Consider the following 57,671-nt stretch of genomic DNA (forward strand, 5'->3'; position numbering starts at 1 on the left):
GCCGATGTAATCGAGCGCGGCTGCCCAATGTCGTTGCGTCTTCGGATATTCTCGCACCTTCAGGCCCGGTTCATGCGGGACGAAGGGAGTCAACGTGCCCAGACCGTGCGGGCCGCGCCAAAACCTCGACTCCGGCACCAGACCGGCACCGAAGAACTGGTCCAGCGCCGACACGGCGACCTCACGAACAAGCAATCCGGACCGCGGAACGCCGATATACTCCGCTTCTTCCGGATCCATTTCGGTCCGGTAGACCCACACGCTCCCGTCGTCGAATTCGACGCGGAACACATCCCCCAAATCGTTGAGCGGCTCTTCGTCGACAACCTCCCCCAAGGCTGCCAGTTCCGCCGCACTCAGCTCGTATCCGACCGGCGGTTGAGCATCGGATGGCGGTTCGGCCATGCCGACCGCCAGCTGACCGACTTCGTGAACCGCGGCGCCGGTCGACGCGGGTCTGCTTCGCGGTAGCGGCGGACCGGCCGAGTCATCGTCGCCGATGTCGACACGGTGCCGATCCGGATCCGCGGTCGGCTCATCGCCCGCCAGCACGGTTTCGCGGAATTCGAACCAGAACGTCCTGCCATCCGGGTGCGGGTCGACGCCCGATGCCGCGGCCAATCGTGCCAGCCACCTCAGGCTGAGCCGGGCCTCGACGTCAGCTACCCACCCGGCCCGCGAATTGTCCTCGCGCACCCCGACACGAACGACGCGGTGACCGGGTGCACCTGACACCGTCGTCGTCACCGACCCGGCGGCTTCGGGATGCGACAAAAGGTTGCCCGCCAGATCCGACACCAAGGAAACCGCCGAACCCACCTCAGCGGGGTGCGGCCAGTTCGGCATCACCCGGCGGATCAGCCAACGAGCTTGTGCGACGTCTTGTCCCGTCCGAACCGGGAGCACCACATGTCGCGGCAAGCCGGATGCGGGGTCTGTCTCGAGCGCGGCAGGGCCACTGTCCGCCGGCGCCCCGACTCGGTCGAGCCAGTGCTGGTCCAGTCCCCCGAGAATCGCCGAGGTGAACTCGTCGAGGGTCGACATCCGGTCGTTGCGGCCGGCCAGATCCAACCGACGCAGTCCGAACTCGAACTCCTGCTTCGAGAACGCGTAGATGGTCAGCTCGGCCGCGGAGTCGGCCAACCGGTATTCTTTGGGATCGCCCTCCACATTGGTCTGCGAGTCGAGCAGCCGTGCTTTGTTGATGCGGGCGATTCGGCGCAGTCCCGCGCGGATGATGTCGCGTGCCGTTTTCTCCGGCGAACGGGGAACCAGCAAAGGGGCCAGCGCTGTTCCGAGCTCGGTGATGTGCTGGTCGGACACCGCGATGGCCAGCTCACCCTGAACATTCAAGCGCACATACGGCACCCGTGCGACGGCGTCGGCGAGCCACCGCGGCAGCTCGCTGGCTTCACTGAACTCGAAACTCGAATCGCCGACCGTGACCCGCAGCAGACGTTCGCCCGGCGTACCGGTCACCACCAGCACGACACGGACTTCGCCGTCGACGACGCCGAGTTCATCCGCTACCAGTTCGGCCAGTTCGAGCCCGGCATCCTCGACCTTGCCGGCCGGCCAGCCGGACAGGTTCTCGCTCAGCCAATCCCAGGCACGAAGACCGGCGCGGCGACGCGCACGCTCATCACCCGGATCCGGACCCTCCGCGCGAATTCCCCACTCAGCCCGCGACGGTCCCGTGTTCCCGTCCATGGCGCCGATGCGGGATCCGGGGTGAGCGGCCGGGTCGTGGATGTGGATGGGCAGCTCCGGGATTCCGTCGGAGTCGATCACGATTCCGTAGGTGCGGCGCACATCTGGCGACTGTGATCCGGACCGATACGGCCCGATACCCACGCGCGGGTCATACACCATGATCGTGCCGCCGTTGTTGGTCATCACGTAGGCGTGTGCGCCGACGCCGTGCGCGTCGACCTGGCCGTGGGATTCGTCGACGACCAGCATCGTCGCGCCCTTGTCCAGCAGACGCAGTCGATCGGCGAGGTCGTCGTGGGATTCGAAGAGTTGCAGGCGGCCGCCCGCGTGCTGCTCCAGCTCGCCCGCGGGCATACCGGACAGACCGACATCGCCCGCGGGCACACCGACGACCAGGCGGCCGAACAGCTGGTTTATTCGGTCCAATGCCTGTGGTGCACAACGATTGTCGTGCCCGGTATCGGTGTCGTCTCGAAGCACCGGCTCGGCGGGTGCGCGATGGTGTGCTCGGACGCCGGGCTCGGTGGCGGCCGGACGCACCGCGGCCGGGTCATCGCCGATCACGCCGGGACGAGCGGGCAGATTGCGCAGGTCCAAGCCGGGGCGATGCGGCTCGAACGGCACATCCGCCCCACGTCCAGCGCCGATCATGCCGAACGCGCGCAACGACTCCGATCCGGGCCGGTAGTAGTTCGTCCGGCGCTGCCGCGGCAATAACAACGGACGCGGATACTCCGCGGGTATCCGGTGCGCGCCGAACGGCGCCGAGGCGGGATCCACCCCGAGCCCCACGCCGGACTCCCAGCTGATCCGGTGCTCGAAATCGCCGAAACCGGGCCCGGTGATCTCTGGTGGTCGCTCGCCCAGCCAGCTGGTCTGGTCCCACGACGCGGCCGCGACGAACACATTGTCGGCGTCTACTCCGAAATCCGTGGCGCGCCGCACCGAGCCCATACCGGGCGAACCCGCCACGGTGAAGGTGGCCACGTACCCCATCAGCCGACGGTCGGCGCCCGCGTCCCCGACCACCTTCGCGCCGTGCTCCACTCCGAAGACGTGGTTCGCCGGGGTCGCGACGCCATCGAGCAGACCGGCGCCGAACTCCCGCGTCCCGGTGAAGGCGGCCACATCCCTAGCGAACAACCGACCACTCAATTGTCCCCAGACTGCCGCGATTCGGTCCCGGTGCGGGTCGGCGTGCGGCATCACGTCCCCCAGCCAGGCGATAGCCGCGGCGGACGCTTCCGGGTCGATGTGCACAGTCGCGGCGAGTTGATTGCGGGCGTTGGTCAGCAGACCGCCCAGCGACATCAGGTCGGTCTGTGCGTCTGGCAGGTGCCAGGACACCTCGGCCTCGATGTCGACATCACCGATGGCCACCACCGCCGTCCCGTCGGAGGGCGTGCTGAGCTGACCCGCCTGGTAGAAGAGCAGGTGCACCGGCGGTGCTGCCCGGCCGGGCCGTACGGACTCGGCCAGCCGATCAGCCGTCCGCAGCGCCTTCCAGATCGCGACCAGGTTCTTCCGCTCATGTGTCTCGCTCCTGGCCGGGTGGTCGCCGATCAGCTGGAGCCGCGCGAAGAAGAGCGAACGGCCGATACCCAGTTCGATAAGGCGCCTGCGGATCGCCAACCGGTTGGCGTGATCACGCACCCTCGCCGGAATACCGTCGGACCGGCCGATGTGGGCCGGATCCACCCGGACCACCGAATCCTGCTGAGTCGGGCTGAGCGAATGCCACCAGCGGGCGGTCTCCCAGGCGCGCTGCCGCGCCTGCGGCACGATGTCACCGTGCCGGTCCCAGCTCGGTCGTGGGCCGCCGGGGCTCGAAGGCTCCGCGCTCCACCCGTCATACGCCGTTCGGGCGGCCACCCGGTCGTCCGCCGTCGCCGGGAGTTCATCCGTGGGCAAGGCCGGGGTTCGCTTCCTACCCGGCACGTCGAGCACATCGCTGCCGGTCTCGTCACCGATGGTCCCCGGTGATTTCGGCGCACCGCCGGGGAGCGGTTCCGCCACGCTGGTCAGCAAGTCGTAGATCACTGTCGCGGGCTCGCTCGCGTTCTCGCGATCGAGCACCACATCGCGAAAAGCCGCGGCCAACGCCTCGCGCGGTGCGAGCACGCCGTCGTCGTCGAAACTGCCGTTACTCAGCTCGCCCAGCCAGTCCTGGTAGCCCTCGACCGTAGCGGGATCGTGGGTCGACCAGTAGTGCTCGAGCAATACGTCGTCGATCGCGTGCTGGGCGGACAGGCCGCCGGCATGGTCTACCGCATAGCCGAATTCGTGGACGAAAAGGCGGTAAATCGGCCGATCGAGAACACTCGGGACAGCCTCGCCCGCGTCGACCCTGCGCTGCCACCGATCCCGGAACGCACCGGGATCTGCTGGCAGCCGGTCGCTGATCACGATCCGGTCGGTATACAACCGCCCGTTGGTGGGATCGATGTGCGCGTATGACCGCCCGTCGACCGAATCAGGCAGCGGGCCGATACCGATACTGCGTAGATAGACATCCGGGTAGGCGGCCCGCATGTCGATAACGGCCCTGGCGTATTCCCGCACCGTTTCGGGATCGCGCCCAGACACGTCGAAACCGAACACTTCCAAGCCCGTTCGTTCCGCCAGCCGCGCGCCGACCTGCTCCGGGCGCAGGGATGACCACTCGTCCGCGATCGGCGCGTCGTGCCCGTGCGGATCGTCGGGCTCGTGCGGCGACGCACCGATCAGGCTGGTTGGTCGGGAACCATCGTCCGAATTCTCCGGTCCGGTCTCGCCCGCCGCGTCGCGGCGCGACGAGGCGGCCCGGCGCGCGCGATCGGTGATCGGGACGTCCATCCGCGAGTCCCGCGATCCGATTCCGGGAGAGTGCCGCGGAACACCGGCGGCGTCGTAGTGGATTCCCCACGTTCCGACGACCCCGACGGGAGGGGTCCAGTCCTGGTGTCGGCGGACCTCGTTCGTCGCCGGGTCGCGCACCACGACGACGCCGTTGTGGTTGGTCATCACGTAGGCGTGCGCGCCGACGCCGTTACTGCGCTCAGCCACACCGTGATACTCGTCGACCACCAGGGTGGTCGCACCATGACCCATGCGCCGCAACCGCTTCGCGATGGTCGCATGGCTTTCGGCCCGTAGGCGCCCACCCGCGTGCGTTTCCAGATCCTGCCAGTGCATACCGCCCAGGCCGATCTCCTGGGCGGCGGTGACATCGATCGCCGTGCTGCCGGTCAGCCGCTGGACCACTTCCATCGAGCGCACCGCACAGTCGCGCGGACCGGTCTCCGGCACGTGTGCGACGCGGCGCGGTGACACCGCGGCCCACCTCGGTCGTACACCATCGTCCGCCCTGATGTCGCTGCTGCCGTCGTCGTAACGGCCACGTTCGACATCGATCGGCGCCGCGCCGACCCGGCGCCGCGCCCAGCCCGGGTCAGGGGCCGGGCGGCGGCGCTCGACCGGCGTCACAGTGTCGCTCCGACCCGCGGCGATCCGGGCGGCGTCGGCCAGCGACTCGGTGGGACGCCGGGTTTGCGGATCGCTGTGCCGAAGGTAGCCCTGGTGCACCTGTTCGATGTTGCCGAAGTTCTCCGACAGCGGGTACTCGGCGCGACTCCGCCTCGCCCCGAATGCCTCCGAGGCCGGATCCAGGCCGTGGCCGAGCCTGCCGCTGACGTAGCGGCTCCACGACCCCGGTTGGTCGGCGCCGAGCATGGTCACGCCATCCCGCCAGGAACTGACGACGTGAACGTTGTCACCGATCCCGAACTCCGCGGCACTGTCCGCCGGCGAACCCGGGGCACCCGACATCCAGACCGAGACGACCAGACCGGCCAGCCTGCCGCGTTTGCCCGCGTAGCTGACGGTGACGACAGCGTAACTGTGCGCGAAGATCCGGTTCTTCAGTTGTTTCGGGCCAGCGGTTCCGGCACGTTCCCTGGTCGCGTGAAAGGCCGCGATCTCTTGCAGCAGGAGGTCGCCACCGACCTTCGCGCGACGACGGAAGGCGGCCTTCAGATAGCCGGTGTTGACCGGCCCGGCCGGCGCGGCGTATCCGATCCAGATGACCGACGCCAGCGCCAGATTCGGGTCCACCCGCTTGGTCTCTTCGTACAGGTTGCGCAGCGGGGTGAACTGGTACGGCAATGACCGCAGTGTTGTATTGGTGCCCGGCACATGCCAGTTCACCGTGTGGGCGGTGTCCACGTTACCGAGGGCGACCACCACTTTGCCGGATCCACCGAAAGCCGTCGCATCGTAGGCGAATACGTGCACCGGCGGCTTGTCCGGCAGCGCGGCGGCCTGACGCTCCAGTTGCACCAGATGGTTTCGGGTGACGATCAAGTTGCTGAAGTGCTGGCGCTGCGCGTCGCTGAGCACATAGTGCCACCACCACCTGCCACGCCCGGTGGGCCGACGCGCGATGAAGTCCTCGATGTCACGGGCGATCGCGAGACGGTTCGCATCGTTGCGGACCGGGGCGGGCAAACCATCGGCGTTGCCGATCTGATGGGGGTAGACCAGAATCAGCGCCTGCTGCGCCCGGCTCAGCTCATCGGGACGCGCCGGGTTGGCCAGGGCATGCCACCAGTCCGCGTTCACGGTCGCCCGCCTTCGCGCCGAGACGGCGAAGCCACGAATTATTTTGCGCTGCAACTTATCCGCGGTGCCGAATCCACCGTCTCGCAGCGCCGCGTCGGCCAGCCGCTGTTGCTCTTCGGTGAATCCAGGATCTACCGGAAGGGCGGGGCCCAGGTGCGGCGGGTGGATGTCCGCGTCAGTGCTATCTCCGCCGTGGGATCCGGGCTCATCCGGGTCGGCGCCCGCCGATCTGGCGCCGCCCGGATCGTTCGGACCACGGCCGCCCGCATCACCCCCGTTCGATCCCGTCGCGGGCTCGGCGGAGTAGTCATCTTTCGAACTAGGATGCCGCACTTCATATTTCGTGTCGACCTCGGCAGAGTTCGGGTGTTGTCGTCCGTCGACGGCGGTGTCGTTCGCCGCAGGCTCGAGCTCGACATCCGGCGCCGTATCGGCATCGCCCGGTCGCCGGACACCAGGTCGCCCTCTGTGGTCCTCGTCGGCGACATCGGCTGCCGGCCTGACACGCGACGCTTCGGCTTCGGCTGTCCCGGCCTGCACCGCGTCGGCGCGCATGGCCTTTGCTTGCACTGCCCCGGCCGACCTGGATCCGGCGGCCGAGGGGGCCGCGAGACCTGAGCATGGCCGCGGATCAGATGTCGCAGTGTCGCTGTCGGGTGCCTCGACAACCGCCCGTCGCTCCGGCACAGCGACAACCGCTTGGTCCATGGCCGCCGCATCGACGTGAGAATCGCCCTGCGGCGTCGACGTTCGGCCGGACGAACTGGCTGCTGCGGCCGAGGTGCGCGCCGAACCGGCCGAGGATGAACTCGGTGTGGCGCCAGGCGCGGTCGAGAACGAACTCGGCGCACCCGACGGCGTTCCTGGATGCGGCATCGCGACGGCCTCCGGCGTGCCCCCGGCGCCCGGTGCCGCGATCGATCCGGCCGAGGCATCCGCGGTGGCGCCCGAGACCGGGCCGGCATCCAACGAATCACGCGGCGCGGCACTGGGTTGCGCGGAAGCCGACAGCGTGGACTGATCGATGGGGGACCCGCTCGTATTCGGTTCGACGCTGCCCGAATGCTGGCCGACGCCTGCGCTCTGGATCGCACCGGTGGCGGACTGCCCTGGCACGGTGCCGGATCGACTGCCGGTATCAACACCCGAATCGGCGGGCACGGTCTGGTCGGCGGCGGCTCCGACCGTACCCTCGCCGGCGTCGGTGCTCGTGCTGGTGCTATCCCCGCCCTCGCCGCGTGAACCGGTCGTCGTATCCGCCCCCACAATTTTCGGACTATCAGCTCCACCCGACGCATCCCCCGCACCGGCACCAGGCGTGCGCTTCCCACCGGGCGGTCCCGCGCTGGTGTCGCTGCTGTTCGAGCCCGGGGAGTTCGTCCCGACGCCGCTGGTAGCGGAGCTGATGCCGGTACCAGCGCCGTTTCCGGTTTTCGCCCCAGCGCCGGTTCCCGTTCCGACGTCCTGGCGGCGGGATGGCGTCGTGCCATCCGGCATCGTGCCGACGTCCGGACTCAGCCCGGGTCCGTTGCCCATCGGTCCGCCGGAGTAATTCGTTCCGCCCCGCCAGCCGTAGATCATGCTCGGCCCGACACCCGACAACGCGCCGCCCGTGAGCATGCGCGGATCGAATTCTCCCCCACCGCCTACCGCATATGCCGCGACCGCGCCCGCCACACCCGCACCGGCGCCGGTGAGCGCGCCCTTGCCTATGCCCGCCCACTGATCGTGGCCGATCGGCAGCCGATCGACGAGGTTGTGAATACCGTGGCCCGCGATGCCACCGACACCACCCGCGACGCCCGAGGAAAACGCGTTCTCGCCGAGCGCGGCCCAGTTGAGGCCACCCTGCTGGTAGCCGGCCCGCAGCTGCAAGCCCTGAACCGCTCCCTCCTGCATCGAGCTTTCGATAACCTCGGTGATCCCCTCCTGGAAGAACTCGTACACGACCTTTGCGACGAAATGCTGGCGCGCCTCGGACAGCGCTGTCCTTTGCAGAATCGCTTCGATCCTGCGCAGCAGGAAGCCGCCCAACCACCGGCACGTGAACTGCGTCGCCCCCACAGCGCCCGCCTGCGCGAAAGGCGCTCCGGGACCGAGAAATCCCGCATACGCCAGCTCCGCCGCCAACCACGCCAACGCGAAGATGGCGTTGAGTTTGGTCGCCCGCATCTCGCCAGCGGAGTCGATGGCGCGCTGCCCGCCCTCGTCGTAGTATTCGGCCAGTTCATCGATGAGGTTCAGTTGCTCTTTGAGCGACTTTTCCATCTCGTCGCGGCCGCTGCCGGCCGGATACGCGAGCAGCGTGGAACCGATCGCGCTCTCCACCGAAGTCCGGACCCGCGTGCGCAGCTCAGTGGCATGTCGCTGTAGATCCTCCCCGCCGGCGCGCTGCTCGTCCTCGTCACCTTCCGGCCACTCGGATCCCGCCACCCACCCCAGCCACTCCAGCCAGGAAGGAATCATTATCGACATAGCGGGGCAATCCTCCTGCTACCAGCTGAGTCCGGTGGCTCGAGGGGACCGCGTCCGCTGCCTGCGATGGTCGTAGGCCTCGACATCGGTGAATTGCGTGGCCGCTTCGTCGGCGATCTCCGCGGGCTCGGGCGACGTCGACGGCGCCAGCGGTACCGGTGGTTCGAGCGGTATTTCTCCAGCGAAGTCGGGCATACCGTCGACCAGTTCGGAAAGCTTCGGTAGCCGGGCGCGCCGATCGGCGATGGGCGCAACCAGTTCCTCGTTTTTTCGGGTGACGACGGCTGCGGCATCCTGCGCGACCTTGGTCACCGTGCTCGCGAGCTGCTCGATGCTCAGATATTTGATGTTCGGGTGGAACTTGGTCTTGATGACGACACCATTGGCGTTCACGGTCACCGTCACCGTCTTGTCGCGCGACGTCGCCGTCCCGGTGAGTTTCGTGCGCTTGCGCTGAGCCTCGGCAATAATGCGCATCTGCTCCTGAAACGCCTCCAGGATCGAGGGCATGTCGCTCTCGTCAGGTCGTGCGTTGCTCATGCCGGCCCTTTTCACGGATCAGGTGAGACATTTTCGGTCGATCACCCGCGGCGGCCGAAACTTTCGGCTGCGGCCTGTTCGGCAGCGTGCATCCCGTCAGCGGCCTGGTATTGCCCCTGTGACATTCGGCGAAAGGATGTCGCGATGTTGCGCGTGCCGTCGTTGATACTGGCCATCGCGTCGTCGAAACCTTCACTGCCATCGCGGAACTTGCTGCCGTACTTGTCCGACCCCGCGGCGATGCTTGCCTGCGTCGCGGCGCGTTCCGCGCCGGTCACGATGCCGAGCAGGTCGACATCCGCCTGAGAAGTGTCCGAGCCCGCGATCCGGAGCTTCTCCGTGTACGCCTCGATGTCGTCTGCTGCCATGATGTGATCCTTCGCCGACTTCAATTCGCCTGCTTCAGATCATCGCAGAACATCCACCGCGCAGTGTACGAATACCTCGCGAACTGGGATCATTCGTCGCTTGCGCCGGCCACGTCGGCTCGATGGTCTCGGCGCGGGACGTCAGGTCCGCACCGAGCCGTGCCGCTGCCGAAAACGCTGCTCGAACTCGGTGATGTACACCGATGGCGCCACTGACGACGAGGACTGTTCCAGCACACCGTCGTCGGCGATGTAAAAGATGGCGCGGCCGATCGAGATCTCGCCGGGGCGTGTCGGCACGAAGACCATCCAGCCCACGGTGGTGCGCTCCGCCCGCAACTCCTCCAGCGGATAACCGCCGGTATCCATGCCCTGGTCCAGAATGTACTGGCGCACCAGGGAAATCGCCGCCTCCGCCGGCATCGGCTCGGGCAGCGTCACCGCCACTCCCGCCATGACCAGCTGGTAGAAGGCGCTGTCGACGTCGAAGCTCTCGATGTCGCCGAACACATCCGCCAGGATGCCGCGCGTGACGACGCCGAGCTCGGCCGCTGACACCAAAGCGGTCGCCGCCTGGCGCTGCCGGTCGGTCGGCTGCTCGGCCACCAATTTCGAGACCACCTGCACCACCGTATCGGTGGTCCAGATGCCAGGCACCGCGTCGCTGAGCTGATCCGCCGTCGACGACTCACCGCGGTACCAGTTGCCACCTTCCCACCAGTAGCAGAACGACAAGAGGCCATTGGCCGCGCGCGAATTCAACACCGGATTGGCCACCCACTCCGGTGCGCCCGCGTACAGCGTGGGCATCGGCTCGCCGCCGTTGTACGTGGCGTCCAACTCCGGCGCGTCCCACACACCGCCCGACAACACCCCCCGCCCACCCGGAAGGACATACAGTGTCGAACCACCGCGCTTGACGCCCTCGAACCAGCCGAGCGCGGGCAGTATTCGCGGCCCCCACTGCGATCCGACCGCTACGAACGCCGCGGCCAGCACCGCCCACCGCGACCACATCACCGGGAACGCGGGAAAGTCCCCCTCGGACAGGACTGCGCGCACGCCTGCCTCGCGATCGGCGCGCGCCTGGGCCACGGCCTCCCGCGCGGGACGCGACTGCCTGCCGCCGTGACCGACATAAGCCGCCAGCCACACCGGAAGCGAATCCCGGGGATATGCCTCGAGATCCGCGCGATAGATCTCCGGCGCGAACAGCTGATCGTCCGGGAACGGCTCGTCGCCGTAGTCGTAGTCGACCTCCATCTCCCCGGCATTGCTCAGGGTCAGCACAAACCGCCACCAGGGCCCGGCAGTGAGCTGCGCCGACAACTGCCGCTGCTGGCGAACCAGCTCGAGAACCCCCGCGGTCGGCTGGATCCGCACCGAACGCTCCTGGTCGTCGGAGAAAAAGACCTGCGCCACCTCGGCGACCGTCGTCAGCGCGAACACCGCGTTCAGCCGCGCCCAGCCCTGCGGACCCGATGCCGCCAGTTCACGGGCGATCTGGTGACCGAGTTCCTTGGCCCGCTCGGCGATATCAGGTCGGCCCGCGTCCTCGACAAGGGTGAATTCGATGTCTGGGTCGACATTGTGCTCTTGGAAGCTCGCCATGAACTCCCGCATGAAGGCGACGTCGGCGTCTCGACCTTCCGCGGTCGGTTCCGCTGGATCGCGGCCCGACCACGCCTCGCTGCCGGCCCCGCGGTCCTCGGCCTCGTCGTCTGGTCTGGTCACCCCGGCGCAATCTCCTCAGTCATCCACACGGACACACGCGAGAGGCGGTGCGCCAGTGGGCCCGAACTGTGTCACTGCCCCCATCCTGGCACAACGCCGCTCGCGACGACCGAACTTCGAAGCCGTTCGGGATCCCGGTGCGGCGGGGATCTTCTCACTGTCGACGCTCAACGGAGCGCGGGCAGCCCGCGCCGCTCCGACCGACATCGCGCCCATCGGGATGACGCGAACAGGCATGCTCGTCGGGAGACGCCCAGATCCGCACCTGTCATCGCGGTGGGAGCGGTCGGCGTCCCTCGGCGATTTCGAGGCGTCCGGTACGGACCCGCGGATTCGCCACCGGGTAGGACACGCTCAACGGCTCTGTGGCATGGCCGCGGCGATCTCGCGCCGCGAGGCCAGGTCGAGTTTCGCCAAGATACTCGACACATGCGACTGAATCGTGCGCCGCGACAGGAACATCTGCGCCGCGATATCGGAATTGGACGAACCTTTGGTGACCAGCATGGCGATCTTTCGCTCGGTATCGGTCAGGGACGCCCAACCGGATTTGGGGCGGTTGCGCCGACCGCGGACGCCCAGCCGAATGCCATATGGCCGCACGCGGGCGATCGCGCGGGCGGTGTCCCACGATGCGCCCAGTTGGCTGTAAAGCATCATCGCGGTGGCCAACCCGCGACGGGCGTCGGCCTCTCGCCCGGCCGCGGCGAGCAGCACGGCGGCGTTCTCGTATGCCTGCGCCTCGTAGAGCGGACGCCCGGACAGCCGGAATGCGGCGGCGGCGTATAAGAGAACATCGGGATCGTGATCGGCCAGACCCCGACACAGCAGTGCCGTTCCGTTCCTGGCGGCGGTCGGCTGTCGCGCCAGGAGTTCCTCCGCGCCGGTGACCACCAACCGAGCCGCCCGCGCGTCACCGACTTCCGCGGCCAGTCGAGCGATGTCCGGAAAGATGTAGTGCAACGTCGCCGCGGCCAAACCGTCTGCCAGCCGCTGATAGCTGTCGACGAGCAGTGCCAAGGCACGGTCCGGGTGGCCGCGGGCCTCCTGCGTCAACGCCGTGACCCAGGGGTGGAAATGCGCGTACCCAGTACTGCCCAAGCTGTCGTCCGGTGCGGGAATGCGGTCCGAGTCCCGCACGAAGGTACCGCGGTGCACGCCGATGAGCGCCGCCAGAATCTGCCCGACCTGTGCGTACCCGAAGGCGTCGGGCCCATCCATGATCGCCGTACATTCGGCCACCGCGTCGTCCCAGCGACCGCTCAACAAGTACAACCGCGCCTTGGAAGCCAGATTCGACGACAGGTAAGCGCCGTGTACCCGGCGGTTGCGCCCGATCGCCTTGGCGAGCACTTCTTCGGCGTCGGACAAGCGGTCGAGCTCGATCAGACAGTGCGCGTATAACGCGTACGGATCGAATTGGTCGGGCCCCGTCGCATCCGCCAAGAGGACCGGGACCCGAGCGCTCAGCTCCAGCGCCTCGTCGAGATGGCCTCGGGTGTAGCGCACCGCACCGATCGCGGTGAGGCCGTAGCTGGTGGTGAGCGGATTCCCACTGCTCGCGCCCAACGCCATCGCCTGGTGGCCGGCCCGCTCCGCCGCCTCGAACCGCCCGAGAAAGAAATTGTCAACCGCGCACATGCCCTGGAATCGGCCCGCCTCGTCGACACCGAGATCCATGGTGGCCAGCGCCGTTTCGGCGACCTCGACCGCGTCGGCCATCCGGGCCTGGGCTTGGCAAGCCTGGGCAAGCAGCCACTGTAGTTCGACCTTGTCGTTGTGCCTCGGTCGCGTCGACAGCGCCGCGCGCACCACGGCCTCGGCCTCGGGCGCGGATCCGGTCCAGAGCAGCGCCTGCGTCTGCATGCGGATAAACATCGAACGCGACCCACTGGGCAGGCCCGGGGCTCTCGTCGCGCGGTTCAGCAGCCGCACCGCCAGCTCGGGCGCTCGAACGACCAACTTGTCGGATACCGTCAGCAACCAGTCGAGGCTGGGCTGGTCCAGGTCGTTGTCGCCGGCGGACAGGTAGTACGCGACCCGTTCGATCGGCGCGTTGGTCGCCTGGAGAACCTGTCCCGCTCGTCGGAGCAGCCCGGAGCGCAGCGAGGCGGGCAACTGCTCAACCAGCGCATCGCGGATCACATCGTGGCGGAACACCAGTTCGGAGTGCACCACGGTGATCAGTCCACCGACCATCGCCTCGGCAACGGCGTTCCAGATCTCCAGGATCGGGGCGTCCAGCACCACCGCCAATTCCGCCACGTCGACGGTAGGTCCCAGCGCGGCAGCCATCGGCAGCACATCGCGCGTTCGGCGGGACAGGAAATTCAGTCGCCGCGAAATCGCGTCCGCCACTGAGGCGGACGGGCGCTCCCCCGCGGCGCTCGCGGTGGCGAGAGCGGTGTCCGCGACGACCGTGATCACCTTCTCTCGTAAGAAGGCGGCCACCAATTCGGTGAGGTAGAGCGGATTACCGCCGGCACCGGCGACCTCGCGCATCAGGTCGGGGCCCGGAGCGGCGCCGACCATATGCCGCACCAATTCCGCCGTCGCCGCCTCGGGGAGCGCACCGAGCCGGATCATCGGGGCGCGACGGTCGACCAGGTCGGTCGACAGAGCCGCGAACGCGCGGGTGCGCGGCAGTGGGCGGGCCGCGAGCACAAGAAGCAACGGCAAGCCATCGATGAGCTCGCAGAGCCGATGCAGGACCGTCAGGCTCGATGCGTCCGCCCAGTGGACGTCGTCCATGATCAGCGCGACCGGGCCGGCGGAACACCAGGCGTCGATGCGATCCAGAATCGCCTCGACGATCGCGATTTCGTGGGTCGCCGCGGCGTCGCCCGCCCGATCTCCGCTGTGCAGCAACGCGCGAATCGGATCCGATGTCGACTCGGATTCGGCGCGCTCCCCGGCGAACCAGGAGCGCACCGCGGAGAATGGCATGTCTCGCTGCAACTCCCTGGCGGCTCCGCGGCGAAGGTGCAGGTCAGCTGCCGAGTACCGGATCCCCGCTGCGTCGAGCAGCGCCGACTTGCCGATGCCGGACTCGCCTTCGACGAGAACCACGGAGCCCTTCCCCGCGGCGACTCCGGGCGCGAGTGCCATCAGATTCTCGATCTCGGCCTCACGACCGAGAAAGACCGTCGCGAAGGAATCCTGCATGTAGGTGAGCTTAGGCATCTCGGGTACACGTGGTAGGTCGGAGCCGGACGGATATTTTTACGATCCGGCAGATGTTTGCCACCCACACACCTGCCACGACTTTTCTGGCAACCTGATGTCGCGTACGTCGGGCAGGCAGAGCCGAATTGGTCATCCCTCGGTAACGCGGGAAAGCCATTGGCGCGCTGCGCAACAGCCCGAAACTCGCCCCGGTCGATGTCCTGGAAGCGCACCCAGGCCGGGAAGGTGGACGCCGACTACCTACACCATCACGGTGATTCTCGCGGCGATGTCGCCCGGTTCAACCGGAGAACAACGCGGCCTCGCCGGGTCTGGTTGCCGGTCCCTGATTGCTCAAGCCCGACCGGACGCAGCGAATTACCGATCCGACGCGCGCGACGAGCGCTGGCATGAGAAATTACCAGAGGGGAGAGAAGGATCCGCGGCCGACGGCCCGGATCATCGGTCGAAAGGATATGACAATGAAGAAGATCAGCGCGATGACGATGATGACACGAATCGCGATCATCGCGGTCACCAGCTCCGGGCTTGCCACGGTTGCGGCCGGTGTCGCCAGCGCCAGCCTCGCCAGCGACAAGACGATCAAGCGCGATGTCGCGGCAGTGGTGTGGCACCGCTGAGCGTGTCCGGTCTACATTGGGGCCGGCGTCATCGCACGTCGGCCCCGCAGATCTCGTCCAGCCCACTGGATTCAGCGGGACGGGCGTGAGCCCCGATCACATCACTTCGCACGCAACATTGCTGTCACCAATTCGGAGAGGTAGTGCGGATTGCCGTCGGCGCCCTCCACCTCGCGTAGCACGTCGGAACCCGGCGCGGGACCGACCATCGGCCGCACCGATTCCGCTGCCATCGCACCATGGCGCGCCGCACCGGATCATCGGGGCGCGACGTTCGGCGAATTCTGCCGCCGATTCGCTGTGAGAGCGCATGTGGACACCGCCGACGGTGACGGTGAGCGCCGACTTCCTTGCACACTCGCGGCGATTCTCGCAGCGGCCCCCGGCCCTCCTCGGCGACTGTGCGGCCGCTCCTGGGTGGGTTGCCGATCCCCAATGACTCTTGCGACCGGGCGCAGTGAATTGCCGCGCCAACACGCCAGATGCGCGCCGGCATGCGACATTACCGATGGGGACAGAGGAATTCGTGCCCGGCGGCCAGGCTCCTCGGTCGAAAGGATATGGCGATGAGAAAGATCTGCGCGATGACGACGAACATGGCGATAATGGCACGGATCGCGATCATCGCTGCCACCAGCACCGGACTCGCCACGGTAGCGGCGGGTGTCGCCAGCGCCAGAGTCGAAAGCGAGCGGGCGATCAAGCGCGATGTCGCAGCAGCGGTGTGGCACCGCTGAGCGAATTCGGTTGGGGCTGGCGTCAATGGACGTCGGCACCGCAGATCGCGACCCTCTCGGTAGGTTCGGCGGAGCGTCAATAGCTCGCGATCGTTCTCTTGCACAACAAAATGGCCTAGCGGGGATTGCCTGCCGGCACCGGCCATCTCGCGCGACGAGGCGGCCCAGAGCTGTCGACCATATTCCGCACAATTCCGGCGCCTCGGGGAGCGCGCCGAGCCGGCCAGGGCACTTTCCCTTGACTCGGCCTTCGGAAAGTCATCGGAGCACAGGCCGACCCTTCCCGATGAGAATCCGCACGCGGACACCTCGGCCGCGAAACTGGACGCCGAGTTTCCGCACACTCGTGGTCATTCTCCCGCCGGGCCCGACCCGACAACTGCGCGGCAATGCGGGCGGGTTGCCGATCCCTGATGACTCTCGGCCCAGCGAACGCGGCGGCCTGTCGCTCCGAGTCGCGGGGTGCGGACATGTGTGAGAAATTACACAGAGGAATAAAAGAATCCGGCGCCGAAAGGCCCGGACTCTCGGTCGAAAGGGTATGACAATGCGGAAAATCAGCGCGATGACGACGAGCATGGCGACGATGGCACGGATCGCGATCATCGCTGCCACCAGCACCGGACTCGCCACGGTAGCGGCGGGTGTCGCCAGCGCCACCCTCGAGAGCGACAAGACGATCAAGCGCGATATCACAACAGTCGTGTGGGACCGCTGAGCGTGTTCGGTCTACGTTGGGGTCGGCGTCGTCGCGCGTCGGCCCCGCAGATCCCGTCCAGTCCCGTGGATTCGGCGGGGCACGAGTGGGTGATGAATGGACACGACATCCTCGGCAAAGTCCTGCAACTGCCGATCAGCACATGGCGGTACGAGTGGGAGCCGCCCGAGGTACGTCATCTCGGTCCGATGGCACAGGATTGGCGCGCCAGCTTCGGTCTCGGCGATACCGACAAGAAAATCTACATGGTCGACGCCAGTGGTGTCGCCTTGGTCTGTATCCAGGCGCTGCACAGAGAGATTGCCGAACTGCGCGCCGAACTCGACCGAGTCCGCGGGGCGGAGCGGGAGGAATAGGCGCGGCGCGGAAGTCGACGACGCGCCGGAATCCTGATCGGCGATTGCGATCGCCGACAGCGGGCCACCACGACCACAACAGGCCCGACCACGAGCACCGACAGCCGGACCACTACGACCACAACAAATCCCACCGCGAAGGCCGACAAGCGGACTACCACGACCACAACGAATCCCACTACTGACACCATCAAGCGGACCATCGCAACCACAACGAGTCGGTGGTTCGTCCATCGACGAAGAGTGCGACCCAGCGGAGAGTAGATCCGGAGGCGGTCTGGATCTCCCCGCGTCCATTCCCGCGGCAGCGATATCCCGAGAACATCGAGCGTCACGCGAGTCGGATTTCCGCTGGTTCCCCCGAAAGATGTCGGTCCTGTTGTGGTCATGCGATCTTTGGGCTAGGTAAGCGGGCCTTGGAATCGACGGCGAACTCGCGCTCGGGGTGGGCGCGTTGGTTATTCCGCGGGATGGCGGCGTAGATCGCGGCGTCTTGTGTGTCGTGGCTGTGGTGGTCGGCGCCGTTCGACGCGGAGTAACGCAGTGCCGTGGATTCGGACGATCCAGTTCGACCATGACGGGTAGGTCGGTAGAAAACCGGTGCCGCGTCATCGACCTCAGCCCGGGCGCGTATCTCGGCCTACTTACGCGGGGAGAGTATTCTGCGATGACATAGCGTCTTTCGCCGGGCCAGCACCGCAGTGACTTCGGCAGTGACAGGAATTCATGCCACCGCTAACGATCACGGATCCGACAAACGATCGTGCCGTTCGCTGGATCCAGCACGGCGAGTCGGTGCCGCACACAGATGCTCGGTGGGATCGACGGCGATGGAACGCGACGCCCGATCCAGCACGCCGAGGAGGTGTCGCACCCCCTGAGTGCGCCGTAGGTCGCCGCACTTTCCCTTTAGGCGCGGTCGAATGGTGGTTATCGGGGAACAAACAGCAGCCACAACACTCCGCTCAGCGACCACACCGCCAGCCAACACCAACCGTCGCCGCCAGCACCGCACCCGAACGCACCCTGCGCTGATCAACTCCTCCGACACCCCATCCCAAGACAACTTTCCCCTCGAACACAGCCAAAAGGCGCCATCACAGAACAGAACAACAACCACAACACTCCGCTCAGTAACCGCACCGCCCGCCAACACCAGCCGTCGCCGGTTGACGCACTCGGGCGGTGCCGCGGGGAGAGGCTCGACCTCTCGGTAGGTGTTCGCAGGTGGGCTTCCGGATGGCAGAGCGACCGAGTTCGTGATCGGCGGTGGAGTGGGCAGGCACGGAGGCCGCGCGGTCCGAACCATTCCGGTCGCGGAAATCAGCACATCACTGGACAACGTCAATCATCAGGGGCCCTATCGCCTTTCGTCTTCGATTCGTTCGTCCGCCCATAGCTACTGTCGGCATTTCGCGGGAAGTTTCCATGGTGGCCGCATGGATTTCTCATAGTGGGGAATGAGGAGATATGTCAGACGAAGACTCGACCACGCTGCCCGGCGGCAGCTGGGGAGGTGCTTGCGTGAGGCGTGCCAATCGGCGAACATGTCGCTCGACGAGGTCTCGACGCTCATGCGGTGGTCATCGAGCAAGCTGCACGTGTGGAAAAGGGCCAATCGCCGCAGGTACGTATCGTCGATATCGAGGCGCTGTGTCGATTCCTCGACCTCGAAGGCCAGACCACCACCGCACTCGAGGGCTCGCTTTACAGGCATCGGTCAAGAGTTGGTGGCATTCGTACGATGACCTGATACCAGGCAATTTCAATTTGTACGTCGGCCTGGAATCGGGTGCACGCGAACTGACGGATTACCGGCCGGATATCGTTTCCGGACAGTCCAGACCCCTGACTACGCGAGAGCATTGAATCGCTCGTTTTTTCCGGACTCTTCCGAAGAAGAACTCGAACGGCGGATTCAACCTCGGACGCGGAGACAATCGCTGGTTACCCGGAAGAGTAGAACCCGCCACAGTTCGGGTGGTATTCAACGAAGTATCGTTGCGGTACATCGTCGGCACCCCAAAAGTGATGGCGGTACAGCTTCATCACCTGGCGAATATGCCCGCAAATGCAAGTGTCCGAATATAGCCTTTCACCGCGGGGTTTCCGGTGGAAATTGCGCCTGGACCGTTCACCATCCTGGACTTCGGTCGCGACTCGAAGGAGCGCCGAGTAGCGCCTACAGCTGTTTATGTCGCGGGCGCCATGCACCTGGAGCGCACGAAGGATGTGGAGAGGTATCGTCACGCGGACAACGTCATTCAGCAAACCACACTGGACGTTGCATCGAGCTAGAGCGTCTTACGGCATACCGAGAGGGACTATCTGGCGTGAAGGTCGGACTTGCGGAAGCCAAGTGGTACAAGAGCAGCCGTAGCGGCGGGGGAAGGACTGCGTGGAAGTCGAGTTCGTCGACCGCGGCAGCGTCGGAGTGTGGGACAACAAGAATCCGAACGGTCCGGCGCTGGTGTTCACGCAGAGTCGATGGGACGCCTGCACCACTGGTGTGCAGGACGAGGATTTCGAACTCCCGGCCTGATCGGCACTCACATCTCAGCCGTCTCGCGCTGTCCCGCCCCCACGTACAGGAGCGGGACAGCACGCCGGAGGTTGTTCAATCGCTGGGGTTCTGTCGCTCCCGCCGAGTGCGCTGTTCGGTTATCCGCCGCAGATCAGCGCGGCGCGCCGCCGCATTGGACCCGTCGAGTTGGCCTACGAAGGCAGCCCGCGCTGCCGTTACCAGATCCTCGCCGACCTCTGGGTATGCGCTGGCGATGTCGATCAGCGCAGTCTCGGTTTCGATGTCGAGACCGGTTTCCGAATGTAGGCCGCCGCCGGTGGTGACCGAGCCGAGCTCCCGCTCGAAGTTGCGCCGCAATTCGTCATCGGTGGGGTATCGGCTTCGTACCATCAGTTCTCCCGTATGTAGGTCCTGCCCGCGTTGCTGCACCCGAATCAGCACTGACAACTCGATGGGCCGCACCGTGGCGCATCGGAAGGCCGCACCGGATCGCTGCGAACGCGGACGCTTCCCGCGACCGGCGGCCCGCGACCGGAGCAACTCAGAGTAGGCCAATTCCCTGACCGATCAGCTCAACACGATGCTTGCGCGCTACCGTGTCGAACGAGACTGTCGGTCGCACGTCACCGCCGAAACTCGGTCGAGCGGTCTGCTCGCCGCGGCCCGGTCCCGGTCCGAGCCGAGAGGCCGGAGCACCATCCTTACAGCTGGTTCTACACGATCAGCAGAACAGCACTCCGCAGTTGCTATCGGACGCCGGGCCGCCATCCCACGTGGGGGGGCGACTGCGTCCCGCCGTGACCGGCAGAAGCCGCCAACCACACCGGAAACGCGGCGGCACGTGGGAGGCGGCACACCAGTGTGCCCGAACTGTGTCGCTGCCCATCCTGGGACAACGCACCCGCGGCGACCGCCGAACTTATTGTCGGCGTGCGAAATTAGCGGATCAGGAATTCGGTTCGAATGGTCGGACGGCGCCATCGGGCTGGTTCCACCCGCGCAGCGCAGCCTCCACCTCAGCCCGAACAGCCGGCTCATGCTGTCCCCACACGCGACGAGCCTCTTCGAGTTTGCCGACCATCTTGTCGATAAGCACCCGTTCCTCCTCCGCGGTCTGCTGTCCGCCAGCAATGAGCTTGGCGTAGCGCACGGACTCGACGATGACCGACTGCACCCACATGTAGTTCAGGTAGGCCTCCAGATCGCGGCGCCAGGCACCAATTGCTGCTTCGGGTTCGGCGGCCACCCATTCCGCGAGGAACGTCTCGAGTTCCTCGGGGAGATAACCCATCTTGTACACGTGCACGGCTACGTCGTAGAGCGGATCTCCGTACAACGCCCCTTCCCAGTCGAGAAACACCGTCTGCCCCGCACGGATGATCAGGTTCTTACGGTGCAAGTCGGCGTGGAGTAGTCGAGGCGGCCTCGCTTCGAGGCGGCTCCACGCATCGACAACTTTTCCGAGCGGATCCTGGGGTACTTTCAGGTCTCGGTACAGCTTGCCGAAGGGACCGCGGCTGTCTCGATACACCTGCTCGGTGACATCCGACACCCGACGCGCGAAGGCAACGGGATCATCCACGTGCGCACCGAAAATCGGCGACAGCGACCCGTACGCCACCGATCGCAGTTCGGCGAACAGCTTCGCCACATCGCGGGGCACATGAGCGGGAACCGCGGTACCACGCGGCGCGATCCGGTCCAGCAGCTCGCCATCGACAAACTCGTGGATCTGATAGGCCGGATCAATCGAGACCCAGAGCAGGCGCGGAGCCGCGCCAACGAAGGGCTCGATCGCTCGCAGCACCAAGGCCTCGTGCCACTCCCGCAGATCCATCGTGTCGGCGCCGTCGATCGCAATACGCACGATGACCTCACCGGCCGGCCCGTCGACCCGAACGTTGTAGTTGTAGTTGCCCGCCGCTGATTCGGTCCGTGCAAGAGCGTTGTCGTAGTAGGCGTCGGCGACGGTCTTTCCGAATTCGCGCCGGGCGCCGAAACCCCGCTGCCGGAACATCGTGATCAGGGTGTCGGGAGGCCGCTGGATAGACGGGAGGCGTCGGGGCGGAGACGGTTGGGGCAGCTGCGTCGGCGGTTCTAATTCGCTATACGCTGCCGCTGCCGATTGTTCCGCGTTCAGCTCGTCACCGATGACGCGCTCGCCGGACGACGGCACCCCGACGCCATCCGGGTCATTCCCGGCCGGCACGGAAGAGTCCTGCGACGCGATTCCCAAGGGCCTGTCATCGGCTTCGTCCTCGACCGAGAATGGCAGTTCACCCGACCTGGTCCCCATTCGCAGCAGGAGTTCCGCCGGGGGCGCGGCCCAGAGCCTGCGGGCATACCGCAGGTCGGTTGTGAGCCGGTCCGCGGATTCCTGGCCCGAGTCCAACGCGACCAGGGCCCTGATCAACCGGCTGATGCGGAGATAGCCATGGTAGACAATCTGGTTCGCACTGCCGAATTCGTTGCCCAGCGAGAGATTCAATGTCGCCCAGGCAAAGTCGGGGTCCCCCCACATCGCCGAACGCAACCCCGTGAAGCCGGACACTTGGCGGTCCTCGAACAGTATGTTGCTGAAGGTGAGTTCGCCGGGAATCAGCTGAGACCGATTCGACCGCAAGCCGCCCGCCAACGCCAGGATCGGCGCGAACGGCCGGTCGGGAATCGCGAACGGCCCGCCGGGAACGTCGATCTGGGCGAGCGTCTGCGCGATCCGTTCCCGGTGCCGCTCCAACAACCGCATATCCTCGTCGACGAGAGACTGCAGCAGCTGCGCGGGGGCGTCTGCCATCAGGTGGCTGTGTGGAAGCTCCGACCTGGGCACCCGTCGCATCTCCTCCAGCAATGTCTGCACCGCGGGGACGATTTCATCCACGACCAGCATCCGATCGACCGCGGACAGCGGATGCCCTGGCAGGCGCTCTTCGATGATCAGCTGCCCGGGGCCCTCATCCTGCGTCGCGTCCAGGAGAAACAGCGGGCGGGCGACCTTCCGTACGTGGTGGCGGTGCATGATCGCCAGCATCTCGGGTTCCCAGTCTTCCCAATGGCCCCTGGCCACCACCCCGGGAGAAACTTCGTGATCGGGACGATTGCCGACCACACAGAAACCGTCGCCGACTGCGACATACCAGCGGCGTGCGCTCTCGATCCGGCGGGTCGCCCCGACAACGGCAATGTCGATCACCGCCTGCGCCTCGTCGAGGTCCATCGTCAAGCCCGGGGACCCGTCCTCTCCCAGCGTCTGATAACCCTGCGCCATCGACCGCGGACCTCGGATGAGCGCGTTGGTCGGGGACATGGCCTCGTCCGCGCTCGCATTCCCGAAATGCCGCATCATCCACGTGAGCGACCGGGTCCACCCCTCAGGGTTGTCGTCCAATCGGGTGTCCTCGAGCTCCTCCATCCAGTCGCGCGCACGGTCGGGGAGCTGCACGTTCAGTGCGTCGGCGCCGGTGTGCAAGACGGTCACCTGGATGACCCGATTCCACCACGGTTCGTTGGTGCTGATCAGCATGAGCACCACCTTGCCGCCGGATTTCCGCAGCGCGGCGTCAGCCGCCGCCGCGACGGCCGCCGCCGCGGCAGTGCGTTTGTCCGGCGGCCAGACCTTCATGGCCTCGCCCACGAATTCTTCGGTCACCACCTCCGTGATGTATCGGATCGTGTTCTCGCCGTAGACCTGGCCGTCGTGACGCAGGGGCAGGGTGGCCACCGTGGGTTCAGACGCCATGTCGAGAACCTCCTGATGTCCGTGTTCCGTCGCCCTTCTGACCAGATCGGCGTCTTCCCCGGTGGACTTGCTCAACATCTCCCGCACGGCGGTGAAACCGGCCATGTACGCGGTGTCCCGACTGAGATCGGTCTCCCGTCCGAGCGCGGCCATAGTGTCGTACACCAGCTGCTGCGCATTCACTATGCCGAGCGCGATGTCCACGTTCCGGGTCATGTCGGCACTGGACAGGTAGCCGGCCATGCCCTGATGATGCAGCTTCGCCTTGTCCCACGCTCGCGGGCCCAGCAGCGACCGGAAGCCGGTCACGCCGAAGGGGGCGAGCAATGTGTTCTCCAGACCAGGGTCCCCGTGCAGCAGGGTGAATTCCTCCGGTTCCGCCGCCTCTGTCAACGTCTCGACGACATCGAACAGGGCCGCCGGGATCGCCAACCGGTCGAAGAAATTCGCCACCTCGGTGTTTTCCAGTAGTGAGTGGAACTGCCGCCGCAGTTTGTCGATGACCCACCGGAAGAACTCTCGGGTGTCTCGGTTTTCCGGCATCGGCTCCAACAGCATTGCCCGCAGCACAGATTCCGGAATCCGATCCAGCTGCCGCCACAGTTTCCGGTATCCGGCCATGACCTGTCCGCGCTCCTCGAGAGTCGAGGGGCGGCCGGGCAGCATGCTGGCGGCCACGATCGGCATCGACTCGGTCGCCACAGATCGGTCCCCCAGACACAGATCCGTCACCACGTCGTACGCACAGGGCACATTCTCCACCCCGTACTCAGCCATCACCCGCAGCACGTCGTGCTGCCGGAACACCCGCGGATACACCCCCCGGGAGGGCTTGCTCATTTGCAGGAACAGACCGCGCTCCCGCAGGGCGTAGTTGATGTTGTCGCGCCCCGGCCGCAGATCGTCGATGCGCAACGCCTCGCCGAGCAGCACCTTGGTCACCTTCCTCGACATCAGCGGACGGGGGTCACCCGTCGCGCCGAGCGGCGCGAACAACCTGGTGTGCATTTCCTCGTAGGAGATGGGTACGACCTGCTCGCTCGGCGGATCCACCGATGACGGCCGACTGGGCCGGGGGCGGCGGGTCGGAGACTGTTCGGGCAGGCGCTCGAGCGCTTCCCCTCGGGGCAGTCGCGACCCGGGTTCCCATCCGGTCAGATCGAGAGTGCTGCGCTCCGCCAGGGGCCGGCTCAACTCCGACGTCCAGTCATCGTTGGTGGGGCTCACGGCGTCGGAGGCGCCCGGACCCGATGAACTCAACACCTCGAACAATTGTCGATACTTATACTTGGTGTTCGGCTCGCCGGCGATGAACAGCGCCTGTTCATCACCCAACTGCTGTGCACGATCCAGCTGACGATAACGGGCCCGCCACTTTTCGAGACCGAATAGTGCCACGGGATCGACGTCTCGCCCCATCGCCGCTAGCCGTACCATCCATTCGTGGTATCGAGCACTTCCGGCGCGGACCATCTCCACCCAATCTTGGAATGGAGTGAAGATATCGCTGTCGAAGTCTGCTACTGCACTCGGCGGCAGTCCGTCATTCTCCAGCGACCAGTTCATGAGAATTCTCGAAACGCGACCGTTGAAATCGAAGCCGAAGGGATGTAGAGAAATAATTGTGCGCTGCAAGTACGCAGCGAGTTCGACCGGATCATGTTCGGGATCGCTCTGCATCGCGTTGTACTCTCGACACACCGACTCCAATTTATTACGGAGCCCTTCTTCGCCACGATACACGGGGTACAGGATGACCCCGTGCTCGATCAAATCTGCCGCGAATATATTGATCGCAAGGTCCGATCCCGACGAATAGCCCATCAGAGGGTGCAGCATGATATCGGCTATCCAACTCTCGCTCAGCGGACCCGGCAGTACCTCCAACCGGCGTGCGCCCTCTTGGCCGACGACAGCTGGAACGATGATGACTCCGTTGTCCCAACCATCGAAAGGCGGCGCATAATTCAGGAGTGGGTTCTCGTCGAGAGCTGATATCTGGTATTCCGTCAGCGGTTCAGCCAGGACCCCCCACCGCTTGTTCTTTCCCTTCGTCAGGGTCCCGGCGGCGTTCGGTTCGATTCGCCACGCCAGCTTCTTGTGCACTTCCAGCATGAAAGGCACGGTCAACTCACGTTTTCCGTACTGCTGGGCGAATATACGCGCATCCAAATAGCCCGCCCACTGTTTCGTCCCGAATATTCGCTCCGGGTGATCCTGGCCCGCCGCGACAGCGACCTCCCGGAATAGGTCTTCCATGTATAGCGAGACTTCGAGGAGACGGTCCGAATCCGACATGATGCGACGCGTCGTCTCGAGCGTCCGTATTTGATGCTCGATATCGGCCGAAGCGATAGGTTCGTGCTCTGCTTTGCCGGGTACGGCCGGGTCACGCCCGGGATCCGTCGGCGATCGATCGGTGCCGACAGACACCGCCGTGGAACCGCTCCCGGTTGGTGGAGTAGACCGATTTTCGGGCTGGGTTTCACCGCCATCAGTGTGTTCAGGCATGTGAACGGAGCTGTCTTCGTTCGCTTGGTCCCACCACTCGGCTAACGTCGCGCGAGCTTTTATCGCGTCCAGGTCGGAGTCGGCGGCGACATCAGCGGCGAGAGCCAATTCAGCTGCTCTGTCGATCGCTTGCCTTGCCGCAGCCAGCCGGGTGGCGTTGTCCGGTCCAGGACCTCGTGTGCCGAGGTAGGAATCGAAAGCACGGTGCGCTCGAGCCAGCGCGCGTTGATAGGCACGTTCGGGATGGATCACCGAGTCCAGCGCCAGCCACTCGTCGGGGCCCGCAGCAACCGGAACGTCCTCGACCACGGTCCCCGTTGTCATCAGACGCGCAATCTCATTATCGATCTGGCGCTTTGCCAGATCGATCGCATCCTCGCGGACGGCTTTGCCATCCTGCGTGAACGTCCCACTCATGGAGGCAATCTTGGCGAGGCGCTCCCGCAGGACGCTGATTCTTTCGACGACCATCGGCGCCGAGCGCACCGGCCCGTCCGCTGCCTGCTGCCCGGCGGTGGGCGCGTGAACTCCCCCGTCGGAATAGACAGCACGTCGCATACGCGCCAATGCTCGTTGAAAGGCACGTTCGGGATGGATCACCGAGTCCAGCGCGAGTCGCTCGTCAGGGCCGGCAGCGACGGGAACTTCCTCGAGTACCGTCCCTGTTCTCCCCAGACGCGCTATCTCGTCGCGGATCTGTTCGCTTGCCACAGCGATCGCACCATCGCTGACGACTTTGCCGGCCTGCGTGAATCTCCCACGCAGGGAGGCAATCTTGGCGAGGCGGTTCCGCAGGTCGTTGATTCTGCCGACCACATCGTCGTTCGGATCATCGACTACCAAGGCTTCGGCTTCACCCATTCGCGCACCGGATACGTCGCCATCCGATGGGGTTTGGGGTCGGCCGGGCACGCCGACCGGTGTCTCCGGGTCGTGGTGGTAGACCTCCGGACCGGAGTAGGGGAATACCGCAGAACGGAACCCGCCGCCGCGTTGCCGGTCACGATTACGATCAGCGAGACCGAGCGCTGCGTTGTCATCGAATTCGGGGACGAAATGCAGCGTGCCAGGAAGTCGTCCGCCGGTCTCGAACGTACCCCCACCACCGGGAGTATCACCGGCGGCCGGTGATTCGCCGGCTGCGGCTTCAGGTGCCTCGGAACCGCTCGCGGCGCTGGCGGTGCTGTCGTCGGCTGCGGCATCGACGCCGTCGGCGGAGGACCTGGCGGGGTCGAGCACCGTCGCCAACCGGCGGAGCGGGCGGCTCGCCAAGCGCCGTCGGGTTTCCGTGAGATGCATCGCGTTCGCCACCTCACCGGGCGTCAGTCCTTTCCAAAACCGCAACAGGAGGATCTCCACCCACTCGCGCGCTGTCTCGACATCGAACCCCTCGATATCGAACTCGACCAGCTTGACGCCGGCCACGCTCGACAACACCTCGCCGACCTGGGCCGCGGTCACACAGTCCGCGAACGGATCAACCACCGACGAACCTGGCGCAGATATGCCGCGCTCGGCAGGCTCGACGACCTGGCTCGACTCAGGTCCGGAATGCGTAGGCGGCGCCACACGCGGTGAGCCGGACGGATCCGAAGAATTCTCGGTGTTCGCGCCGTCCCCACCGATCTCACCTCCCCGCGATCCACCACCACCGGTAGCCTCGAAAACCCCGAGCCCGCGCACCCGCGCACGCACGCTTTCCCGCTTCACCTCACCCAAATGGTCACCAACACCCACGTGCTGGAACGGCAGCCCACCCCCGGCCCCCGGCCTCGCCGTCCCAGCTACATCTCCCGGCGGCAACGGGTCACCCAGTGCGACAGCCGGGCTCGGGGGCTGTCCACCAGCCGCGGGCGTGGCACCGGACACGGCTTCGGGCATCGCGTAAGGGCGCGATCCGACCCGCAGAATCTCGACAATAGTGTCGAAGGGAATTGACATGCGGCCCCAGCGGCGCCGGCATTCGACAATGGCGGTTGCGAGGTTGTCGATAATGGCTTCCTGTTGAGCCGGGGTCAAGGGGAACGTGATCAGTTTGACCATGTCGTTGATGACCCGCTCCACGACGCTGAATGCCCGATGGGTCTTCCAATTCGAGCCAGCGGTAATGCTGTCGAGGATATTCAGAGACCGGAATTCCAAGTTCGCATATTCGTAGCTGGGATCCCCGAAGCGGGCCAGCTCCCAGTCCACGAAGGCGAACTGACCGCTGGCGGTGAGGATGATATTTCCCGGGTGGAGATCGGTGTGCAACAGTTCGAACGGGACTTCCACCATGGGATATTTGCCAGAGAACAGGTGGGCGAATGGCTCGGCAGGGATGGACAAGCCCGGGAATGCCGCCTCGATCCGGGCCCGGTACTTCGCGAGGATTCGCATCGTGTGCTCGACATTGGCGCGAACGAATCCCTCGGTGTCGCTGTCTTCGGGCGAGCCGGGTGGCGGCTGCAACAGCCCTTCCGGACGCACCGGCCGCAACATGCGCCGGAGGCCCTCGACCTGGTGCACGACCAAGTCCCCCAGGCCGGCGAAATCGCTGCGCGTCAACGGGCGGCCCTCGATGTAGCGCTGGAAATACACCGTCTCGGACGCGTCCAGCGACCGTCCGCTGGGCAGCACCAGCGGCCCTTGCAGCACACCGAGAAGCTGGGTCACGCGACCCGGATCGACATGCGGGTTGATCGCTTCCAGTACATTGTGTTCGGCATAGACCCGCCGGTCTACGCCCACGAAGTCCTTCAGCTCCCGCACCAGGACACCAGGATCGTCCGCTGTCGACTGGACTCTGCGTAGGCGATTGTTCAAGCCTTGCATCTCTTGACCAGGCAATGCATCCGCGAGCTCGAGGATCGCGACCATCTCGTCGCGAGTCATGACCGCACCGGATGCACTGCCGAAGGGGCGGTAGGTGTGGAATGGCTTCAGGCCATGGGCGAGTACCGACCTCCGCCCCGGGCGCGCGACCGCCGGAGCACCGGAATCAGTAGGACCGGACATACTCGATCCGGGCGAATCCTGCCCGGCGGCCGGCGGCACCGTGAGTGCGGCGAGTACATACCCGTGCGCCACGACGTACCGACCCGACAAGACCTCGGGTAACGGCGGATCGACGATGGTCCGACTCTGAGTGTTCAGGTGTATCCGGAAAGTGCCCGCCGTCGGGTCACCGATGTCCGGAGCGATCGTGATGCGGACGTCTGGGTTGCGGTTGACCACCCCGTACAGCAGATCGGGTAGCGCGTTCCGGACACATAGTTTGATGGCGAGCAGCGCCGCGTCCCACGACACATCGGCGTGGTGACCGACCTCGGCAAGCCATTCCAATTCCGCGGTGTCCAGGTTCGCCCGCCGCCCGCGGTCGGTGAGCGGTCGGTTGAACCACAGACCGACTCCGATCGACCGCGCCTGCCCCACGTCCGCCGCCACGGCCACGTAGTACTTTGCGTCGGGAACACTCTCGTCGGCGGTGTCGTAGCCCCCTGCCACGTTGCCGACCACCCCGTTCGGCCACATCGGGCACCCCCACTGGTCGGGCAGAAGGGTCTGGTCCGGTCGGCCGAGCAAGGGCAACAGCCGGTGTGCACTGGTCCACAGGTTGGCGGCCACCCCAGAGTTCCCGTCCCAGGGGTCCCAGTGCGACCGCAGCGCGATTGCTTCGAGAGGCGGCAACTCGTTGTCCGGGACATCGCCCCAGAACTCGACACCACGCGCACCCGCCGGCAGCACCTTGTCGAGCAACGACAGCCGCGCTGTGACGGACTCCGCCGCCGACTCGAATATCACCGCCGATGTGATCGGCCCACTGGGCGATCCCGATTCGGAAAAGCCTGTTTCGCCGTCCTCCGCCGGCGGCGACGGAACATCGGGTTCGGCCCCCGCTGTCGCGGCCGGTCCACCAGACTCGGGCGTGGCACCGGAGGCGGCGTCGGGAACAGCATAAGGGCGCGATCCGACCCGCAGAATCTCCACGATGGTGGCGTAGTCGAGTGGCTTCAGGCCCCAGTGAAACCGCTGGGATAGGTGAATAGCCAGGGCGAGATTCTCGATTATGGCGTCCTGCTGCGCCGTTGTCAGCGGGTGCGTGATCAGTTTGATCAGGTCGTTGATGACCCGCTGCGCGTCGATGTACGCGTCATAGGTGCGTGAGTTGGGGCCAGCAGTCGCGTTGTCGACCATGTTGTCACCGGGCTTGTAATTCAGGTTCGCCCATTCGAGGCCGGGATCGCCGAAGTGTCCCAGTTCGAAGTCCACGACCGCGATCAGACCGCTGGAGGTGAGGATCATATTCGACGGCCCGAGATCTCCGTGCAAGAACTCGAAAGGAACCTCCACCATGGGATACCTGCCGGAAAACAGGAAGGCGAACGGCTCAGCGGGGATGGTGATGCCAGGGAATGCGGCTTCGATCCGGGCTCGGTACTCCGCCAAGAGGCGCATCGGGTGTTCGACCAGGTAACGGACGTATCCCTCGGTGTCTCCGTCGGCGGGCGAGCCAGGCGGCGGCCGCAACAGCCCTTCTGGACGCACCGCCCGCAACTGGCGCCGCAGTTGCTCGACCTGATCGACCACCAAGGACCTCAGCCAGTCGCGATCGACATCGATCATAGGGCGACCCTCGATGTAGCGATGGAACTGCACCGTCTCGGAAACGGCAAGCAATCGTCCATCCGGCAGCACGCGCGGCCCGGTCAGCACGCCGAGAAGCTGAGACACTCGGTCAGGTTCGACGTGCGGATTGATCGCTTCCAATATGTGATGGTCCGGGTAGACCCGCCGATCGACGCGCACCGAATTCTTCGTCTCCCGCACCACGAGATCCCCGTAGCGATCCCGGTAGCGGCGAAGCCGATTGTAAAACCCTTGCAGCTCTGGTTCATTCGATCGCCGCGTGAGCTGATAGACCGCGAGCATCTCATCGACGGTCATGACCGGTCCGGACGATCCGCCGAGCGGCCGGTACATCCTGACATCATGGGCGAGAGCCGAATTACCGCTGGTGGGGGCCGCGCGTGTCGAAGTTCCCGCAGGAGAAGGACCGGCAGTCCTCGGTCCGGCCGGCGACCGGCCTCCCGCCGGCGGCACGGTGATACGGGTGAGTACATACCCCTGGTCGACGACGAACCGACCATGCAAGACGGCGGGCAATGGCGGGTCGACAGAAGCACGTTCGCGGGGCTCGAGGTGTACTTGGAAGTTACCTGCGGTCGGATCGTCGTCGTCCGGGGCGACCGTGACAGGGAACCCGAGAGCGATCGACCGCAACATCTGCTGGGCGCACGATTTGGCAGAGAACAACACAGTGTCCCAACACACATCGGCATGATCACCGATCTCGGTGAGCCAATCCGCTTCCGCGGTGGTGAAGTGAGCCTGCCGTGCCCGGTCGCTGAGCGGCTCGTTCTGCCAGACATGCACGCCGATCGACCGCGCCTGCCCCGTGTCGGCGACGACGGCAACATAGTATCTGTCCCCGGAAATGTCCTTGTCGGGCCGGAGATCCCTGGCAATGCTGCCAACCACCCCATCCGGCCACATCGGACGGCCCCATCGATCGGGCAGGAGAGTCTGGACCGGTCGGCCCAGCAGACGCAACGCCGCACGCGCACTGGCCCAGACGTTGGCGGCAACCCTCGATTCAGTGCTGCTCCAGGGATACCAGTTACCTCGCAACGCAATTACTTCCAACGGCTGCAACGCGTTGTCCGGAACATCGCCCCAGAATTCGACACCACACGCACCTTCCGGCAACGCCCGATCGAGTAGCGACCGCCGGACTGTTGTGGTCGACTCCGCCTGGATTTCCGGTTGTGGGTCTTCCGGCTCTGAATGGTTCGTACGGCTGTCCGATTCAGGCGCACCCGGTTCGTCTCGCGCGGCGGACTCGTCGGCCGGCGATCGCTGCGCCAACACCTCCGAATCCGTTCGATCCGCTGATTCGGCATCGCGAGAACCGCTGCCGGGTCGCTCCACCGCGTCCGCGTCCCCACCGCTGTGGGCGGTCACCAGTCCCAGATCGAACCGGTTATACGGTTTCGCGATCGTCAGGTCCAACGGCTCAACAGACGGCAGGTCCAGGTCGGGGCCGAACCGAACGGAAGGTTTCTCGACCGTGCCATCCGTCGGACCGGCCGAGGACTGGCCGCGCGCCGCCAACCCGTCGGTGGGATAACCGGTACTCGTCGTGAAGGCGACCACTCCTGGATTCCGCCCACCAGGAATCGGCGCGATCGTGGAATCCATCCGACCTCGCGCCTGGTGCTCATCGAGCCCCATCACAGCCGCCAGATCGGCGCGGCTCGACGGCATCCCACCCCTCGCGGGACGGGCCGGTGTCTGTGCCCCGCCAGAAGCAGGCTCCGCAATAGTCGACGAACCTGTTTCGGTATCAGGGGCGCCGACTGTCCGTCCGGGTTCCGCACTCGATAGCTGCTCGTCCAGCTCGAGATCACCGTGGTCGACCCGCGCTTGAATGGCGAACAACGCGCGATCGAAGACCGGGGCGTCGAAATCCCGACTTAGCCGATCGGCTATGGCGTTCGATATCGGCGGTTGCGGCTCTTGCCCGCCGCGAACCCAACCATACGATCCGATGGCGCCGATTTCCCCGAACCCCGCAACCTGCCGACGTAGTCGCCGCGGCTTCGCGACACCGTCCAGCGACTCGTCGAAAACCTCGGGCCCCGTACCCGTTCGGGTCGCGATCCGGTCGGGTGCAGGCGCAGAGGTTTCATACGACGATGTGGTGGCGCCGAGACCGCTGTCCCCGTCCGGCGTCGCGTCGTCGGGCGCATTATCGCCCGCGTCCGACGCGTTGCGCCGGTCCGGCGCCGGCGCAACCCCAGCCCCACTCGAAGGACCGGTCCTAGGTGCCGGTCCAGGACCCGATGGTCGCGCGGAGCCGCCATCGCCCTCCTCATCGTCGGGACGCTCGGTCTCGTCGACCGATGCACGCAGTCGCGCTCGATACGCCACGTCGGCGTGTGGACCTTCAGAAGCCCGCGCGCCGGGTCCGTTCCCGGATATGTCGTCGCCGATCGGACTCGACACCCCGGAGTCGGCAGCGCCTCCGCCATCCTCCGGAGTGGGCACTGTGGGGTCCGTACCGCGTCCGCCGCCCGGTCCCGCCTCGTCGATGACGAACCAGAGGGTGGTGGAGCCGTCCGGGTTGGTAGTCATGCCGTGGTCGTCGCTCGACCACGCCAACTGTCCGCTATTCAGCAGCGATCGATCGTGCGCCGCGGCTATCGCCGCGGCAGCGGGCCGCACCGCGGTGCGCTTGTCGGTGAAAGAGATCCGCAGCCGACGGGCCCCCGGCTCGCCCGTGACAGCGATGTCGATGACCACCGTCTCAGGGGAGACCGCGGCGACATCGACGTTGATGCGACTGTAGATCATGCTGTGACAGACATTGAACGCTTGCACGATCGACGTGATGTGCGGCAGTGGCCACCCTTCCCGGACCAGCTGAAGAATCACCTCGTTGCGCTCGTCGACGAACATCCCGTCGATTTCCCCGAAACGAGTGCCCGGGTAGCGCTGGTTCGCTATGAGCACGCGCACAACTTCTATCAGTTCAGAAGCCGCCATCTGCGCGGCGTATGGTTGCCCCATCGCGACTCGGGCATCGGTGATCGCGACAGCCAGCGGATAGGCAAGGCGCAGCAGTGCCGAGGAATCGACAGCGTCACCCTCGGCCAGTAGCCGATCCGCCATCCGAATGAGATCTATCACCACTCGGGATTTTTGAAGAAAGTCGACATACGGTTGCAGGCGCTGCCATTCTCCCGATCCGGGAAGCATATTGCGCTGCAATAGGATGGCCAGTTGGAACGACAGGGGGCCGTATTGCGCCAAACCCCAGTCCAACAGAACTCGGCCCTCGTGCACGTTGCCCGGGATCGGATCGCCATGCAGCAGTCCGAAAGGCTCCGGTCGTACGCCCGACAGATCCAGACCCTCGGTCAGCGATTCAGGCAACCCAACCAGGTCGAAGAGCATCCGATACAACGGTATTTGCCGATAATGTTGGAAGGCGGTTTCCAAAACCTCGTAGTGCATGCGTAAGAATCCGGCGGCGTCGGGCGCCTCCGGATACCCCTCGGGCAGCAATGCGCGCAGCTCGTCGGTCAGCGGCACCGCGGCGATCTTCTCGAGTAGGTCTGTGAGCCAATCGATGACCGCCGTATCGTTCCAATCCGTCATCGGTTTGCCGGGTACGGTGCGATCGATCGATCCCTCGTCATCGACGTAGAGCCGATGCACTACCTCCTTGTCGAACCCCGCCGACACCACCGCGGCCAACACCGGAGTGTCGTCCGGGAACACGATCAATTCCAACGGCGGAGCGTCGGTGTCGATCTGTTTGGCCATGCGGACGGCCCATCCACCTACAACGTAGACATCGTGGTAATTGCCGGAGAACCGGGTACCGTGCTCGACGACGACGGCCCGTACCGCCGCGGCCTGGTCGGCAGTCAGGAACGGTAGCCGCTCGTCAGCGCTACCGAAATACCGCAATCTGCTCGGCCAGGGCAGACCTGCCAGCGCAGCGCCGACCGCGGTGACGACCGGAGGCTGCGGTTCCGGCTCCACTTCGGGCCGCAGATAATCGTTCACCAGATCCAGCAGCTGTCCCGGTCGCAGATCCTCCCGCTGACCCGGCAACAGATTCCGCGCCTCGTTGCAGGCCCGCCACGCCTTCTGTTCCAGTTCGACCGCACGGCGCACCGCCAAGCTACCCGCGCCCACGGCATCGATCAGACGGATGGTCTGGCGCAGCGCCTTCGCCAGGCGGATTCGGTCTACGTAGGGCCGCAGATGCGCGGGAATATTTCGATCGCGGCGGGCCACCGCGATAAGGGCTTCCTGATAGTCCGGTGGACCGTAGACGACATCGTCCCAATCCGGCAGGATGACCGCCCCATCGACGACGATGATATCGCGGTCCTGAATACCGCCATAAAGGAACCGGCACTGCTGCTCACGCAGCAGTTCGTAATCCGGCTCCACATCGAGAAGCGACGGCTGAAAACCTAGTTCGGCCAACAATTCTGGATGCTGTTCCAGAGCGGAACGGAGAAATTCGCGATCCTGGTGGTGGTACTCGCGGAGGAACTCCTCAGCCGACGTCGGCCATCCCGTTCGTGCCGGAATACGGCTCGGCGCAATCTCGGCCAACTGCTGGTCCACCACCGCCAACCCGGGTAAGACCATGGGGGCATAGCCGGTTGCGGTCACTGTGCCGGCATAGGTGCGGACATCGATATCGCCGTACTCGTCGGTGTAGATCCGGTGCGGCGCGGCATCCACAGCGGGGATGATCAGCTCGATGATCTGGCTGCGTGTCAAACGTACCGGGTCGATTGGGGATTCCAGGCCCTTGCGGAACCGGAAGAACATGCCTGCGAATTCGTACGTGTCATAGCGGTCGCCGCGGCGCAGATTGCCATACATCACCGCGAGGACCCGCAGTCGGCTCGCGGTCGTCCGAGGCAGATCGATTCCGGAACGCTCCCCGAGAACGCGGTACTGCCGTGGCGGAATCAACTCCTGCGACACAGATTTCAAGACATCACGCGGGACTGACGTTTCGACAGCGAACGCGGTCCCTGAGTCGGCGTGCTGTGCGATTGTTCGCATGACATCCAGCAGCGCGTGCGGTCCGTCCGGCAGCGGCGGCTGTCCCCACGCCGACCGGGCCCGAGAAAGCGTGAGCCACAGTGTGCCGCACAGTTTGCGGCCCATGGCCGGCTCCAGCCCGCCGAGGTCCACCGCGTCGACCATGCGCACGGTCTCGTACATGGCCTGCGCTACCGCGATCCGGCCCAGATACGGCCGCAACTCGTCCGGCGGCTCGCCATCGTGATATCGGCTGTGGCCGACCGCGGTCGCGTAGTCCGGCGGGCCGTACAGGGTCGGGCGGAAAACTGCGACCTGAATCCCGTCGTCGTTCTCGACCAGGTCCTCAGGCCTCAGGTTCGGGCACAACGCCTGGAACCGCTGTGACCGCAGCAACGTCATATCGAGGTCCAGGCCATCGGTCAACCGCGCCGGGAAGCCGAGCATGTCGAATGCCTTGCGATAGAGCGGGTTCTGGCGCAGCTGCTGATAGCGCTCTTCGTCGAAGTCGAGCAGGGCCTGCAACCACAGCCCCTCGTCCTCGGTGGGCCACCCCCGCATCAGTGCGGGCAACCGGTCGGGTGCTATCTGTCCCAGTTGCTCGTTCACTTCGGCACACACGGCGCCGATCGCACCGCTTCGCTCCGCCGACACCGAGTTGTCGCCGTCGACGGTGCGCCGCCGGATCTCGTATCCTTCGCCGACGAACAGCACCTGCGGCGCGCGGTCCACCGCGCCTGCGACGGCCAACCTGGTTACGGCCGGTGGCAGCAACACCGGGTCCATCAGTTTGTCAGCATCCGGATCGAGCCAGAGTTCGAAATCCCGGTACGCGAAGACCTCGAGATTGTCCCGGCCCACCGGCCGCGGCTCGCCGGCCGCGATCGCCGCGCGCTTCAGCGCGGTACTTTCCCGATGCGACATGATTCGCCCGGAATCCGATCCCACACTCGCGTACTCAGCGGCGGCCACGATTTTCGCCAACACCGGGTCGGCCAGGGTGGTCGCCACGGGAGTGACGAAGTACGGCAGCTCCTCGCCGCCATCGACCTCATCCGCCAACTGCTCCCGCATCGGACCTTTCGCGGCCGGTGGCGCGTCGCTCGGTCGCGCAGCGGTTTCCGATCGGCGCGGACGGCTGCGCACCACGTTGGTGACACCGCGACTGCCACCGAGATACTCCTCGGCGCGCAACCAGTCGTAGGCGGAGGTCACCACCTCCACCGCGACCCCGAGCACGGCGGCCAGATCGCGCGGTCGCGGCAGCACATCGCCGATGGCGGGATCCCCGGAGTCGATGGCCGCCCGCAGTTCCCGCGTCAACTCCACTACCTCAGTGGGGATCTGGCCGAACCGCTGCCGCAGCCGCGCGGGGTCGTATCGCGCGTACCGCCCGGCCACTGTGGTGCGCGCGCCACGGCGGAGCGTCAAGTGCCCTTCGTCGGCGATTCGGCGATAGGCCCGCGCCACCGTCGTCCTGGGTACGTTGAGTGCCTGGGCCAGCCTGGCGCCGCCCGGCAGTCGCCAGTTCGCTTTCAGGTCACCGGCGAGGATGGCGATCCGCAACGCCGTGGCCAGCACGTCGGCTTCGTCGGTGATCGCCGGGTCCACATCCAACGACCGGGCGTCGATGATCTCCACCAGATCGTCCACCGCGATAACGCTCGGTATCTCGACATGATCCTCATCGGACACCGGCTCGAGCACTACCGCCGACGAGGTAGGCCGCCCATCGACCGATCCGGACGACGGGACGGCGGTCGCGTCGTCCACCGTCGGACCGTCCGGCGGGCCGAACTCGGCCGATCCGTCGACGATCGGGGTTTCTCCGGTGTTGCGGTCGTCGGACGAGGATTCCGGTGCCGGGTTCACGGCGTGACGGGAACGGCCGCCTGGCCGATCCCACAACATATCGCCGACACCGTCGTGGTGGAAGGCCAGGGCGTAGTCAGCCTGACGCTGGTGTCTTCTCGTGCCGACAAGACGGTAGGTGTCGGGGGCGAACCAATTGAATCCGGTGTGGCGGAGAGCGTCGGTACCAGGGGCCGGTCCACCGGCATCGGTCGAATTCGGGGAGGGGCGTGCGGGTTTGCCGGAGAAGCCGGTGTCAGACCCGCTATCGGCGAGCGGCCCGTCCAACGAGTAACGCGGCATCTTCTCGCGGCGGGGATTCGACAGATCATGGGAACGCTCCGTCAAGGGCTTTGTCGGTACGGGGGTCGCGTCGCCCGCCCGCTTGACGAAGAATCCGGCCCAAGTCTGACTACCGACCCTCCGAAATTTGGGGTAGGCCCATTCCTTCGACTCGAACGGACCGTGCAACGCCGAATCCCACAGCACCGTGAGGCCGTCGCCGACCACCCCGATTGTGCTGTCGGACCGACCGGGCCCGACCTTGCCGCCGCGGTCACCGTCGATCGACGTCACCACGAGCAAGCGATACCGGTGATCCCAACCATCCCGCACCACGACCACAGCGGTGTCCGCGAGTCCCCGCCGCACTGCCGCCAGCACGCTGTACGCCGACCCCACCGGCGTCAATTCCGTCCCGGCGATGAGTTCCAGACGCTCCCAGTCCTTCCACGTACGGCCCGGTTCGGTCGGATCCGGAACGTCGTGCACCGGGACACCCGCCTCCTGCAAAGCCTGTGCCGTCCGCCGCAGCGCATCGTCCTCATAGCGCAGCGAACCGGGAATTGTGTCCCTGGCTGCGACACGCAGCAACTCCAGCAACTCCGATCCGGTGTCCGGTACCGGATAGTCCTTGCGCATCGCCGCGACCAGCGGCTCCTCCCCCCACAACAACGGCTTCCCGAGCGCCAAGATCGCTGTCGTGAATTCGGATTCCGGTTCGGCCAGTTGTCGGCCCAACAGGTCGAGCAGCAACCGGAACTTGCGCACCTGGTCGTGATGCATCTGCGCGGCCAACGCGCGCAGCACGGTAGTGGTCGCGGGTTTGACACCGGCTGGAACGGTGACCACCGGGGCCCACTCGGCGAGACAGATCTCCGCCAGCTCTTTTTGGATAGTTGCCTCGTCGAGAAAACCTGATCGCACGGCCAGGCTGTCGATCAACATCGGGCGCGCACGGTCGCGCAGTTGCGAATCGGCTGCTGTCGCCGCCGGCACCAACACCGGAGCGATCTTTCGCATCACGGCGTCCTGCAGAAAACTGAACGGCCACCCGCCACTTGCCATTGGGTGTCCCATGACGTCGCCGGCCTCGCGGTCGGACAAGCCAGCGATCCGCAACCGCAGGTAATCCGCCTCATCCGGCTGGAGACGCCGGTAATCCGACTCGGGACGCAGCAAGACCGATCGCAACGCGGATACCACCTCCGCGGGCGGACCGTCAGCCCCGGCGGTCGACTCGGAGAACCAGGCAGGCAACCAGTCCGCCGGGACCGACACGGTGGCAGGTTCGCCCCGCACCACCTGCTCGCCGGGGCCGAGCAGGTAGATCTCGGCCATCCGCAGCAGTTTCGGTTTCCCTTCCAGACGTTCCCGCACCCCGACCAAGGCGGCTTCCAGCGCAGCGAGGTCGGATTCGGGAATCGCCTCACCATTGCGGAAACGCAGCAGCACCTGTGCTTCTCGGAATTTCCGAGCCTCCGAGGTGTCCGCGGTGTCGGCCGGCCCGACCGATACCGAACGCTCAGGGTGCGCGGCCCGGCGAGGGGGCGGTGGCGCCAACACGTTCGCTATGGCTTGCATATGCACGATGACGACATCAGCTTTTGCTTGAGCCAACTTTGTCCGTTTAAGGCGCTTGTTCGCATAGCCGATGCTGCGGGCTTTGGCGGCCCTGGCGCCAAGGATATCGGTGGCGGCCGTGTCCCCGATCAGAACGCACTTTTCGGGTGCTACGTCCAGGATTTTGGCCGCCGTGACCACCGGGCTCTTGTGTGGCTTCATGTAGTGCGGTACCGGGTGGCGCCCGACGACGATGTCCACCTGGTCCAACCCGTGTATCTCGAGATACTTCCACACGGCGTCCGCGCAGTTGTTGGAGACGATGCCGACCGGCCCCTTGGCCGCAGCTGCCCGGAGCGCGGCGACTGCGCCTGGAGTCGGTTCGCCCGCCCGCTCAGCGGCCAGGACTTCCAACGCCGCGAGCTCTTGCTCTACCAGGCGACCGAGCCAGAGACTGTGTTCGTAGACGATCTGGAGCACCTTCATGGGATCGGTGATGCCGTCCAGATCATTGAAAAGACCTATGTCATGCGGTTCGACGAGGTTCCGCAATTCCATAGCGATTTCTGGCGCAGGATAGCCGCTGAAGAGATCGACGATGGGACCGTCGAAGTCGAACAGGAAGGCCTCGGATTGCTCGAGTACTGCTTTCAGGACTTCCATACGCCCGTGAAATTTCTCGAGCGATCTCGCCATAGCCTCGTGCGGCCGATCGACGACCCGGCTCGAGTCGGGTTCGGAATTCGCGGACACCGCCACATGGTCACCCACCGCCAGGGCCTGGTGCGGCCGGTACGAGGGGGCGGCGCTGCTGGTCTCGTCGGTCGCCGCCTCGTCAAGAGCGTCGTGTCGCCCGTCCGGCACAGTGTGCTCGTCCGGTGACTGCGCTACCGCGACCCCACTCCCAGGGCCGTTGCGCGGTGACGGTTCGGGATCCGGTGACAGGGCGGAACCGCCGCTGTCATCGTCACCATCGTTGTCGCGATCATCGTCATCATCAGCGCGCGCCGAGCTACTCGGTTGCGCCACGGCGCTTTCGGGCTGCCGAGTCGCCCAGCGTTCCTGTCCGACATCCGGGATGTCAGCGGGGATCTCGCCCGCCGAATTCAATGCTTCGTGCACACGGACCGCTATTTCGGTGACATGCAATTCCCCTGGCGGAAATGGTGTGGATAGGCCACCCAACTGTTGATATCGCCGCCTCATCGATTCGAGATCGAACAAGACGATCGGATCTACGTCCGCTCCGCCGCGTTCGAGTTCTGCCGCCCATCGGCCGTATCGGATGCTGCCGGCCTCGACAGTATTGGTCCACTCCGGGAGCGCCGTGAACAAATCATTGAATTCACCGGGGATAGCACTCGGCGGCATGCCCGCCTTCTCCAGTCCCCATATCATTACCGCCCTGGAAAAACGTCCGTTGAAGTCCTTTTCCCAAGGATGAATACTCACCAGCCGCTGCTGCAGTTCCGCGTGCACCCGGTAGCGATCATAACCCGGTGTACGGATCGCCCCGTTGTACCAGCGGCATACCGACTCCAGCGCGGCGAGTGTGCCCTCGACGCCACCGAAATACGGATAAATGATGATTCCGTGTTCCTGTAACGGCGTATCCGGCGGCCGTAGGAAGCGCCACGGGTCGGCCTCGATAGCGGCTTTCTCTTCCTCGGTCGGCGCGGCCTCCAGCCGGCGTGCCGTCACAGCCCCAGGCTCTCCATCGATCGCGGGTTCGAAGACCGCGCCGAACGGACCGAAATCGAATGGTCCCGGCACATAGGTGATCATCCGGTTCTGTTCGAAAGCCGCGAGTTCACTATCGATCCGCGGCCTCGACAATCCGCCGAAGCCTCCATCGACCGCGCCTTTGAGCACCGCTGCCATGTCGGGCTCGTGCCGGATCATCAGCCTCCGGTGGATTTCCATAAGGAACTCTACGGTCAGATCCTGATCGAGGTGGCACTGGGCATAGCGTCGTGCGTCCAGCCAGCTCGCCCACCCTTCGGGGCCATCGAAGATTTCTTCGGGCCGCTCCTGACCCGCGACAAGGGCCGTCTCCCGGTATGCGTCCTCCATGAGCAGACTGAGTTCCAGCATGCGCTGCGCCTCGGTGGTGATTCCGTGCGCCTGCTCCAGTTCACGGATCTGCTGCGCGATATCGGTACGCGCGAATCCGGGATCGGCGCCGGGGTCTGTTCGATGCTCGGCCGAAGGCGAGGCAGCCTGTCGAGTTTCGGAAAGACGGGGGCATCCTGCGCGACCGGATCCACACCCGCGTCAGACACCGCACCGCGCTCCGGAGCCGCCTCCGCGGACAGTGGGAGATCAGCTCTCGGCGCCCGCGGCCGAGTACCGGACCGGCCAATCGGACCATCCGACGGATGGCGGGTGCCGTTCGACGTGTCGAGCGGCTCGCCGGGTGACGTAGGCGCCACCGCTCCCCGAGCGGTGGCGTGCGCCTGATCCGGATCGGAGTTGTCCTGGCGTTCCGGTGACGACAGGTTCGATCCGCTGCCGTGGGGATCGGCCGGAGCCGAGTCCGGTCCCGCTTCATCCGGGTAGCGGATGTGGTCGTCGGGTTCGCCCAGAGCGAGGTAACCGAAGACTTGGCGGCGGCCCTGGTCGGAGAAGGCGCGCAGCACATGGAAAGTGCCGTCGTGGACGACCACCAGCTCCGGCTTCCCGGTGATCTTTTCCACCCACAGTGCCGCGGTTCCCGCGGGGACCAATACGTACCAGATTTCGCCGTCGCGCCACCGATCCGACGGGACTGTGCCGACTTCGCCGACGAAGGTCGACGGCAAGGGCAACGCCGCGCCGGGAAGGGTTTCCGGAGCCCGGTCACCGAGCACTGCGGGTGGCCGCGGCACCATGACGACCGTGTCGTGAGTCAACCGCAGGACCTGTGCGGCGGCGGCGATCTGCCGCATGTGATTCTGTTCTGCTGCTGGCCGACCGTCCGGGTCGCGCGGGAAAGCTTCGATCGCGGCGTTCGCGCCGACGATGTCGCCGGCGGCACTTTGCACCCACCGCACCGCCCGGACAGCCGGTTCCGGCAGTCCCACGGCGAAGACGTCGAAGCGGTCACGGAAGAACTCGATCGCCTCGGCATTGTTCCGGAACGGGATCGTGCTGCCGGATATTTCCGCTCGTGCCAGGTCGTATCGCGCCGGAACAGACAACGCGGCGAACTCGTCCGGCGTCAAGGGCTGCCCGTGTGCCTGGATATCCAGTCGCTGCGCTTGTTCGTCGAAGTGCCGGAAGCGGTGGTCATGCTCGACCAGGTCGTGATAGGCCAGCAGAATCTCGGCCTTTTCGATCCAGGCGTCGGCGTACGGCGCCGTCCCGGCGTAGCCTTCCTCGACCAGCTCGGCCACTCGCGCCCGATCCGCCAGTTCCGCCGGGTCCGCGATCCCGACCAGACGCGCCAACTCCGCCTGCGCGTCGGCGCGCTCGCGCCACATCCGCATGCGCCGCTGCGGGTCGGCATTCGCCGCCCGCGCCGCCGAATCACGTTCCTGTCGGGCGAGTTCCCGCTGTCGGTATACCTCGACCACGTCGCGGAGCAGCTGAATTTCCGCGGTGGCGGTGGTGTGGTCGGCGCCATCCCGACGTTCTTCGACCGTGGCCAATTCGTTTTGCATGTCGAACAACCGCTGCGGCCGAGCACGCCGAGCGGCGTGCGGGTCGCGACGCGACGGCACACCCACATCCGAGCCCAGTTGTGGATCCGCGGCGAACCACACGTCATGGGTGCGCTTCGCACGGGTGAACGGATCGCTGACCGGGCTCGCGGGCAGGACAACCGGAGTCCCACTGAACTCGCTCATCACATCGGCGAGACCCGCAGGGTCCGCATACGCCGCGGCGTCGGCACTGCTGCCGAACGCCCACGCAACCGGCCCCAGATGCGGATCGACGGCATGCAGCGGTGTCGGATCCGGTTGATTCCGCGGCGGCGTCGGTGGCGGCACATCGACCGACGGATCGGTCGACGCGCCGCCACCGGGAGTGAGCAGCGCGACGAACTCGTCCCAGGTGAGTGGTTCGGTCACCTGCCACAGCCGATCACGGCAGATCTGCAGGCTGTCCCACAAGCCGATGAGGATGGCGCTGCGCTGGTCCGGGGTCAGGTCATGGGTGAGCAGCTTGATCACGTCGTGCACAACTCGTTGGATGTGCCCGAAATCAAGGAACCTGTCGAAGTTGACCGTTCGCTCGCCCGGCCGCAACAACCCGCCGCTGCGGAGATAGGCGATCGCGTCGTCCTGCGAGCGCCGCCCCCACCTGGCCAGCTCCATGTCGAAGATACCGGTCACCAGTTTCTCGAAGACATGCATATTCCCCAGGTTGCGGTCCCCGTGAATCAGTTGGCCCGGTTCCGCCTCGAACGATGCCGGGTCGATCGGCGCGAAGGGCTGCTCGGGCACTCCCAGCGCGGCGAATACCTCCCGGAGCCCGGGATGCTTTCGGAGATGCCTTTTCAGCACCCACATCTCGAACATGTTGTCGTAGGCGACCTGTTCGGCGATGTCGTCGTTCATCGGCGGCAGCGGCAGATCCGGTGCGATCCGTTGCGGCTTGGGCAACGCCTCGCGACGCACCTGGGCCAGCTGATCCTGGTACCGCATCGTCGCGTTGCGAATGCTCTCCGACCACAGTGCCGCCTCCAGTTTGGTCGCTGGATACCCGTTGGTGTAGCGGAAGACCTGTTTCTTACCGTCGGCGGTCTGGATTTCGGCCAGTAGCCTCGGCGCGAGTTCCACTCCATGTGCTACCGCGGCCGCGATCACCTGGGACTCGTGTTGTGGCGCCCAGAACCGGAAGTCGACGTTGTCGGGTGTGAAAGATTGCTGCTCTCGCACCCAGAAACTGAGGACGGCGGCACCCGTGTTGTGCATCCCCGCGCTGCGTTTCGGCGCACGCTTCGCGATGTCGGTCAGCAACTTGGCGTCCCGGTTCGACATCGTTACCCCGGAGTCCTCGCTCTCGCCCCGCGCACGGTAGTCCCGGGAGTTCAGGAAATGCCCGAGGTCGGTTTCCCATGGCTCGGAATCGATCTCGGCCGCGACCACGGAATCCCGCATCACGACGGTAAACCCGAGTTCGCGGATCACCCCGGCTGCGTTGGGTTCCGCCTCGGTGACGTCCACCGGTCCGAACAAGGCACCAATATCGGACAAGAGACCTGCAGACGGATCCACTGTCCCGTCGTAACCGATCCAGATCCGCATGATCCGGTCCATCCATGGCCCGCGAGTCTCGTGCATCCGCCACCAGACCGTCCCGTCGGTGTCGACCAACGCGAAGGCCGCCAACTCTCTGACCACCTGGGCGGCGCGCTCTGCTGTTTCCAAAGGCCAGTCGCGCATCGCTCCCACTACCTGACGACGGCTTGCTTCGACCACCGCCAGCATGTTCGTGGAAGTCATCTGCGGCTTGTTCCACCGAATCAGTTGTCGGTCCACCATCGTCGGTAGGGGCCGAGTGACCGGCACACCGCTTGTTGTGACGCTACTGCTCTCGAAAACCTCCCGCACTCGCCGCAACGAACCTCGGGCGGCCTGACCCCACAAGCCCAAGGCAGCGGCATAGTCGATCAGATATTGAGTGTCGTGCGCAATGTCCCTACCATCGGTCCGGGCATGTGCGATAGTGCGGTCCAGTACGCCGCTGATCAACCGGAAATCCGCCCAAAGCGCGACATTGCGCGCGACATAGGGGATGACGGCGGCGAGGTCCTGGTCATCGTCGTACCGCGCCATAGCCGCCGGGTCGACAGCGGGATCCCCCAACTCGGCGAAATGCCAATCCTGGATTACCAAAGCCCCAGGATCTGATTTGACGAAGTACATACTGTCCAGAAGGTGTCCGTGCACAATGGACGGCTTGGCTGCCACCATCGATCGCGCACCAGCGAGCACCGACTTGAAGGGCTTGTGCGGAATCGCCAAACCATCGGCCACAGCAGCGAATTCCGCTCGCCACTCATCGAATCGCTGCTGCCGTTCGGCCACCTTGGACCGCAGATTATCCACTAGATCGTGGGCGACCGTCACACCCGGATGCGCCGAAAGTCTCCGGGTGGGGACCTGCGCCAACTCTTTTCGGAGGATACCGAACACGCTGATGAGTAGCGAGCCATCTGCGCGGACCCGCGACAGAGGTATTCGCACCAGCTCCTGAGCGCGCAGAATCATGACGTCGACCACCCGTCCGTCGGGTGTCCGGACCCCGCTCCGGGATCTGATCACCTTCGGTAGGAATGGAATACCGTGTTGCGTCAAAAGCCGCAGCAGCTCCGCCTGTGGCAGCGACGTCGGACGAGTGGGGACCTCGACCACAAAATCCTCGACGTAATATCGATCTACACCGTCGCCTCGCTCCAACCGTCCGGCCAGGAACGCCGTCTCGATCACCGCATCGGCCGCATAGGTGCTCATCAACTGTCCTCTGGCGCTACCCCACACGGCGTATTTAGCCGCCGACAACACCGATACCCGGCTTCGGGCGCTCGCGCGAACATCGACAGCGCCTGGCGCGGACAGCTGCGCGCGCAACAACGCGATCACCCACCGCGCCAATCGCATCTGCAGGTCAGAGGCAGTCCATGGGTCGAGGTTCAGCGCGTCCGCGGTCTGCTCCAGAGTGCGGCCCTCGAAGAAGCGGTGCTCGGCGAACTCTCGGTCCCGCCGGCTCCGCAACTGGGCGAGGCATTGCTGCCGGACTTCGGCCGTGACGCGTGGACTGTTCACCAGAACCGGCAGTCGGATGTCCACGCGCTGTGCGCGACCGTGCATGAGCCACGCCATCTGCCGCCGTGTGCTCATCCACAGGCCGTCGATGTCTGCGACATCGGGCAGCTCGGTGGACAGCGCCGCCCGCGTCATCCCCTGGAGATACCGTGCCCGGGCAAGGCGACGTAGGTCGGGCGGAAGCGATGCTATCGCTCGGTGTGCCGCGTCCGAGTAGTCGCGCACAGCATCGAAGATCCTCCGCTCATCGGCCAGGGCATCGACGGGGACCACGACGGTCGCGGTCGGATCGAGCTGCGCGACGGCATCGTTCTCCAACGCCGTACCCACCTCGTCCCGGTCGCGCGCCGGACCGGAGCCGGGCTTGCGTAGTGACCGGGTCTGGAAGGTCTGGTCCTGGTCGTCGTACGAGATAAGCACCCAAGGCTCGCGCGCCCCTTTGCGGCCGCCGCGCATCGGAACGCTGGCCATGGCTGCCCTCCCCTGGCCCGCGATCGACCCGGGAGTCGAGGGCGACGGTGGTGAGTCTTCTCCTGAGCCACTGGAGTCATCCGGGTCATCATCGGGCGCTTCGTCTCGGGCCACGGTGAGCCTGCCGTAGACGTTTCCGAGGCCGTCCTCATCGCCGAAAGCGTGCGTCACCTGGAGTTCGCCACCGTGCACGAGCCGCACGTCGAAGACGGCGTCGAGGCGCTCGGGCCATTGCACGAGCGTGCCCTTCGGCAGCCGCGCATACCCGATGATTCCGGTCGTCGACCGCGCCGAGCGAATACCGATCGTTGCCACTGTGTCGGCCGGTATCAGCACTGTGTCGGGCAGCTCGGCGAGGTCGCCTGCGATGTCCAGTTCCACCGCGACCACCAGATCATGCGGCAGCGGCGATCGCTTCCCCAGCCGGGACGCCACGAATTCCGCGGTGTCCCAGCCGGTTTCCACCTCGAAGGCGCCCTCGGCGATCTCCCCCCAGGCCAGGGCGCGTTTCCCGACAACCGGGAGACGGTCGAAGTTCGCCGGCTCATCGAATGGCAGCAGGGCACCGTCTTCGGCCATGTGGCGAACCTTGGACAGGACGGAGTCCACGTTCGCGTCGGGCCCTGCCTGCCGACCCCACAGCTCGTAGGCGACCCGCAGACTGGTCCGCAGTCTGTGCTCGACCTCGGTACGGCGAGCAGACGCCAGATCCGGCGACACCAGCGCCACCAGATCCTGCAGCACGTCGCGAATCACGAGGAACTTGTGGTAGACGCGGCCGTTCTCACGCCCGAGGTCCCATGGCACGCCGGCCCCGCGCACTCGCTGGAGGTTGCGATTCAACTCCGCCCAGGTGTAAGCCGGGTCGCCCCACATGAATTCGGGTTTCGTGCCGACGACAGATCCGCCCTCGACGAGGTAGTCCCTGAGGTCGACGATCGGGATCAACTGCAACCGTGCGGGCGTCAGGTTGCTCGCCAAGACCGCCGCGAACGGCTCCTCGGGGATGTCGAGCCAGTTCAGAAATCCCTGCAATCGTCGCAGGTGCCGCGAGAACACCACCATCACCGGGGCGATGAGGCAGCGCAGGAAATCGTCCGCTGTCTCCGGTACCGGCAGGTCGACGGCCGACCGCAATGCCGGCCATTGCACCAGCGCAGCCTGGTCGAGCTGCCGCTGGGTGGCGGCGATCACCTCGTCGTGGAGCAATTTCAACTCGACGGAGTTCGCTTGATGTCCGGGCATAGCCTGTAGGACAGCGGCACCATCGTCCAGACCATGCAGCACCCGCGGCACCCGGTCTACGTCCGGTGCGATGGCCGCCAGCACCTGAGGCAGCACACCCTTCCACGGCCGCGCGCGCATGTCGTCCGGATCCTGCGGCTTCGGCCACCGCAACCAGAACCCGCCATCCACCACAGCATCCCAGCTGTGGTCCCGGTCGACCAGATCGACGGCGCCGTCCGCCCTGGCGGGTTGCAACGCCATCGCGTCCACCCACGACAGCGTCGGCCGATCGTCCTCAGGCAGGCCCAATGGGCGGAACCGGTAGGCCGAGATTTGGCTTGGCGACCATGCGTCCGGCGGGATCAATCCGGCGATGTCGTCGGCCCGGGTGGCACCGAATTGCTTCGTGCGGAGGGTGAATGCGAACGACCAGGTGGCCCACCGCGCGTCCCGGTCGTTCAACGCGGACGCGCTCACTGTGATGAACTGGTGCTCCACCAGCTCCGGCAGCATCTCCGGAGTGAACGGCTCCGGCCCGGTGTAGAGCACTCGAACCCGCATCATCCGGTGGCCGCGCGATTCGGAGATCTCCTCGACGAACATCTCCACCCGGCCGATATCGACGATCCGCAAGGCGTGTCGCACCACACGGGCCAGCGCGATGTCCGCGGCCACGCACTGTGCGGGCTCTGCGGGTGACCATCCCGCCAGCGAGCGACGCAGGAAATTTCCCGCCTCGCGCACAGCATCGGCGGACCGATCGACCGTATACACGTCCGCTTCCGCCCGCACGACGTGCCGACGCCTGCTCGCACGACCGTCCGTGGCCGGGATCGCCGCCCGCGCCACCGCGCTGCCGGTCATGGCCGCGACGACGCGCGCACTGTCCTCGGCGGGCAACCCCCATACCCGCCGTGCGGCCTCGAAGTGAGTGAGGTAGTTGCGGTCGGCCTCGCGATCCAGAATGTCCACAGACTGTTCGACAGCGACCTGCACGGCGACCACAGCCCGCCAGAGGTCCATATTCGGGCCGTCGCTGATACCGGGAACGGAAAGTGGTCGTTCGCTGTGTGATTCGAGCAGGGCCAGGTCGAACCCTTGCGATCCCAGCCGAAGTTCATGCCATCCGGTGACAGCGACCAGGTCGCCGGTGTCTTCGTCGATCAGGAGATCCCCCGGGCTGAACGCGCCCCGCAGCAGACGTATCGGCTCGTCTACTACGTCGGCTTCCCGTTCGCGGATCCGATCGTAAGCTCGAGTCGGAAAATGCAAACCTTGGAAGACCTCATTCAAACCACCGCGCCACAAGTCCGCGAAAGTTGATTCTCGGCTGCCTATTTCGCTCAGCAGAAAACGTCCCATCTCGCCGGGTCGTCCATCCCGGTAGAACAGCTGAGCATCGGCGGGTAACAGGGCCCTCTGCCACTGCAGCGTCTCGTCCGCGGGTATCTGCTTTATCTGCTGCCACTGTTGCGCCAGCGACGGCAGGATGCGGTCCTGGTATCGGTCGAGATCCTCCCGAGTCGCGGGGCGAGTTTTGCGGCCCAAGTACATCACCACAACCCGGGTGGATTCGTCCGCCACGATCCCACCCGGCAACCGCTCCCCGCCCGACCACCCGTTGCGCTTCCAGCCGTCCCCATCCCAGGTACGACCCACGAGATCCCGGCCACCGAGCACATACAACACGGGGGGCAGCAATCCGACGCCGTGACTGGTCAGGTACGCCAACGCCTCGTGCTGTGCAACTCGTTGCAGATAGGAGTTGGTCGACGCCTCCTCCAACACCAGGTAGCCCTCGTAGGCGTAGTAGACACCGTCCGCGCGCACGGTGCGCTTGCCGCGGCGCATGGCGGTCGCGGCGATCCACGCCGCGTCGTCGGCGTCCATATCCCGCGCGGATCCCTCCGGCGCGCCCAGTGGGCGGAACTGCTCCCCGCGCGGCAAAGCGTGTTCGGTGAGGGCCGGCAGGTCACCGGTTTCCTCAGCCAGGTTCCGCGGACGAGACGGCAGCTCGGGTTTCTCCCCCGCCGCCAGGCCGATCACCCCTTCGACACGATGCCACACGGCGAGGAAATGCGTGTAGATCAGGGCGTTGTTGTCGAGGTCTGCCACGGGTACCAAGCCCACGTGCCTGGTGGCCAACCAGGCCGGCACCCAGGACCTGTCGACCAGACCGAGAGCGCCGGTAATTCCGGAAACCCGGCCGTCGGCGAACAGAATATTCGAACCGTCGAAGGCGATGGGCGCCAGTTGGAGTGGCCTGTCATCCAATTCGCCGATCCGAATTTCCACCTGCCGCAGGGCGTCCAGCACATCGACCATCCCCAGTGCTTCCACCGCCGCCCGATGCGGTGCGAGCGTCGCCCGAGCATGGTCGATCAACGAACGGAGGAATTCTCGGGCAGTGCGCGGAGCTCCGGAAACCATGGTGTCCACCGTCGCCTGCGGCACTTGTGCCAACTGGCGCAGCAGCATATCGCCGGTGTGTCGGACCTTGTCGGCCATGGGGAACAGGGCCTCGTCGTCTTGGTGGACGCCGGGCAGACGCCGCATGACCAGGACTAGATTCGCGGCCTCGTCGCCCTCCAACACTTCCGGTCCAGAGAAGGCGTGCAGGACTTGCGCCAGCAGTTCCGGTGCGAACGGTGCGGTAGCGACAGCCAGTCGGTGCTCCGCGCCCGCGAAGCGCCGCAGTCCCAGCGGGTCCGCACCGAGCGCGCTGTCCGAGTGGACGTCCCGGCGAACCCAGTAGCCGTCGCCGACGCCGGCACCCAGCCAATGCGTCGCCTCGACGAGATTCACCGTCGGCCTCGAAGTCATCCACAGCAGCCGCAGCGCATCGTGCGCGGGCAGTCTCGGCCGCCGATCGTCGGCGGGCGCGCCCATATGCCGGAACCGGGCCGCAGGATCGGACACCGTCCGGTAGAGCGAGTTGGGCGGCCCGGCGGTCGTGATGTCGGCATTGCCATGCCCGAAGTACCCGAAACGCGACACCCAGCGAGCCGCCGCGGGCGCACCCGCGGCGTCCTCGACCCGCTCGGCGCGATTCTCCGTCCGGTCCAGGTCTGCGACACCGCGAAGCCCACCCGGCGGATTCTGCGCATAGCGCGCGGCTTGCTCGAAAATGCGGCGCCGCAGGCTCATATACAGGTTGTTCTCACCGTCGGTGAGTTCCGGGCAATAGTCGTCTCGAGCGTCGAACAGATCGGCCTCGCCGACGGTGAAGGATTCCGCGATCGCCGTCGGCAGGTCGAAAACTCCGTCGCGGAAGCAGTAACCGGAGAACTGGGTGCGCAACCACGCCTGAAAATCCATGCCCGCGGGTACTTCACAGGCATCGAAAGTCGCTCGAAGTCCGTCTACTACCGCCCTGCCCAGCGGGAGCTTCGCGTCCAACCAGCGGCCGATCGCATACAGCAGGGCTCCCGGCACCGGACGAAGCCACAACCCGCGACGCCACCCGGATCTCAGGTGGTCGTTCACCCGTGCTCCCAGCAGGAACGGGACGCCCGCCCACAGCAGGTCCAGCACGATTTCGCCCGCGTCCTCCGTGGCGCTGAGGTCGGTGCTGTCGAGATGGTGCGCGTCCTCGTCGTATTCGGCGAGCACATCCATACGGTCGGTGGCACCGTCGCCGCGGGGCTGTCCGATCACCAGACGCGGCGCGCCCAGCTCAGGGTCACCGGCCATGGCGCCGAGCACTGGGTACCTCTCGAACAGAGCCTGGAAGGTCTCCACAGACTCGCGCACGACCTCGGCTCGCACCACTGGTTCGGCTGCCCCGGAAAGCCGGATATTCCGCTCGGCCAACTGCCGCACGAGCAGAGCTTTGGTCTCCTGCTCGGCTTCGGACACCGCTTTGTGGTGCCTCAACAGCTGGGCGACCTCGTCATCGAGCTCATCCGCTGCCGCCGCGGTACGCCGGAGCAGGGCGTGCAGCGCCACCGCGCCCTCCCCGGCAGCGGCGGCATGCTGTTCCACCGCGGCGAACGCGTGGATCAACAAGGCACGTTCGGCGGGCAGGCCGGCTCGCGGACGTGGCAGCTCGCCGAATTGCGACCGCAACCAGTTGTCGAACGACATCGCACGGTCGCCGGTGTCGAACACGTCGATCAATGTCCGCAGGACCGAGTCGACCGCCTGCTCGCCGGTCACGGAAATCAACACCTCGGCCACCGCCCGATCGACCATGCCGCGCATCGGGTCGTCGCCCCCGCCACCGACTCCAGCGGCCACCTGCCGCGCCCAACCGTGCGCCAACACGTCGGGGTCGCTCAGGTAATGACTGTTGAACGTGATCGACCGGGCAAAAGACCAGGGTTTCGCGACACCCGGCGCCGAGTCGTGCTCATCGCGCTCGACGCGCCAGAACACCTCCGGCTCCATCGGTTGGAAGTCCACCACGCGCACATCGAACCCGGGGTGCTCGACCACGGCACGCTCCAAGCGATGGACGACGGCCAGCACCATGTCACGATCGAGACCGTCGGCGAAGAAGTCGGCTCCAGGACGAATACCGTTCCTGCGCAACGAGATACCAGCGGCGGCTGCCGAGTCCTGGTCCTCCGCCCGAGCTGGTTCGGAGTCGGCATCGGCCGCGACGAAGAGCTCTTCGATCCACCCGTCCAGCCAGTCGACCGCTTCTCGATCGCCTGCGGTCCGTAGACGGTTTCGCCGCCTCCCCAGGGTGACTCGATTCAGCCGTCTCCGCTCCGCGGCCGCTACCGCGTCCTCCGCCGGACTGGGTGACGCGCCGACAAGGCCGACCGGCCCGACGCCGTCGTGGGGGTCCTCCGAGTTGGTCACCTGAGCGGGTTCGTCGTCGACCGTCGATGGCTGCGCCGAGGAGTCCGATACCGGTTGATCCGCGGACGCGCCATCGCCGGAACCGTCCTGGCCGGGACGGCCCACCGCGTCCCCGTCCCAATTGTTATGAGCGGTCCACAGTCCCGGATCGTTCGGGCCGTGCGGTTTCTCGGTCGTGAAATCCAACGGCTCGACGAATGGCAGATCCAGGTCAGGACCGAACTGGCCGGATGGCGTCGCGGTAGCGCCGTCCCACGGCCTGGCCGAGTCCGGGCGCAGCCCTGCGTCGGACACATCGCCGTCTCCGGATGACAACACCCCGATGTCACCCGGATTACCCGACTCCGACGCGGCGTAGCCCTGCTGCGCGAGTCCCAAGATTCCGGCGAGGAATCGGGGGCTCGGCAGCGACGTCGACTCGACTCCCCACAAACGCTGCAAGCGAGCCATATTCGCGCACACGTCGCGCAGCGCCTGCGCCTGTCGCTCGGGACTTATCTCACCGCGAGACAACGCGACAATAGTGTCGACGGTGTCCTTTATCCGGAGGAGATCGTCGTATACCCGGGCATTTTCGCCCGCGCCCGGCAGCCGGACAGAATCTTCACCGGGGCGATAACCCAAAGTCGCGCGGTCGTAATCGGGATCGCCATACCGAGCGTGACCGAAACCGGTGTACCCACTGACCCTGCTCTTCTCGACGAGGATGTGCTCGCGATCGAGACGGCCGTGGATCAATTGGAGTTCGACCTCGGCCATGGTGTCGGCAGCGGCGCGCACCGACGCGTAAGGGTGCTCAGGGAAACCCAACGTATCGAAAGCGTCGGCCACCGCCGGATCCTTGTGGTTCACCAGGAAGAACGCCTCCGCCTCCTCGACAATGTCACGGGCGAATTCCCTGGCGGACCGTGGCAGGTCACCGTTCAACTGCAGCAACACCGCCCGCGGCACCTGCTTGAACTCATCCAGCAGGACTTCCGCATCGTCCGCCACCATGTGGACCATCAGCCGGAATGCGTCTTTCGACAGCGGCTTGCCCGGAATATGTCGCTGGACCGTAATGGTGGACATGAAGGCCCCAGCGGACATGATCGGTACCTGCGCGGCGGCGTACAGCAGTCGCGGCACTCGATCACTGACGAAGGGAGCGATCGCGGGCAGCAGCCGATAGGCGCGGAATCCCCGCGTATTCGCCTGCTGAGCGACCTCTGTTTGCTCCATCCGCACGAACAGATCGGCGATCCGTCTCCTGTCGTGCTCGGTCACATCCCAGGGGCTGAGCCCGAGACGTGCGTTCTCCAGCAGGATTCGCGCAGCATATTCGGACATTCCCGGACGAGAATCCGCAACCGCGCCGAGGTGTGCATAGTCCTGTGCGGGCCGTATGTCGTTCAGACCGGTCCGCTCGATGATGTCGAATGACAGAGCCGGAGACGGCTGGCGCGGCTCTCCTATCGGATCAGTCGGCTCCTGGTAGCCGTAGACGAGGATCAGTTCTGTGTCATCGAGGAAGGCCCGGGTCACGTGGTAGTCCAGACCGTCGACGAAGACGAGGCGCGGCGTCAGTGGATCCGGATGGGCTCGTACCAGTGCGCCCGCGGACACCCGGACGTATGCGGTGTCGGCGTAACTCTGCTGATGCAGTTCGTGGTACAAAACGGCAGTCCTGTCCAGCGCCGAGTAGACGTTGCCGCGCATTCGCTCGGGATGGTGGACCTCCTCCTCGGTCAGGTCGATCTCGACCGCGACCAAGAGGTCGCGCGGCAGTGGACGGGCCTCGTCGACGTCGAAGTGCGCCTGGACATATTCGAACGCCTCCTCGTCGGAGGCGAAGATGACAGTGCTGCTCTCGATTTCGAAACGCGCATACGAGATCTGCTGCCAGACGGGGTATTGGGCAAAATCCTCCTCGTCCGAGAATTGCCGATAGCGGAAGACGTCGGGCGAGTATTCGACTCGATGCAGCCCGTCCCGGGACGAAAGTGGCGCCGGACCGGAGCCAACGGGCAATCCCAATGGAATCCCTGCCAAGGGCGCGGTCCCGACGTAGTTCCGAGGGTCCCGCACTTCGGACGGCCGGGGGCCGCTGTCGGCCGCTTCTTCCTCGACCGGAGTGAATCGGCCGTAGATATTCCAGATGTCGTTCTCGTCGCGGAAAGCGTGGGTCACATCGAGTTCGCCGCCATGGACGAGCTCTACATCGAAGACGTCCCCTAGACGTTGCGGCCATTGCACGAGCGTGTCTTCGGGCACCAACATATACCCGATGGCTCGTGTCGTGGTCTCCCCGGAACGGCTGCCGACCCTTCCCCTGGCGCCCGCCGGTATCGACAACACCGCCTCCGGCGACACGGGGAAGTCCGTAGTGAGCTCCACTTCCATTATCAGGCCGCGCCGCAGCGGCGATTGCCTCCCCAACTCGCTCATGGCGAATGGCGCGGTATCCCACCCGGTTTCCACGGGGAATGCGTCCTGATCGAGCTCTCCTCGAGCCATGGCGTGTTTGGCGAGAGTCGGGAGCCGGTCGAAGACGAGCTGCTGTCTGAGGGGTGCCGGGACACCGTCCTCAGCCATGGCACGGACCTTGGTAAAGACGGTGTCGATTGTCTCGAATCCGCCTCCGAGTTTCTTGCCCCAGATATTGTTGGCCTTGAGCAGAGTGTGCCGCAGGCGACGTTCGAGTTCGACGCGACGAGCGGGCTCCAGGTCCGGTGACACCAGTGCGATCAGATCCGCCAACACATCGCGCACCGCCAGGAAGTCCTCGTAGACCCGGCCATTGTCGCGTCCGAATATCGCCCACGGCCCGTGTTGCCCGAGGCTATTGCCCAGCTCTGCCCAGGCGTAGGCCGGGTCACCCCATATCCAGTTGGTTCCCGTGAAACCGACGACGAGCCCGCTGTCGAGTCGGAAATTCTCCACGGTGGGGACCGGGATCAACTGCAACTGGGCGGGCACCAATTCCCTCGCGAATATTGCCGCGAACGGGTCGTCGGGGATGTCGAGCCAGTCGAGCACTTCCTGAAGCCGCCGCCGATACCGGTGGAACACCCGCCTCGCTGGGTTGACGATGTACTCCCGGAAGTCCTCCACTTTCTTCAGCTCTCGACACTCCTGGGGCAGCCGGGGTCGCACCAGCGCGGCCTGGTCGAGCAGCCGCTCGAGAGCCTTGTACATGTCGTGATAGATCATCTCGAACTCGACACGGGTCGCCGGGTGCCCAGGCTGTTCCTTCATCAGGAGCGCCTTCCCACTGTCGAGGACACGCAGCACCCGCTGCGTCAGATCGACATGCGGCGCCATAGCAGCCAGGACCTGAGACAGCCGGCCATGCCACGGCCGTACACTCATCTCGTCCGGATGTGGCGGCTTCGGCCATAGGATCCAGAACCCGCTTCCTACCCCGGCACCCCAACTGTGCCGCCCTTCGACCAGGTCGAGGGCACTATCGGTTCGGCTGGGTAGCAGCGCCGCCGCACCTGCCCACGGCAACTGGGGACCGGACTCCGGGGGCATACCCAGTGCGCGGTAGCCGTGGGCTGCGGACCGGGTGACCAACAAGGAGTCCCCCGGGATCATCCCGGGAACATCGCCGGCCCGGGTGTTGCGAAATTGTTCCGTGCTGATACTGAATTCGAACGACTTCGCGGCCCACCCTTCGTGCCGATCGTCCAGTACGGACGCGGTCGCCGTCGCGAACACTGCCGTCACGTCATCCGACAGCATGGTCGGGACGAACAGTTCCGATCCGGAGTAGAGCACTCGGACCTGCAACCCCCGATGCCCCTGCCGTACCGAGAACTCGTGGACGAATATCTCCACCTGGCCGTCCGCATCGGCCAGTAATGCATGCTGCACCACAGGGCCCAGTGCCATGTCCGCGGCCATGCACTGTCTCTGTTGTGTGGGTGCCCATCCCGCCAGCGAACGACGCAGGAAATTGCCCGCCGCGCGCACCGCGTCGGACAACCGGTCACCGGTGTAGACATCCCCGGCTGCCCGCACGACGTGATGCCGGGTGCCCGGACGACCGCCGGTAATCGGGGTCATGGCTCGAGCGGCCGCGCTGTCCGCGACCGCCGCGATGACCGCGGCACCGTCCTCGGCGGGCAACCCCCACACCCGTCGCGCGGTCTCGAAGTACGCCACGAACGATGGGTCGGGCGCGGGAACCAACTGCTGTGCCGCCTGCCCGACGGCGAGATTCACCGCGACCAGGTCCTGCCAAGTTCCCATATTCGGACGGTCGGACATACCCGGAACGAAAAGTGGCTGTTCACTGTGCGTTTCGAGCATCGCAAGCTCGAACCCCGATGGTCCCGGCTTAGCCGCGTGCCACCCGGCGACCTCGACCAGATAGCCGTCGTCGGTGATCAGTAGGTTCCCCGGGCCGAGACCGCCGTGTAGTAGCACACGCGTCGGTTCCGCGACGACCTCTCGCCCGCGGAGCCGATCGTAAGGACGGCTCGGAAACTCCAACCCGCGAAAAACCTCATCCAGACCACCATCGCGCAACTGGTCGGCAAACCCCCACCTGAGGGTTGTCTCGCGCATCAGAAATCTCCGGGCCGCGTCCGGTCCGGCCAACCTGTCCGGGGCCCAGTCGTGCAGTTTGCTCGACAGCCACCGCAAGGACTCGGCCTCGGGTATTTGTTCGATCTGCTGCCACTGTGTCAGCAACGACGGCAAGATGCGGTCCCAATACCGGTTGAGTTCCTCCCAGGTAGCGGGGTGAGCATCGGGGTTCCGATCGATCAGCAGCATCCGGCTGGACTCATCCACCACGATCCCACCCGGCAACCGGTGCCCCCGCGACCATCCGGTGTGGTGTGCCCTGTCGCTGTGGTAACGGTCCACCAGATCCTGGCCACCCAGCACGCCCAGCACCCGAGGCGTCCAGCCGACACCATGTCGGGTCAGAAACGCCATCGTATCGGGCAGCGGAATCGCGTATGGCCCTTTATGCGGTGTCTCGACCAGCACCCGAATGTCGTCGTAGTCGTAGTAGACACCCTCCTCGCACATGGTGACCGTGCCCGAACGAATGACCTCCACGGCGATCCGCACCATTTCGTCCTCGGTCATGATCCGGCCACCGGGTTCCTCACCCAGCGCGCTGAATTCATGCGCGGGCGGCCACGCTCGCCCAGTACCCACCGGTGTCGGTGTCGTCCGCGACGGGATACTCGGCTTCTGCCCTGTCGTCAGGCTCGTTTCCGCCGCCATGCCCGCCAACTGTTCGACAAGCCCCCACGCGGTGAGGAACTGCCAATAGATCATGGCG

Annotated in this window: 15 protein-coding genes and 1 pseudogene (2 of these 16 running past the window's edge); 8 read left to right on the forward strand and 8 right to left on the reverse strand. The window is 65.7% G+C overall.

What is annotated here, in order from left to right; translation table 11 throughout:
* The 5 genes from AB0C34_RS18705 to AB0C34_RS18725 all read right to left on the reverse strand — a co-directional run.
* Window positions 1-8,787, reverse strand: the 5' portion of a protein-coding gene (locus tag AB0C34_RS18705; protein WP_357074072.1) for an alpha/beta hydrolase. Its footprint begins 1,251 nt before the window's first position; 8,787 of the gene's 10,038 nt are visible here — the first part of the coding sequence; its start codon is at window positions 8,785-8,787; its stop codon lies beyond the left edge, outside the window.
* A gap of 18 nt (window positions 8,788-8,805) precedes the next feature.
* Window positions 8,806-9,327 carry a YbaB/EbfC family nucleoid-associated protein gene (locus tag AB0C34_RS18710; RefSeq protein ID WP_357074075.1) on the reverse strand — a complete coding sequence of 174 codons (522 nt, stop codon included), beginning with the start codon at window positions 9,325-9,327 and terminating at the stop codon, window positions 8,806-8,808.
* A 41-nt stretch (window positions 9,328-9,368) separates the two neighbouring features.
* Window positions 9,369-9,695 carry a hypothetical protein gene (locus tag AB0C34_RS18715; protein ID WP_357074078.1) on the reverse strand — a complete coding sequence of 109 codons (327 nt, stop codon included), beginning with the start codon at window positions 9,693-9,695 and terminating at the stop codon, window positions 9,369-9,371.
* A 141-nt stretch (window positions 9,696-9,836) separates the two neighbouring features.
* Entirely contained in the window at window positions 9,837-11,429 is a 1,593-nt protein-coding gene (locus AB0C34_RS18720) for a hypothetical protein (protein ID WP_357074080.1), read from the reverse strand.
* A gap of 354 nt (window positions 11,430-11,783) precedes the next feature.
* Window positions 11,784-14,594 (reverse strand): AAA family ATPase, encoded by a 2,811-nt coding sequence (locus AB0C34_RS18725; protein ID WP_357074083.1) that lies wholly within the window; start codon window positions 14,592-14,594, stop codon window positions 11,784-11,786.
* Between the two features lie 350 nt (window positions 14,595-14,944).
* On the opposite strand from AB0C34_RS18725, the gene AB0C34_RS18730 reads away from it, so the two are divergent.
* Window positions 14,945-15,235 carry a hypothetical protein gene (locus tag AB0C34_RS18730; RefSeq protein WP_357074086.1) on the forward strand — a complete coding sequence of 97 codons (291 nt, stop codon included), beginning with the start codon at window positions 14,945-14,947 and terminating at the stop codon, window positions 15,233-15,235.
* 101 nt (window positions 15,236-15,336) lie between these two features.
* Here AB0C34_RS18730 and AB0C34_RS18735 read toward each other — a convergent pair whose 3' ends face one another.
* Window positions 15,337-15,468 carry a hypothetical protein gene (locus tag AB0C34_RS18735; RefSeq protein WP_357074089.1) on the reverse strand — a complete coding sequence of 44 codons (132 nt, stop codon included), beginning with the start codon at window positions 15,466-15,468 and terminating at the stop codon, window positions 15,337-15,339.
* Between the two features lie 333 nt (window positions 15,469-15,801).
* On the opposite strand from AB0C34_RS18735, the gene AB0C34_RS18740 reads away from it, so the two are divergent.
* The 7 genes and pseudogenes from AB0C34_RS18740 (at window position 15,802) to AB0C34_RS18770 (ending at window position 19,588) form a co-directional block, all read left to right on the forward strand.
* Window positions 15,802-15,972 carry a hypothetical protein gene (locus tag AB0C34_RS18740; RefSeq protein WP_357074092.1) on the forward strand — a complete coding sequence of 57 codons (171 nt, stop codon included), beginning with the start codon at window positions 15,802-15,804 and terminating at the stop codon, window positions 15,970-15,972.
* Window positions 15,973-16,537: 565 nt separating this feature from the next.
* The gene (locus tag AB0C34_RS18745; RefSeq protein WP_357074095.1) at window positions 16,538-16,690 is read left to right on the forward strand and encodes a hypothetical protein; all 153 of its coding nucleotides are present in this window, start codon (window positions 16,538-16,540) and stop codon (window positions 16,688-16,690) included.
* Between the two features lie 92 nt (window positions 16,691-16,782).
* On the forward strand, window positions 16,783-17,046 hold the full coding sequence (locus tag AB0C34_RS18750; RefSeq protein WP_357074098.1) for a tail fiber domain-containing protein: 264 nt from the start codon (window positions 16,783-16,785) through the stop codon (window positions 17,044-17,046).
* Window positions 17,047-18,625: 1,579 nt separating this feature from the next.
* Window positions 18,626-18,799 (forward strand): hypothetical protein, encoded by a 174-nt coding sequence (locus tag AB0C34_RS18755; protein WP_357074101.1) that lies wholly within the window; start codon window positions 18,626-18,628, stop codon window positions 18,797-18,799.
* A gap of 34 nt (window positions 18,800-18,833) precedes the next feature.
* Window positions 18,834-18,989 (forward strand): annotated as a pseudogene (locus AB0C34_RS18760) (Scr1 family TA system antitoxin-like transcriptional regulator); the annotation flags it as partial.
* The gene (locus AB0C34_RS18765; protein ID WP_357074121.1) at window positions 18,916-19,137 is read left to right on the forward strand and encodes a Scr1 family TA system antitoxin-like transcriptional regulator; all 222 of its coding nucleotides are present in this window, start codon (window positions 18,916-18,918) and stop codon (window positions 19,135-19,137) included. The pseudogene AB0C34_RS18760 and the gene AB0C34_RS18765, both read left to right, overlap by 74 nt.
* Window positions 19,138-19,444: 307 nt before the next feature.
* Window positions 19,445-19,588, forward strand: a complete 144-nt coding sequence (locus tag AB0C34_RS18770; RefSeq protein ID WP_357074104.1) for a DUF397 domain-containing protein — start codon at window positions 19,445-19,447, stop codon at window positions 19,586-19,588.
* A 75-nt stretch (window positions 19,589-19,663) separates the two neighbouring features.
* Here AB0C34_RS18770 and AB0C34_RS18775 read toward each other — a convergent pair whose 3' ends face one another.
* Together AB0C34_RS18775 and AB0C34_RS18780 are read right to left on the reverse strand one after the other, a co-directional pair.
* On the reverse strand, window positions 19,664-19,960 hold the full coding sequence (locus tag AB0C34_RS18775) for a hypothetical protein (protein WP_357074107.1): 297 nt from the start codon (window positions 19,958-19,960) through the stop codon (window positions 19,664-19,666).
* A gap of 21,105 nt (window positions 19,961-41,065) precedes the next feature.
* A protein-coding gene (locus tag AB0C34_RS18780; protein ID WP_357074110.1) for an alpha/beta fold hydrolase crosses the window boundary here: on the reverse strand, window positions 41,066-57,671 show its 3' end. Its footprint extends 93,284 nt past the window's final position; 16,606 of the gene's 109,890 nt are visible here — the last part of the coding sequence; its start codon lies off the right edge, out of view; it ends in the stop codon at window positions 41,066-41,068.

This window comes from Nocardia sp. NPDC049220, assembly GCF_040647855.1.
Lineage (GTDB): Bacteria > Actinomycetota > Actinomycetes > Mycobacteriales > Mycobacteriaceae > Nocardia.

What these genes read in the sequence shown, in the direction of transcription:
- AB0C34_RS18710 (WP_357074075.1), bottom strand. Translation starts at nt 9,327, where the DNA reads ATGAGCAACGCACGACCTGACGAGAGCGACATGCCCTCGATCCTGGAG.
- AB0C34_RS18715 (WP_357074078.1), bottom strand. Translation starts at nt 9,695, where the DNA reads ATGGCAGCAGACGACATCGAGGCGTACACGGAGAAGCTCCGGATCGCG.
- AB0C34_RS18725 (WP_357074083.1), bottom strand. Translation starts at nt 14,594, where the DNA reads ATGCAGGATTCCTTCGCGACGGTCTTTCTCGGTCGTGAGGCCGAGATC.
- AB0C34_RS18735 (WP_357074089.1), bottom strand. Translation starts at nt 15,468, where the DNA reads ATGGCAGCGGAATCGGTGCGGCCGATGGTCGGTCCCGCGCCGGGTTCC.
- AB0C34_RS18740 (WP_357074092.1), top strand. Translation starts at nt 15,802, where the DNA reads ATGAGAAAGATCTGCGCGATGACGACGAACATGGCGATAATGGCACGG.
- AB0C34_RS18745 (WP_357074095.1), top strand. Translation starts at nt 16,538, where the DNA reads ATGACGACGAGCATGGCGACGATGGCACGGATCGCGATCATCGCTGCC.
- AB0C34_RS18750 (WP_357074098.1), top strand. Translation starts at nt 16,783, where the DNA reads ATGAATGGACACGACATCCTCGGCAAAGTCCTGCAACTGCCGATCAGC.
- AB0C34_RS18775 (WP_357074107.1), bottom strand. Translation starts at nt 19,960, where the DNA reads ATGGTACGAAGCCGATACCCCACCGATGACGAATTGCGGCGCAACTTC.